This window comes from Arthrobacter sp. 05N425 (genome assembly GCF_056397125.1).
In genome coordinates, this window is record NZ_JBFTMU010000004.1 from 55,603 (window position 1) to 112,077 (window position 56,475).

The 56,475-nt window shown below is 68.2% G+C and carries 53 protein-coding genes (2 of these 53 cut by a window edge); 28 read left to right on the forward strand and 25 right to left on the reverse strand.

From position 1 onward, the window contains the following. Positions 1–646, forward strand: the final stretch of a protein-coding gene (locus AC1DGE_RS07880) for a DUF445 domain-containing protein (protein WP_476892954.1). Its footprint begins 665 nt before the window's first position; only the last 646 of its 1,311 coding nucleotides appear in the window; its start codon lies off the left edge, out of view; it ends in the stop codon at positions 644–646. 5 nt (positions 647–651) lie between these two features. Then, entirely contained in the window at positions 652–1,191 is a 540-nt protein-coding gene (locus AC1DGE_RS07885) for a GNAT family N-acetyltransferase (protein ID WP_476892955.1), read from the forward strand. A 33-nt stretch (positions 1,192–1,224) separates the two neighbouring features. Here the strand turns inward: AC1DGE_RS07885 and AC1DGE_RS07890 are convergent, their stop codons facing one another. The 13 genes from AC1DGE_RS07890 to AC1DGE_RS07950 form a co-directional block, all read right to left on the reverse strand. Further along, positions 1,225–2,448 (reverse strand): MFS transporter, encoded by a 1,224-nt coding sequence (locus tag AC1DGE_RS07890; RefSeq protein ID WP_476892956.1) that lies wholly within the window; start codon positions 2,446–2,448, stop codon positions 1,225–1,227. A gap of 66 nt (positions 2,449–2,514) precedes the next feature. Next, positions 2,515–3,348: a respiratory nitrate reductase subunit gamma gene (narI, locus tag AC1DGE_RS07895; protein WP_476892957.1), complete on the reverse strand. Its 834-nt coding sequence runs from the start codon at positions 3,346–3,348 to the stop codon at positions 2,515–2,517. A 2-nt stretch (positions 3,349–3,350) separates the two neighbouring features. After that, positions 3,351–3,971, reverse strand: coding sequence for a nitrate reductase molybdenum cofactor assembly chaperone (gene narJ, locus AC1DGE_RS07900; RefSeq protein WP_441418045.1), 621 nt, complete (start codon positions 3,969–3,971; stop codon positions 3,351–3,353). Continuing rightward, positions 3,968–5,662: a nitrate reductase subunit beta gene (gene narH, locus AC1DGE_RS07905; protein WP_476892958.1), complete on the reverse strand. Its 1,695-nt coding sequence runs from the start codon at positions 5,660–5,662 to the stop codon at positions 3,968–3,970. The genes narJ and narH overlap by 4 nt, the downstream gene beginning before the upstream one ends. Continuing rightward, positions 5,662–9,372, reverse strand: a complete 3,711-nt coding sequence (locus tag AC1DGE_RS07910; RefSeq protein ID WP_476917251.1) for a nitrate reductase subunit alpha — start codon at positions 9,370–9,372, stop codon at positions 5,662–5,664. The genes narH and AC1DGE_RS07910 overlap by 1 nt, the downstream gene beginning before the upstream one ends. A 99-nt stretch (positions 9,373–9,471) precedes the next feature. Beyond that, entirely contained in the window at positions 9,472–10,221 is a 750-nt protein-coding gene (locus AC1DGE_RS07915) for a LamB/YcsF family protein (RefSeq protein WP_476917252.1), read from the reverse strand. Next, entirely contained in the window at positions 10,205–11,020 is an 816-nt protein-coding gene (locus AC1DGE_RS07920; RefSeq protein ID WP_441418179.1) for a hypothetical protein, read from the reverse strand. The genes AC1DGE_RS07915 and AC1DGE_RS07920 overlap by 17 nt, the downstream gene beginning before the upstream one ends. 117 nt (positions 11,021–11,137) lie before the next feature. Continuing rightward, positions 11,138–11,713: a hypothetical protein gene (locus AC1DGE_RS07925; RefSeq protein ID WP_476917253.1), complete on the reverse strand. Its 576-nt coding sequence runs from the start codon at positions 11,711–11,713 to the stop codon at positions 11,138–11,140. 129 nt (positions 11,714–11,842) lie between these two features. Beyond that, on the reverse strand, positions 11,843–13,216 hold the full coding sequence (locus AC1DGE_RS07930) for an NAD-dependent succinate-semialdehyde dehydrogenase (protein WP_441418050.1): 1,374 nt from the start codon (positions 13,214–13,216) through the stop codon (positions 11,843–11,845). A 231-nt stretch (positions 13,217–13,447) separates the two neighbouring features. Continuing rightward, on the reverse strand, positions 13,448–15,082 hold the full coding sequence (locus tag AC1DGE_RS07935; protein WP_476917254.1) for a fucose isomerase: 1,635 nt from the start codon (positions 15,080–15,082) through the stop codon (positions 13,448–13,450). Next, positions 15,079–16,611, reverse strand: a complete 1,533-nt coding sequence (locus tag AC1DGE_RS07940; RefSeq protein WP_476908907.1) for an FGGY-family carbohydrate kinase — start codon at positions 16,609–16,611, stop codon at positions 15,079–15,081. The genes AC1DGE_RS07935 and AC1DGE_RS07940 overlap by 4 nt, the downstream gene beginning before the upstream one ends. Beyond that, the gene (locus tag AC1DGE_RS07945; protein WP_476908906.1) at positions 16,608–17,363 is read right to left on the reverse strand and encodes an SDR family NAD(P)-dependent oxidoreductase; all 756 of its coding nucleotides are present in this window, start codon (positions 17,361–17,363) and stop codon (positions 16,608–16,610) included. The genes AC1DGE_RS07940 and AC1DGE_RS07945 overlap by 4 nt, the downstream gene beginning before the upstream one ends. An 85-nt stretch (positions 17,364–17,448) precedes the next feature. After that, positions 17,449–18,309, reverse strand: coding sequence for a fumarylacetoacetate hydrolase family protein (locus AC1DGE_RS07950; protein ID WP_476917255.1), 861 nt, complete (start codon positions 18,307–18,309; stop codon positions 17,449–17,451). A gap of 193 nt (positions 18,310–18,502) precedes the next feature. Between AC1DGE_RS07950 and AC1DGE_RS07955 the strand changes: the two genes are divergently transcribed. The 11 genes from AC1DGE_RS07955 (at position 18,503) to AC1DGE_RS08005 (ending at position 28,614) form a co-directional block, all read left to right on the forward strand. After that, positions 18,503–19,822 carry an enolase C-terminal domain-like protein gene (locus AC1DGE_RS07955; protein ID WP_476917256.1) on the forward strand — a complete coding sequence of 440 codons (1,320 nt, stop codon included), beginning with the start codon at positions 18,503–18,505 and terminating at the stop codon, positions 19,820–19,822. Positions 19,823–19,826: 4 nt separating this feature from the next. Beyond that, entirely contained in the window at positions 19,827–20,156 is a 330-nt protein-coding gene (locus tag AC1DGE_RS07960) for an L-rhamnose mutarotase (RefSeq protein WP_441418056.1), read from the forward strand. Beyond that, positions 20,153–21,109, forward strand: a complete 957-nt coding sequence (locus AC1DGE_RS07965) for an aldo/keto reductase (RefSeq protein ID WP_476917257.1) — start codon at positions 20,153–20,155, stop codon at positions 21,107–21,109. Before AC1DGE_RS07960 ends, AC1DGE_RS07965 begins: the two co-directional genes overlap by 4 nt. Then, a complete protein-coding gene (locus AC1DGE_RS07970) occupies positions 21,106–21,957 on the forward strand; it encodes an amidohydrolase family protein (RefSeq protein WP_476917258.1) in 852 nt (283 codons plus the stop codon). Before AC1DGE_RS07965 ends, AC1DGE_RS07970 begins: the two co-directional genes overlap by 4 nt. Positions 21,958–22,040: 83 nt before the next feature. Next, on the forward strand, positions 22,041–22,877 hold the full coding sequence (locus tag AC1DGE_RS07975; protein ID WP_441418059.1) for a GntR family transcriptional regulator: 837 nt from the start codon (positions 22,041–22,043) through the stop codon (positions 22,875–22,877). Between the two features lie 125 nt (positions 22,878–23,002). Further along, on the forward strand, positions 23,003–23,587 hold the full coding sequence (locus tag AC1DGE_RS07980; RefSeq protein WP_441418060.1) for a glucose-6-phosphate isomerase family protein: 585 nt from the start codon (positions 23,003–23,005) through the stop codon (positions 23,585–23,587). Between the two features lie 18 nt (positions 23,588–23,605). Then, entirely contained in the window at positions 23,606–25,108 is a 1,503-nt protein-coding gene (xylB, locus tag AC1DGE_RS07985) for a xylulokinase (protein WP_476917259.1), read from the forward strand. Beyond that, a complete protein-coding gene (locus AC1DGE_RS07990) occupies positions 25,108–26,076 on the forward strand; it encodes an NAD(P)-dependent oxidoreductase (RefSeq protein WP_441418062.1) in 969 nt (322 codons plus the stop codon). Before xylB ends, AC1DGE_RS07990 begins: the two co-directional genes overlap by 1 nt. Continuing rightward, positions 26,076–26,711 carry a bifunctional 4-hydroxy-2-oxoglutarate aldolase/2-dehydro-3-deoxy-phosphogluconate aldolase gene (locus tag AC1DGE_RS07995; RefSeq protein WP_441418063.1) on the forward strand — a complete coding sequence of 212 codons (636 nt, stop codon included), beginning with the start codon at positions 26,076–26,078 and terminating at the stop codon, positions 26,709–26,711. Before AC1DGE_RS07990 ends, AC1DGE_RS07995 begins: the two co-directional genes overlap by 1 nt. Next, positions 26,708–27,622, forward strand: coding sequence for a shikimate dehydrogenase family protein (locus AC1DGE_RS08000; RefSeq protein ID WP_441418064.1), 915 nt, complete (start codon positions 26,708–26,710; stop codon positions 27,620–27,622). Before AC1DGE_RS07995 ends, AC1DGE_RS08000 begins: the two co-directional genes overlap by 4 nt. Then, a complete protein-coding gene (locus tag AC1DGE_RS08005) occupies positions 27,619–28,614 on the forward strand; it encodes a phosphotriesterase family protein (RefSeq protein WP_441418065.1) in 996 nt (331 codons plus the stop codon). The genes AC1DGE_RS08000 and AC1DGE_RS08005 overlap by 4 nt, the downstream gene beginning before the upstream one ends. 116 nt (positions 28,615–28,730) lie before the next feature. Here AC1DGE_RS08005 and AC1DGE_RS08010 read toward each other — a convergent pair whose 3' ends face one another. The 3 genes from AC1DGE_RS08010 to AC1DGE_RS08020 all read right to left on the reverse strand — a co-directional run bounded on the left by AC1DGE_RS08010 (position 28,731) and on the right by AC1DGE_RS08020 (position 32,408). Then, positions 28,731–29,714 (reverse strand): ABC transporter substrate-binding protein, encoded by a 984-nt coding sequence (locus AC1DGE_RS08010; protein ID WP_441418066.1) that lies wholly within the window; start codon positions 29,712–29,714, stop codon positions 28,731–28,733. A 154-nt stretch (positions 29,715–29,868) separates the two neighbouring features. Beyond that, positions 29,869–30,885, reverse strand: coding sequence for an ABC transporter permease (locus AC1DGE_RS08015; RefSeq protein WP_441418067.1), 1,017 nt, complete (start codon positions 30,883–30,885; stop codon positions 29,869–29,871). Continuing rightward, entirely contained in the window at positions 30,882–32,408 is a 1,527-nt protein-coding gene (locus AC1DGE_RS08020) for a sugar ABC transporter ATP-binding protein (protein WP_441418068.1), read from the reverse strand. The genes AC1DGE_RS08015 and AC1DGE_RS08020 overlap by 4 nt, the downstream gene beginning before the upstream one ends. A gap of 271 nt (positions 32,409–32,679) precedes the next feature. Here AC1DGE_RS08020 and AC1DGE_RS08025 point away from each other — a divergent pair, with 271 nt between their 5' ends. From AC1DGE_RS08025 to AC1DGE_RS08040, 4 genes are read left to right on the forward strand one after another with little or no spacing between them, the layout of a single operon-like run. After that, complete coding sequence (locus tag AC1DGE_RS08025; protein ID WP_441418069.1) at positions 32,680–33,477, forward strand: sugar phosphate isomerase/epimerase family protein; 798 nt, start codon at positions 32,680–32,682, stop codon at positions 33,475–33,477. A 25-nt stretch (positions 33,478–33,502) separates the two neighbouring features. Beyond that, positions 33,503–34,456 carry a ribokinase gene (locus AC1DGE_RS08030; protein ID WP_441418070.1) on the forward strand — a complete coding sequence of 318 codons (954 nt, stop codon included), beginning with the start codon at positions 33,503–33,505 and terminating at the stop codon, positions 34,454–34,456. A 10-nt stretch (positions 34,457–34,466) separates the two neighbouring features. After that, positions 34,467–34,886, forward strand: a complete 420-nt coding sequence (gene rbsD, locus AC1DGE_RS08035) for a D-ribose pyranase (protein ID WP_441418071.1) — start codon at positions 34,467–34,469, stop codon at positions 34,884–34,886. An 8-nt stretch (positions 34,887–34,894) separates the two neighbouring features. Next, positions 34,895–35,554, forward strand: coding sequence for a transaldolase family protein (locus AC1DGE_RS08040; RefSeq protein ID WP_476908897.1), 660 nt, complete (start codon positions 34,895–34,897; stop codon positions 35,552–35,554). On the opposite strand, the gene AC1DGE_RS08045 is transcribed toward AC1DGE_RS08040, so the two are convergent. Then, a complete protein-coding gene (locus AC1DGE_RS08045; RefSeq protein WP_441418073.1) occupies positions 35,551–36,246 on the reverse strand; it encodes a FadR/GntR family transcriptional regulator in 696 nt (231 codons plus the stop codon). The genes AC1DGE_RS08040 and AC1DGE_RS08045 overlap by 4 nt on opposite strands. A 73-nt stretch (positions 36,247–36,319) precedes the next feature. On the opposite strand from AC1DGE_RS08045, the gene AC1DGE_RS08050 reads away from it, so the two are divergent. Next, a complete protein-coding gene (locus tag AC1DGE_RS08050; protein WP_476917260.1) occupies positions 36,320–37,042 on the forward strand; it encodes an HAD family hydrolase in 723 nt (240 codons plus the stop codon). A gap of 19 nt (positions 37,043–37,061) precedes the next feature. On the opposite strand, the gene AC1DGE_RS08055 is transcribed toward AC1DGE_RS08050, so the two are convergent. From AC1DGE_RS08055 to AC1DGE_RS08075, 5 genes are all read right to left on the reverse strand, one after another. Continuing rightward, the gene (locus AC1DGE_RS08055; RefSeq protein WP_441418075.1) at positions 37,062–37,367 is read right to left on the reverse strand and encodes a putative quinol monooxygenase; all 306 of its coding nucleotides are present in this window, start codon (positions 37,365–37,367) and stop codon (positions 37,062–37,064) included. Positions 37,368–37,498: 131 nt separating this feature from the next. Then, positions 37,499–39,835, reverse strand: a complete 2,337-nt coding sequence (locus AC1DGE_RS08060; protein WP_441418076.1) for a glycoside hydrolase family 65 protein — start codon at positions 39,833–39,835, stop codon at positions 37,499–37,501. 54 nt (positions 39,836–39,889) lie between these two features. Beyond that, complete coding sequence (locus tag AC1DGE_RS08065) at positions 39,890–40,636, reverse strand: HAD family hydrolase (protein WP_441418077.1); 747 nt, start codon at positions 40,634–40,636, stop codon at positions 39,890–39,892. A 100-nt stretch (positions 40,637–40,736) separates the two neighbouring features. After that, positions 40,737–41,747 (reverse strand): LacI family DNA-binding transcriptional regulator, encoded by a 1,011-nt coding sequence (locus AC1DGE_RS08070; protein ID WP_441418078.1) that lies wholly within the window; start codon positions 41,745–41,747, stop codon positions 40,737–40,739. A 184-nt stretch (positions 41,748–41,931) separates the two neighbouring features. Then, positions 41,932–42,549, reverse strand: a complete 618-nt coding sequence (locus AC1DGE_RS08075; protein ID WP_441418079.1) for an alpha/beta hydrolase — start codon at positions 42,547–42,549, stop codon at positions 41,932–41,934. Positions 42,550–42,965: 416 nt separating this feature from the next. On the opposite strand from AC1DGE_RS08075, the gene AC1DGE_RS08080 reads away from it, so the two are divergent. From AC1DGE_RS08080 to AC1DGE_RS08110, 7 genes are all read left to right on the forward strand, one after another. Next, positions 42,966–43,229: a DUF6458 family protein gene (locus AC1DGE_RS08080; protein WP_138767724.1), complete on the forward strand. Its 264-nt coding sequence runs from the start codon at positions 42,966–42,968 to the stop codon at positions 43,227–43,229. A 678-nt stretch (positions 43,230–43,907) separates the two neighbouring features. Then, entirely contained in the window at positions 43,908–44,717 is an 810-nt protein-coding gene (locus tag AC1DGE_RS08085; RefSeq protein WP_476892974.1) for a DeoR/GlpR family DNA-binding transcription regulator, read from the forward strand. Then, a complete protein-coding gene (locus AC1DGE_RS08090; RefSeq protein WP_441418081.1) occupies positions 44,714–45,700 on the forward strand; it encodes a 1-phosphofructokinase family hexose kinase in 987 nt (328 codons plus the stop codon). The genes AC1DGE_RS08085 and AC1DGE_RS08090 overlap by 4 nt, the downstream gene beginning before the upstream one ends. Positions 45,701–45,702: 2 nt before the next feature. Next, positions 45,703–47,769, forward strand: a complete 2,067-nt coding sequence (locus AC1DGE_RS08095) for a PTS fructose transporter subunit IIABC (RefSeq protein WP_476892975.1) — start codon at positions 45,703–45,705, stop codon at positions 47,767–47,769. Between the two features lie 59 nt (positions 47,770–47,828). Next, positions 47,829–48,107 carry an HPr family phosphocarrier protein gene (locus AC1DGE_RS08100; RefSeq protein ID WP_138767728.1) on the forward strand — a complete coding sequence of 93 codons (279 nt, stop codon included), beginning with the start codon at positions 47,829–47,831 and terminating at the stop codon, positions 48,105–48,107. A gap of 204 nt (positions 48,108–48,311) precedes the next feature. Continuing rightward, positions 48,312–48,842, forward strand: coding sequence for an SRPBCC family protein (locus AC1DGE_RS08105; RefSeq protein WP_476908893.1), 531 nt, complete (start codon positions 48,312–48,314; stop codon positions 48,840–48,842). A gap of 2 nt (positions 48,843–48,844) precedes the next feature. After that, complete coding sequence (locus tag AC1DGE_RS08110; RefSeq protein WP_476892977.1) at positions 48,845–49,132, forward strand: DUF7218 family protein; 288 nt, start codon at positions 48,845–48,847, stop codon at positions 49,130–49,132. Between the two features lie 43 nt (positions 49,133–49,175). Here AC1DGE_RS08110 and ku read toward each other — a convergent pair whose 3' ends face one another. Further along, entirely contained in the window at positions 49,176–50,261 is a 1,086-nt protein-coding gene (gene ku, locus AC1DGE_RS08115; RefSeq protein WP_476908892.1) for a non-homologous end joining protein Ku, read from the reverse strand. Positions 50,262–50,301: 40 nt separating this feature from the next. On the opposite strand from ku, the gene AC1DGE_RS08120 reads away from it, so the two are divergent. Beyond that, the gene (locus AC1DGE_RS08120) at positions 50,302–52,827 is read left to right on the forward strand and encodes an ATP-dependent DNA ligase (protein ID WP_441418086.1); all 2,526 of its coding nucleotides are present in this window, start codon (positions 50,302–50,304) and stop codon (positions 52,825–52,827) included. A 29-nt stretch (positions 52,828–52,856) separates the two neighbouring features. Here the strand turns inward: AC1DGE_RS08120 and AC1DGE_RS08125 are convergent, their stop codons facing one another. Continuing rightward, positions 52,857–53,114 carry a hypothetical protein gene (locus AC1DGE_RS08125; protein ID WP_441418087.1) on the reverse strand — a complete coding sequence of 86 codons (258 nt, stop codon included), beginning with the start codon at positions 53,112–53,114 and terminating at the stop codon, positions 52,857–52,859. Positions 53,115–53,186: 72 nt separating this feature from the next. Then, the gene (locus AC1DGE_RS08130; protein ID WP_441418088.1) at positions 53,187–53,432 is read right to left on the reverse strand and encodes a hypothetical protein; all 246 of its coding nucleotides are present in this window, start codon (positions 53,430–53,432) and stop codon (positions 53,187–53,189) included. Positions 53,433–53,795: 363 nt separating this feature from the next. On the opposite strand from AC1DGE_RS08130, the gene AC1DGE_RS08135 reads away from it, so the two are divergent. Continuing rightward, positions 53,796–55,385, forward strand: a complete 1,590-nt coding sequence (locus tag AC1DGE_RS08135) for an MFS transporter (RefSeq protein ID WP_441418089.1) — start codon at positions 53,796–53,798, stop codon at positions 55,383–55,385. A 152-nt stretch (positions 55,386–55,537) separates the two neighbouring features. Further along, on the forward strand, positions 55,538–56,475 hold the 5' portion of the coding sequence (locus AC1DGE_RS08140; RefSeq protein ID WP_476917261.1) for an FUSC family protein. 130 nt of this gene lie beyond the right edge of the window; 938 of the gene's 1,068 nt are visible here — the first part of the coding sequence; its start codon is at positions 55,538–55,540; its stop codon lies beyond the right edge, outside the window.

A 56,475-nucleotide genomic window follows, 5' to 3' on the forward strand; every position in this document is an offset into this window, starting at 1 on the left:
GGTGCGGGACAACCACGAAACGGTCAACCGGCTGGTCACGGACCGTTCCCCCACCTGGGTGCCTACGTTCGTGGACGGGCTCGTAGGCGACAAGGTCTACGTGGAGATCCTGAAATTCACCCGGGCCGTGCAGGCGGATCCGCAACACCAGGTCCGGCTCTCCATCGACAAATACCTCAAAGAACTGGCCCAGGACCTGCAGCACGATCCGGTCATGATCGCCCGCGCCGAGGGCGTCAAAGCGCAGGTGCTGGGCGACCCGGAGGTCCGCGAACTCGCCTCCCGCACCTGGGGCACGGTCAAGGCCGCACTGCTGGCCGCCGTCGACGATCCGCACAGCGAACTGACGGTGAAGTTCAAGGCCGCCGTGCACGACTTCGGCACCCGGCTGGTGGTCGACCCCGAGCTGGCCGGCAAGGTGAACACCTGGATCGGCGACGCCGCCGGGTACCTGGTGAACAACTACCGCTCGGACATTGCCGGCGTGATCACCGATACCGTGGCCCGCTGGGATGCCGAGGAGACCTCGCAGAAGATCGAACTCCAGGTGGGCAAGGACCTGCAGTTCATCCGGATCAACGGCACCGTGGTGGGCGCCCTCGCCGGGCTGGCCATCTTTACCGCCGCGCACTTCGTCTTCGGCTGACCCGGATGGATCCGGCACAGACACCCCGCCCGGAGGCCGCCTTCGAAACCGGCCGGTTGCTGCTGCGGCCATTGCGCGTGTCCGACGCCGCGGTCCAGCACGAGCTCTGGACCGAACGCGACCCCCGTGTCCCGCCGCATCGCCGCATCAGTCCCGACGGCCACCCCACGCTGGAGGAAATCGCCGACGGGATCCGTCGGTACGACGGGCTCCCCTTCCCGGGGCTGCTGGCGGCGGAGCAAAAAAGTTCGGGGCAGGTCATCGGCTACTGCGGGCTGATTCCCAATCGGCATGGGCAGGACGGGGAGCCGGAACTCGCGTTCGAGTTCCTACGAAGGGTCTGGGGGCAGGGGTTGGCGAGCGAGGCCTCCCGGGCCGTCCTGCAGCAGGCGCAGGCAGTCGGTTACCCCTGCCTTTGGGCCACCGTCCGCGATTGGAACACCCCGTCACGCCGCGTCCTGGCCAAACTTGGCTTCGTCGAAACCGGCCGGGTGGACCTGGACGAGGTACACGGCGACTCCCTCTTCACCCGGAAGACGCTCTGAGCCCACCGGTCAGCTCGGCGGCCCGCTTGGCCGTCAGGCGTGCGCGACTGTGGCCTTGACGCGGCCATGCATGGCGAAGACCGTGAACGCCAGCGCCGCGAGCGCCGTGACCACGAGCAGCATCAGCCCGATCGAGTAGCTGCGGGTCGCGGCGTCGTAGGTGGCTCCCATCACCAGCGGCGGGAAGTAGCCGCCCAGGCCGCCGGCGGCGCTGACCACCCCGCTGATGCTGCCGACCTTGCCGGCCGGGGCGAGCACCCCGACCCAGGCGAAGACGCCGCCGGTGCCCAGCCCCAGGGCGGCCGCCATGGCGACGAACGTCAGGCCGGCGGGCACATCGCCGTCGGGCTGCAGGTTCACCACCCAGGCGAGCACGGCGACGCCGGCGAGCGAGACCACCACCACGGGCTTGGGGCCGAACCGGTCCGCGAGCACTCCCCCGATGGGCCGGGCCAGCACGGCGGCCAAGGCGAAGCCGGCGGTACGCGCGCCGGCGGCGCTCGGGTCGAAGCTGTAGATGTCCCGCAGGTACGTCGGCAGGTAGGTCGCGAAGGACACAAATCCGCCGAATACGACGGCGTAGAGGAAACACATCTTCCAGGTGACCGGGGTTTTTGCGGCGTCGAGCAGCTTGGGCATGACCGGCGCGTCCTGGCGGCTCCACGCCGGGGACTCTTTCATCAGGAACCAGACCAGCGCGGCCATGACGGCCAGGACTCCGGCGATCAGCAGGTGCGTCGGAAAGTAACCGATCCAGGCGACCAGCCGCGGGTTCAGGAACGCGGCCAGGGCGGTGCCGCCCATCCCGGCACCAAACACCCCGGTGGCGAAGCCGCGCCGTGACGGTTCGTACCAAGCGCTGACGAAGGGGATGCCGACGGCGAACACGGTGCCGGCCACCCCGAGCAGCAGCCCGGCGCCGAGCACCAGCGCGAAGGAGCGGATGGTGCCCCCGACGGCCACCAGCAGAATCGGGACAATGGCCGCCAGCAGCACGAAGCTGAAGAGGGCGCGGCCGCCGTACTTGTCTGTCAGGGCGCCGACGACGATCCTGCCCAGCGAGCCGACGAACACCGGCATGGCGACGAGGATGCCCGTGGTGGCGGGGTTGAGCTGGAGGTTCTGGGTGTAGAAGGCCCCGAGCGTGGCCACGGAATTCCAGGCCCAAAAACCGGCCACCGAGGCCGCGGTGGCGAGCACCAGGTTGAGCGTCTGGCCTGCCGGCGCGGTTGCGGACGGGGTCGCTGCTCCGGCCACGGAGGTCTCCTTTCGGTTCGGGAAGGGTTCGGGAAGGCTTCGGGAAGCTGCGGCATAGCCGGCACCTCAGCGGTTGCGGGTGTCCCGGTCGCGGGTCCCGACGGCGGACCAGCCGCGGCGGGCGGCGGTGCCGGAGGACCGCGTGGCAGCCGCGCCGGCCCGGCTGCCGTCCCGGTCCCGGTCGCGGGAGCGGTAAACGATGTACGGCCGGAAAAGATAGTGGAACGGCGCCGTGAACGCATGGACCAGGCGGGTGAAGGGCCAGATGACGAACAGCGCCATGCCCACCAGGGTGTGCAGGTGGAAGGAGAAGGGCGCCGCCGCCATCGCCGCGATGTCGGGTTGGAAGATGAACAGCGAACGGAACCACGGCGCCACGGTCTCGCGGTAGTTGTGCCCGTGTTCGCCCTCGAAGACGCTCGCCAGGGTGGTCCAGAGCCCGAACACGATCGCGCCGGTGAGCACGACGTACATGGTTTTGTCGTTCCTGGTGGTGGCCATGAAGACCGGACCGGTGGTGCGGCGCCGGTAGATCAGCAGGATGATGCCGCCCAGGGTCCCCACCCCGGCGATGCCGCCAACCAGGAGGGCGTTGAAATGGTAGAACTCCTGGCTCATGCCCACGGCCTGGGTCCACGCCATCGGAATGACCAGGCCGAAGAAGTGCCCCGCGATCACGGCGAGCAGGCCGAAGTGGAACAACGGCGAGGCGATCCGCAGCAGCCGGGATTCGTAGAGCTGGGAGGACCGCGTGGTCCAGCCGAACTGGTCGTACTTGTAGCGCCAGATGAGGCCGCCCACCAGCACAACGACCATGACGTAGGGCAGTACGCCCCAGAGCACGATGTCCAAGGCGGAGATTTCGACGGCGGATCCGGGCTCGGCCTCGAATGCCAGCATGGTCAGGCCCCCTTCACGGGCAACAGTCGCGGATCATACGGGTCCAAACCCACCGCCTCGGTGGGCGGCCCGTAGCCGGCCATCCGCATCACGGCCTGCTCATCCGCGGGTGATTTCCCGGGCAGGGTGGCGCAGACGGCCCGCAGGATCCGGGCGTGTGGGAGGTCGTCCCGGAGCAGGCCGAAGCGCAGCATCTCCAGGCTGGCCCGGAACCGGCTCAGCAGCTCGCGGCCGGCCGCCAGGTCCACCAGTGCGGCGTATTCCAGCACCATCGGGAGGTAGTCGGGCAGTTCACCGTGGGTGTCCACCAGGATGTCGCTTTGCCGGTAGGTCTTCTTGAAGTTCCCCAGCACTTCGCCGCGGCGCCGGGTGTCTCCGTCGGTCCAGTAGGACAGGTGCAGGGCGTGGCGCTTGCCGAGGTCGAACTCGCGCACATAGTGGGCCTGCAGCTCCAGCGGCGGGGTGGCGTCCAGCCGGTCCAGCACCTCGGCGAAGTCCGCCCCGGCGCCGGGAAACTCGGCCAGCGCGGCCCGCATCAGCGGCACCCGCCCGATCAGTTCCTCGTCCGGGTAGGACAGGCACCAGGCCGCGGCGAGGTAGACGACCTGTTCGCGGCGGCTCACGGCTGGTCCTCCGCCGCCGCCAGAGTGCCCGGTTCGGGCCGCTTGTCCGGGAACAGCCCGGCCGGCGCTCCCGTGCCGTCCCAATTCAGCAGGTTCACCCGTCCGCGCAGCGTCGTTTCGCCGGGTGCGGCGCCGGAGGTTTGCCGGTCCCGGAGGGCGTTGAAGGTCTCCACCGCCACCGGGACGGGCCGGCCGCTGGCCTCGCCAAACGGCGAGGAGTCCTGCATGCCCGGGCCGCCCTCAAAATCCAGCGAGCAGCCCATTTCCTCGAGGTCGTGCGCCTGCTCCACGTGTGCCTTGGGGATCACGTAGCGCTCCTCGTACTTCGCGATCGCCATCAGCCGGTACATCTCGTACATCGTCTGGCTGTCCATCCCCACGTCCTCCGGGATGGAGTCGTCCGGGTCGTTGCCGAGGCTGATGCCCCGCATGAAGGAGCGCATCGCGGCGAGCTTCTTTAGCACCGCGGTGACCCGGTCCGCGTCGCCGGCGGTGAAGAGTTCGGCAAGGTATTCCACCGGGATGCGCAACGCGTCGATGGCGCCGAACAGGTTGCCGGCGTCCTCGCCGTCGTGGCCCTGGTCCCGCAGCAGGTCCACCACGGGTGAGAGCGGCGGGACGTACCAGACCATCGGCATGGTCCGGTATTCGGGGTGCAGCGGCAGGGCGACCTTGTAGACCTTGGCCAGGGCGTAGACCGGCGAGCGCCGGGCCGCGTCGATCCAGTCTTCCGGGATGCCCTGGGCCCGCGCCTCGGCCTGCACTGCGGGGTCGCTGGGGTCCAGCAGCACGTCCATCTGCGCGTCGTAGAGCTCCTGCGGGTCCGTCACGGCGGCCGCCGCGGTGACGGCGTCGGCGTCGTACAAAAACAGCCCCAGGTACCGCAGCCGGCCCACGCAGGTCTCCGAGCAGACAGTCGGGAGTCCTACCTCCACCCGCGGGTAGCAGAAGGTGCACTTCTCGGCCTTGCCGGTCTTGTGGTTGAAGTAGATTTTCTTGTACGGGCAGCCGGTGACGCATTGTCGCCAGCCGCGGCACTTGTCCTGGTCCACCAGTACAATCCCGTCCTCCACCCGCTTGTAGATCGCGCCGGAGGGGCAGGAGGCCATGCAGGACGGGTTCAGGCAGTGCTCACAGATCCGCGGCAGGTAGAACATGAAGGTCTGCTCGTAGGCGAACTTGATCTTGTCCTCGGATTCGCGCCGGACCTTTTCCACGATCGGATCCAGGTGCCCGTTCTCCGTGGAGCCGCCCAGGTCATCGTCCCAGTTCGCGGACCAGGTGATCTTGGTGTCCTCGCCCGTGATCAGGGACTTTGGCCGCGCCACCGGGAAGTCGTCGCCCAGCGGTGCGTCCACCAAGGTCTTGTAGTCGTAGGTCCACGGCTCGTAGTAGTCCTTGAGCTCGGGCTGGACCGGGCTGGCGAAGATCCCCAGGAGCTTCTTGACCCGGCCACCGGCCTTGAGCACGAGCTTGCCGCGTTTGTTCAGCACCCAGCCGCCGTGCCACCTCTCCTGGTCCTCGTAGCGGCGCGGATACCCCTGCCCGGGGCGGGTTTCGACATTGTTGAACCAAACGTATTCGGTGCCCGCACGGTTCGTCCACGCCTGTTTGCAGGTCACGGAGCAGGTGTGGCAGCCGATGCATTTGTCCAGGTTCATGACCATGCCCATTTGGGCCATGACACGCATCAGTACTGCACCTCCTGGGAGCGACGGCGGACGGTGGCCACCATGTCGCGCTGGTTTCCGGTGGGGCCAAGGTAGTTGAACGCGTAGGCCAGCTGGGCGTAGCCGCCGATCAGGTGCGAGGGTTTGACCAGCAGCCGGGTCACGGAGTTGTGGATACCGCCGCGCCGCCCGGTGGCCTCGGACTTCGGTACGTCGATGGTGCGTTCCTGGGCGTGGTGGACGTAGACGACGCCGGCCGGCATCCGATGGCTGACGATCGCGCGGGCCACCAGGACGCCGTTGATGTTCACGCACTCCACCCAGTCGTTGTCCTTGACCTCGATGGCGTCCGCGTCGGCCGGGCTCATCCAGACCGTGGGTCCGCCGCGGGAGAGCGAGAGCATCAGCAGGTTGTCCTGGTATTCGGAGTGGATGGACCATTTCGAGTGCGGCGTCAGGTAGCGGACCACCACCTCCATGGACCCGTCCCGGCCGAGTTTGGGTTCGCCGAAGAGCCGGTGCATGTCCAGCGGCGGCCGGTAGATCGGCAGCGCTTCACCGATGTCCAGCATCCAGTCGTGGTCCAGGAAGAAGTGCATCCGGCCGGTCAGGGTGTGCCACGGCTTGAGCCGCTCCACGTTGATGGTGAACGGTGCGTAGCGCCGGCCGCCGGTCTCGGAGCCGGACCATTCCGGCGAGGTGATCACCGGGACCGGGCCGGCCTGGGTCTGCGCGAAGGTGATGAACTTTTCCTCGGACCCCTCGGACAGGTCCGCCAGTTTCCGGCCGGTGCGGACTTCCAGGTCCTTGAAGCCCTGCACGGACAGGGCGCCGTTGGTGGTGCCGGAGAAAGCCAGGATCGCCTCGGCCATCTTCGCGTCGGTGTCGATCGCGGGGCGGCCGTCCGCGGCGCCGCCGAGCATCACCCCGTTGGACCGGCTCAGCCGCTCCAACGGCCCTGCCAGTTTGTAGGTGACGTTTTTGACCGTGAAGCCCAGTTTGTCGGCCAGCGGACCGACGGCGGCCAGCTTGTCCGCGATGGCGGTGTAGTCGCGTTCCACCACGGAGAAGATGGGCATGTTCTGTCCCGGCACGGCGGGGATGGACGCGTGCCGCCAGTCGCGGACTATCCCGCCGGGCTGGGCGAGCTGGCCGGGGGTGTCGTGCTGCAGCGGCACACTGACCAGGTCCCGGCGGACCCCCAAGTGCGTCCTGGCCTGCCGGGAAAACTCCTGGGCCAGCAGGTGGAAGGTGTCGAAGTCCGTCTTGGTCTCCCACGGCGGGTCGATCGCGGGGGTGAAGGCATGCACGAAGGGGTGCATGTCGGTGGAGGACAGGTCGTGTTTCTCGTACCAGGTGGCGGCCGGGAACACGACGTCGGAGAGCAGCGTGGTGGAGGTCATCCGGAAGTCCGCGGAGACCAGCAGGTCCAGTTTTCCTTCCGGCGCCTGCTCGTGCCATTTCACGTCCCGCGGCTTGAGGCCTTCCGCGTGGTCCTTGCCGAGCACGTTGTTGTGGGTGCCCAGCAGGTTGCGCAGGAAGTATTCGTTGCCCTTGGCCGAGGAGCCGAACAGGTTGGAGCGCCACAGCACGAGGGTCCGCGGCCAGTTTTCCGGGGCGTCCACGTCCTCGATCGCCGGGTTCAGGGTGCGGTTTTTCAGTGCGTCGGCGATGTAGCCCGGGGTGTCTTTCGCGGTGCCGGCGGCGACGGCGGCTTCCGCCTCGTCCGCGATGTCCAGCGGGTTACGGTCGAACTGCGGGTAGAACGGCATCCAGCCGAGTCGCGCGGACTGGGCCATCGCGTCCGCGGTGTGCATGCCATCCAGGGCTCCGGTGGACAGCGGAGACTTCAGCGCGTCGGCGGAGTAGCCGTCCTGCCGCCACTGGTCCGTGTGCATGTACCAGTAGCCGGTGCCGATCATGGTCCGCGGCGGCCGGGACCAGTCCAGCGCGTTCGCCAGCGACACCCAGCCGGTGGCGGGGCGGGTCTTCTCCTGGCCCACGTAGTGCGCCCAGCCGCCGCCGTTGCGGCCCATGCAGCCGGTCAGCATGACCAGGGCCAGCACGGCCCGGTAGGTGGTGTCGCCGTGGAACCACTGGCAGATGCCGGCGCCCATGATGATCATGGACCGGCCCTTGGACTGCTCCGCGTTGCGGGCGAACTCCCGGGCCACCCGGATGCAGGCCTGCGCCGGGACGGAGGTGATCTCCTCCTGCCAGGCCGGGGTGTAGGGCGTCGCGGCGTCGTCGTAGCCGGCCGCCCAGTCCCCCGGCAGACCCTCGCGGCCCACGCCGTACTGGGCCAGCATCAGGTCGAACACGGTGGTGACCAACTGGCCCTCCACCTCGAGGACGGGCACGCCGCGTCGGAGCACGCTGCCCTCGCCGCCGGCGTCCTCGAAGCATGGCAGCAGGATCTCGGCGTTTTCAGCGGAGACCTCCCGCAGCGACAGCGCCGGCTCGATGCCCTCGAGGTCCAGGTTCCATTTGCCCTCGCCGCTGCCGGAATAGCGGAACCCCATCGAGCCGTTAGGGACAACGGGCAGGCCGGTCTTCTTGTCGAACAGCACGGTCCGGAACGCCGCGTCCTCAGCCAACGACTCGGCTTTGAGGTCCCTGGCGGTGAGGAACTTGGACGGGGTGAGGGTGCCGTCGTCGCGCCGTTCCAGCCGGACGAGGAACGGCAGGTCGGTGTACTGCCGGACATAATCGGAGAAGAACGGCACGTCGCGCTCAACGAAGAACTCCCTGAGCATGACGTGCCCCATCGCCATCGCCAGGGCGGCGTCGGTGCCGGCCTGGGCGGGCAGCCATTCGTCGGCAAACTTCGTGTTGTCCGCGTAGTCCGGGCTGACCGTGACCACCTTGGTTCCGCGGTACCGCACCTCGGCCATCCAGTGCGCATCCGGGGTCCGGGTCACGGGGACGTTGGAGCCCCACATCATCAGGTAGCGCGCGTCCCACCAGTCGCCGGATTCCGGGACGTCGGTCTGGTCGCCGAAAACCTGCGGGCTGGCCACCGGCAGGTCGGCGTACCAGTCGTAAAAGGACGTCATCACCCCGCCGATGAGCTGGATGAAACGGGTGCCGACCGCGTGCGAGACCATCGACATGGCGGGGATCGGGGAGAAACCGGCGCAGCGGTCCGGCCCGTAGTTCTTGATCGTGTTGACGTGCGCGGCGGCCGCGATCTCGATCGCTTCCTGCCAGGAGACACGGACCAGGCCGCCCTTGCCGCGGGCCTGCTGGTAGCGGCGGCGCCGCTGCGGGTCCCCCACGACGTCGGCGAAGGCGAGCACCGGGTCGCCCAGCCGGGCCTTGGCCTCGCGGTACATCTCCACCAGCACACCACGGGCGTAGGGAAAGCGGACCCGGGTGGGCGAGTAGGTGTACCAGGAGAAGGCGGCTCCGCGCGGGCAGCCGCGCGGCTCGTATTCGGGACTGTCCGGACCCACCGAAGGGTAGTCGGTCTGCTGGGATTCCCAGGTGATGATGCCGTCCTTGACGTACACCTTCCAGGAGCAGGAGCCGGTGCAGTTCACCCCGTGGGTGGAGCGGACCACCTTGTCGTGGCTCCAGCGGTCCCGGTAGAAGATGTCGCCCTTGCGGCCGCCCTCCCGGAACACCGCCCTGCCGTCCTCGGTCTGGTCCCATTTCGTGAAAAAGCGGCCAAGCTTCAACATTGCGTCCGAGGCGGGTCCATCCAACCCCGCGGGGCCTCCGGCAGTCATGCCCCCAAAGCTATGGGGCACCCTGCTCCCCCGATAGGGCCCTACGGCACTAGTGTCACAACCGCCACTTTAGTCTCAGCGCGGACTGCGAAACGGGACTCAGGCGAACGACTCGAGTTCGACGCCGGCCTTCTCCAGCGCGGCGCGGACGGCGGCGGCCACCTGCACCGAGCCGGGGGTGTCACCGTGCAGGCACAGCGAATGCGGTGTGAGCGTGACGACGGTTCCGTCGACCGCCAGGACTTCGCCCTTGAGGGCCAGCCGGAGCGCGCGCTCGACGATCTCGTCCGGGTCCTCGATCACCGATTCCTCCTCCAGCCGCGGCACCAGCGAGCCATCCGGGAGGTAGGCGCGGTCGGCGAAAGCCTCGTGGAACACGGGATTGCCGGCCTCACGGGCAATCCTGAGCAAGGCCGAACCCTCCAGGCCCAGGATCGGAAGCCCCGGATCGTAGGCCTGGATGGCGGCGACCACGGCGGAGGCCTGTTCGTCGTCGTGCATCGTGCGGTCGTAGAGGCCGCCGTGCACTTTGACGTAGTCCACCGAGGCGCCCACCGCATGGGCCACGCCGTCGAGCGCGCCGAGCTGGTAGAGAACCGCGCCGAACAAGTCGTCGAAGCTCATGTCCATGGCGCGGAGCCCGAAGCCGGCCAGGTCGGGATAGCCCAGGTGGGCGCCGACCCTGACGTCGAGTTCGTAGGCCGCGCGGCAGGTGTCCAGCATGGTGACGGGGTCCCCGGCGTGCAGACCGCAGGCCACGCTGGCGCTGGTGACGAGCGGGAACATCGCCGCGTCATCGCCCATCGTCCAAGAGCCGAAGGACTCCCCGAGGTCAGCGTTCAGATCCACGGGTTCCGCCTTCCAGGTCCGGGCCGGCTTCCGCGGTACCGGCGCCGGGCTTCAGCTCGCCGGGGATGGTCACCGGCATCGGGCCGAAGGCCTCCTTGGCGTTTTCGACGACGGCGCGTCCCATCATCCGGTTGCCCACGCCGCCCACCACGGCGCCGATGCCGAAGGGCAGGGCGCGGCCCAGCAGAGCGGTGCCCTGGCGCTTGAGCAGGTTCCGCAGGAAGGCCCGCTGGATCCGCTCTCGCACCGACCCGAAGCCGATCATCGGCGCCCTGCGTGCGAAGAGCGTGCCCCAGGCCTGGGTTGGCCCCTTGCCCTGCCCGGCGGCGTGGCCGCTCAGCGAGCTCAGCAGGGCGGTGCCTTCTTCGCCGAGCATGATGGCCATGACCAACGTGCTGGCCCTCTCCGGGTCGACCATTCGCACCCCGTGCAGTTCCGCCAGCGAGGTGGCGAACAGCGCGGTAGCCTCCAGGAATCCGACGGTCGCGGCGGCGGAGAGACCCAGCGCGGCCACGGTGCCGACGCCGGGGATAACGGCCGAGCCGCCGACGAGGGCGCCGCCGCCGGTAACGGCGGTCAGGTAGTTGCGTTCCAGGATGGCGGCGAGCTGCGCCGCGGTGGCGTTCGGGTGCTTCCGCTGCAGCCGGCGCAGGTTCGCCAGAACCAGCGGCCGCTGGATTTCCACCGCCCGCAGGAGCATGTTGTGGACGCCGGGCTTGGGCTTGCCGTCGGCGTCGAACATTGCGCTGTGGGCGGTCTTTTGGGCAATTCTCATTGCCGGGTTGCTGCGCTTGGCCATCATCGCCTCTCCGTGAACCGTAAGTGTGCTGAACATCGTCCAGCCTTAACACTAGGCCACGTGCCGCCTGGCCGCTCTTGCGCAGCCCCGGGCCGGTGCCGCCGCCGGGCAGGGACGCTAGAGCACCCAGGATTCGGCCAAGGCGATGAACGCCGAGGAGGACGGTCCCAGCGGACCGGGATAGACCGCCGGCGTGCCCGGCCACTCCACCCCGAATTCCGCGAGCCGACCGGTGCTGCAGGGCAGATAAACGTTGCTCAGGGCGGCGCTGCCTTCGCCGAGCTGGAAGTTGGGGGCGGTGAACTGCCTTCGGTCCAGGATGCCGCTGATTGCCAGCTCCGCCTTGTGGCCGGTTGCGCGGAACCCGGTCGCCGGGTCCACTTCCACCGTGAACTCGTCGTGGGTGTGCCCGATCCCGGTCAGCGGGAATCTGGACGCTTCCGGGAAATAGCGGGTAAGTTCGGTGGCCAGGGTTTTCGCGAGGGCCTCATTGGTGCCGTAGCTGCGCCAGCCCTGCAGGGTCGCAACCAGCAGGGCACTCCCGGCACCCCAGCGTGACCAGTCGGCCTGCCAGAACGTGGCGAAGCAGCTGGCCGGCTCGCCCCGGGAGTCCGCCGGGTGCAGCGCCAGGCCCGCGTTGATTCCCACGAATGCCAGGCTGCGCCGCGCCGCTGCGGTGGCCGTTTTCTCCATGTGAGGAGCCTAACGGGACGGCAACGGCTGCGGCCGGAAGGTCTTCACCTCCGACCGCAGCCGTGTCCTGGCTGGGTTTCCCGTCTGAAGCGGTCCCCACTGAAGCGTTCCCGCCCGGGGCGCTCCCGCTTAGCGCGGGGTGCGGATCAGTTTCTTGTTCACGAATTCGTCCATGCCGAACCGACCCAGCTCACGCCCGACGCCGGAGCGCTTGACGCCGCCGAACGGCAGGTCCGCCTGCGTTACGGCCACCGAGTTGATGAAGACCATGCCGGTGTCCAGCCGGTCCGCGAGGTCCTGGGCCTTGCGCGGGTCGGCGCTGAAGACCGAGCCGCCGAGCCCGTACGGGGACCCGTTGGCGAGTTCGACTGCTTCCTCGGCGCTGGCCACCTTGTAGATGACCGCGGCCGGGCCGAACAGCTCCTCGGAGAAGGCGCGCATCTCCGGCGTGACGTCCGTGAGCACGGTGGGCTCCACGAAGGCACCCGGGCCGTCCACGAGGTGGCCGCCGGTGCGGAGCGTGGCGCCCTTGTCCACGGCGTCCTGGATCTGTTCGATCAGGCCGTCCGCGGCGCTCTGCGAAGAGAGCGGACCGAACTTAGTGTCCTCCAGCAGCGGGTCCCCGGGCTTGATCCCGGCCATCCGGGCGGTGAACTTCTCCACGAAGGGCTCGTAGAGGTCCTCGAGCACGATGAACCGCTTCGAGGCGGTGCAGGCCTGCCCGGCGTTGCCCATCCGGCCGCCCACGGCGGCCTTGACGGTGGCGTCGAGGTCATCGGAATCCAGCACGATGAAGGGGTCGCTGCCGCCGAGTTCCAGCACGTACTTCTTCAGGTTCCGGCCGGCCACTTCGGCCACGGCCGAACCGGCCCGCTCGCTGCCGGTCAGGGAGACGCCCTGGATCCGGCTGTCGGCGATGACCTCGGCGACCTGCTCGTTGCTGAGGAAGAGGTTGGTGTAGGCGCCCTGCGGGAGTCCGGCATCCTTGAAGATTTCCTCGATCGCGAGGGCAGACTGCGGGCAGCTGCCGGCATGCTTGAGCAGGATCGTGTTGCCCAGGACCAGGTTCGGCGCCGCGAAGCGCGCCACCTGGTAGTACGGGTAGTTCCACGGCATGATGCCGAGCAGGGGTCCGACCGGAGCCGAACGGACGACGGCGGAGCCGCCGCCCTTGACCTCCAGCGGCTCGTCCTTGAGGAAGCCCGGGCCTTCCGCGGCGTAGTAGTCGTAAATATCGGCCACGAGCTGCACTTCGCCGCGGGCCTGTGCCAGGGGCTTGCCCATCTCGGTGCTGATCAGCCGGGCGAGCTCGTCCTGGCGTTCCCGGTACAGTTCTGCGACGCGGGCGATCACCTTGGCGCGGGCCTCAACAGGGGCGGCGCGCCAGGCCTGGAACGCCTGCTGCGCGGCTGCGAGCGCCTCTTCCACCTCGCCCGCGGTAGCGAGCGGGAATTCCTTCAGAGTTTCTCCGGTCGCGGGGTTCACTGTCTTGTAGGCAGTCATTGGTCCACCATCTCCGTTTCTGGCTGGTTAGAGCCGGTTCGGACGCGGACCGCCGTTGGCGCCGGATACGGCGTCGACGGCGGTTCCCGCCCATTGCGCGGGGCCGGCCTGCCTGCAAAGGCGGGCCAAGTCCCTTAGGCGCCAACCGAGGTGTCCCCGGGAGTATTCCATCCAGCCGCGGCCGTTGCCGTCCCCAGACCTCAGGGACGGCCAGCCGCCGCCACCTGTCCCCTAGAGTGCCACGTCGCCGCAGAGGTGGACCTGCACCCCTAGCTCGGCAAAGAATGCGGCCTTGGCTTCCAGCGCCTTGTCCGCCGTGGCGGCGTCCGGGGCGTAGACCACCTGGGCGTGGTTGGCCTTGTGGCGGGCCATCAGCTGATCTCGGCTGACGCCGTCGAGGACGGCGTGCATGATCGGCCACTGCGGGTCGGTCGCGTCCAGCCGGCGTTGGGTCTCCTCCGCCGGAAGCTCGACGACGTGGCCGCGGCCCAGGTCCACGTGCAGCCGGTCGTCCATGATGAAGACCCGCGACCAGACGATCTCCCCCGGCTTGGAGACACCGCTGAGGGTGCCGCCTCCCAGCGGAAAGAACATCTCGGGCTGTCGCATGGAGTACGACTTGTCGTAGCCGCCATTGTGGGAGGCCGGCACGGAGCCGGAGATCTCGAAGACCCAGACGAACTCGCCGTCGTAGTCGGCACCCCAGCGCACGTCGTGCAGCGTGGTGGCAGGATCGAGCCCCATCGCGGTCCAAATCCGGTTGGTGATGAGGGCGTCGACGGCGACCCCCTCGTCCACCTCGTTGAAGTGCGGCAGCGCCTTTCCGGCGAACAGTTCCCGGCCGCCGTCGCGGGAGTAGACGGGCGGGCGCTGGACGTTGTTGAGCAGGCCTTCGGCCAGGTCGGACGCCGGGACGGTGTCCTTGAGGCCCTGCTGGTACTGGATGCCGACGGCGTCGACGCCGTAATCGTCCGAGATGCGCAGCGCGGCAATGTACATCTTGAGCTGGCTGTGGACCTGGTCGGGGGTCAGCTCCGTCACAGGGTCGGTGCCGAAGTGGAAGGTCAGGCCGGCGTCGTCGAGCCAGCTCTTCACCGCGTCGGCCTCTGCGTCCGGGACCTTCAGCATCTCGGCCACGAGGGCGCTCTGCGAGAGCCGCTCCTTGTAGATGCCCAGCGGGTTGAGCATTTCGTCGTCGATGATGGCGTTGTACATGCCCATGCAACCCTCGTCGAAGACGCCGATGATGGCCTTGTCGGCCATCAGCTGCTGCGCCAGGGCGCGTCCCAGCCGAACCTCCTCCGTATCCGCCAGCGGCGGCAGTTCGCGGACGTGGCTCGTGTCGTGGGTGATGCTGCCGGAGGTGAGCCAGGATTTGAGCTTGCCCACCGCCCATTCGTCGGTGAAGTCCTCGCTCCACAGCGCGGAGTAGTCGACCTTGGCCTTGGTCAGGCTTCCGGTGAGGTTAAGCAGGCCCACCAGCCCCGGGAAGTCGCCCGCCCAGTTCGCCACGACCAGGATCGGGCCGCGGTGCGTGCGCAGGCCGGCCAGGACGTGGTGGCTGTACTGCCAGACGGCCTCGACAACCACCACCGGCGCCGTCGGCGGAATGTTCTTGAAAACTTCCATACCCATGCGCTGGCTGTCGATGAAGCCATGCCCGGTGTCGGGGTTGACGCCGTGCGCGCGGACCACCTGGTAGCCGAGGGACTCCACGGCGGCCGCGAAGTGCCCTTCGAGCTGCTGCTGGGTGGGCCAGCACTTGGTGTTGGCAGCGAGCCGCAGGTCGCCGCTGCTGATGGTGTAGACCGTGTTGGCCTCGGCGTCGGGGGTTTCCGTGATGGACGGGAAGGTGTAACTGCTCATGGTGTGGTTTCCCTTTCAAGGTTTTGGGGGCTCAGACGTTCCTCGCGTCCGGCGAGGGCGTGGGCAATGTCCTGGGTGGCCGGGTAAAGGCGTAAGTAGAGGTCGTACAGCTCCTCATAGTCCGCGCTCACGGCAGGGTTGGGGTGGACGGTCCGGGCGGGCGGATTCCACTCGCTGATCCGGACCTCGGCAACCGTGCCCGCGGCCAGATACGCGGCGCCGTAGCTGGCGCCGATGGTCTGGCTCGGAATGAGCTGCGGCTGCCCGGTCACGTCGGAAACGATCTGGGTCCACAGCTCACCCTGGGTTCCGCCGCCGACGGCCACGATGCGCCGGATGTTTCCGCCGGCCAGCTCCATGGACTCGATGTTGTGCCGGACGCCCAGTGCCGTGGCCTCCAGGGCGGCGCGGTACAGGTCGCCGCGGGTGTGCGAGAGGGTCAGCCCGGCAATGATGCCGCGGGCTTGCGGATCCGCCACCGGGGTCCGTTCGCCGGCGAAGTAGGGCAGCATCAGGAGTCCACGGGCGCCGGGGCCCGAGGCGGCGGCCAGCTCCAGCAGTTCCGGGAAGTCGAGGGAGCCGAACAGTTCCTTGAGCCAGGACGTGACCGCCCCGGAGGTGGCCATCCCGCCGGCCAGGTTGCGGGTTCCCTCGAACGCGCCGACCGTCCCCCACAGCTGGGGTGAGGTGACCCGGTCCGGGACGGTGTTGACCAGGAACATGGTGGTGCCGTACATCAGCATCAGGTCGCCATTGTTCTGGCTGTCCACGCTGACGGCTTCGCTCCAGGCGTCGATGGTTCCGGCAATCACCGGGACTCCGGCCGGAAGCCCGGTGGCGACGGCGGCCTCCGCGCTGACGTACCCGGCGGTGTCGCCGGGCCAGAGCAGCGGCGGAAGTTCCAGCCCGGGAGCGATCTTGCTCGCGAAGGGCGGATACCATTCCAGCGTCCGGGTGTCGTACAACGGCGTGCACTGGCTGGCGGAGTGGTGGTCCAGCACGTACGCGCCGGTGAGCTGGTAGGCCAGCCAGGAGGAGGGCATAAAAAGCCGGCGGCTCCTGGCGAAAGTGTCCGGCTCGTGCCGGGCCAGCCACGCCAGCTTGGGCCCGACGGCCTGGGTGGACAGCACGGAGCCGCAGCGCTCCATAATGAGCTCGTCGCCGCCCAACTCAGCGGTGAGGGACTCGATCTGCTCGGTGGCCCGGGAGTCGATGCCGTAAAGGATCGCCGGGCGCAGCGGGGTGCCGTCCTGGTCGGTGACGAGGACGCAGGGGCCCATGCCGCTGACGCCGACGGCGACGATTTGTTCGTCCGCGCCCGTGCCGGCCAGCAGTTCGCGGCTGATCGCGGCGAATTCCTCCCACCACAGGTCCCCGTCCATCTCGGCCCAGCCCGGCCGGGGCCGGCTTACCTCGTGGCTGCGCGCGGCGGAACGGAGCACCTTGCCCTCCAGGTCCACGACGACGCCCTTGCTGCTGCTGGTGCCGATGTCGACGCCGAGCACCGCCCGGACCGGCTGATCCGTCACTGTGCCGGCCTCAGGCGCAGGCCCTGCATGCCGCCGTCAACCGCCAAGGAGGTTCCGGTCGTGGAGCCGGAGGCCGGTGACGCGAGGTAGGTGATGGCGGCCGCCACCTCGTCCGCGGTGACCAGCCGGCCGTGGGGCTGGCGGGCGTTGAGGGCGGCGCGTTCGGCCTGCGGATCGTCGCTTTGGGCCATCAGGCGGCCGATCCACGGGGTGTCAGCGGTGCCCGGGTTCACGCAGTTGACCCGGATGCCTTCGCGGATATGGTCCGCGGCCATGGCCAGCGTCAGGGACAGGACCGCGCCTTTGCTGGCACCGTACAGCGCCCGCTGCGGCAGCCCCGCCGTGGCCGCGATGGAACACGTGTTGACGATCGCGGCGGCCGGCGAGCGCCGCAGATGCGGCAGTGCGGCCCGGCTGACCCGCACCATGCCGAGCACGTTGATGTCGAGGACGCGGTGCCATTCATCGTCGTCGTTGTCCGCGATCGTGCCTTGGGCGCCGATCCCGGCGTTGTTGACGACGACGTCGATCCGGCCAAAGTGTTCGGCGACCCCCTGGACTGCCGCGACCACGGAGGCGTCGTCGGCCACGTCGCAGCGCACCGCGAAGTGCCCCTTCGCGGCGTCCTCCGGGTTCAGGTCCAGGACCGCCACCGAGGCTCCGGCGGCGGCGAGCCGGGCGGCTGCCGCGGCGCCGATGCCGGAAGCACCTCCGGTCACAATCGCGACCAGCCCATCCATCTCCGTTGTCATGCTTGTCCTTTCCAAAGACATTTAATTGCTTGCTCGCCGCCTGCCGGGCCGGGCAGGCGGCGAGGCAGGCTGGCGCGGCGGCTGTTCAGGACTGCGCGAAGACCTGCCGCTGCCGGCCCAGGCCCTCGATCTCGACCTCGACGACGTCACCGGCTTTGAGGTACGGGAACTTGCCGGAGAGCGCCACGCCCTGCGGGGTGCCGGTGAGGACCACGTCGCCGGGCTCGAGGGTGAGGTACTGGCTCAGGTGGTGGATCAGGAAGTCGACCGGGAAGACCATGTCAGCCGTGCTGGAATCCTGGCGGGGCTCGCCGTTGACCCAGCTGCGGAGCCGGAGCCTGCCCGGTTCGACCTCGTCGGCGGGCACGAGCCACGGCCCGAGCGGGGAGAACCCGGGCGAACACTTGCCCTTGGACCACTGGCCGCCGGACTCCTCGATCTGGAAGGCACGCTCGGACAGATCGTTGGCAACCAGATAGCCCGCGATGTGCGCGGCAGAGTCGGCCGGCGAGCCGAGGTAGCTGGCGCGCCGGCCGATCACCACCCCGAGTTCGACCTCCCAGTCGGTCTTGGTGGAATTGCGCGGGATGAACGCCGCATCATCCGGGCCAGCGACTGTGTTGGGCGTCTTGAGGAAGATAATGGGAACCTCGGGCGGCAGCGCCCCGGATTCGGCGGCATGCGCGGCGTAGTTCATACCCACACAGATGACCGCGGACGGACGGGTGATCGGAGCGCCGACCCGGAGGCCGGCGGGATCCAGCGGCTCAAGCTCTCCGCGCTCCAGGGCGTTCCGCGTGGCGGCAATTCCCCCGCCGGCAAGGAACTCGCCGGTGATGTCCGAAGTCAGGGGAGATAGATCATATGTCTTTTCCGTACCTGCGCCATTTGCAGCAATCACGGCGGGGCGTTCCGCACCAGCGGGGCCCAAGCGAACCAACTTCACACTTCCTCCAAATCGGGCAACTCTGCCCGCCGCTAACCCGGCGGCCGGACCGGCCGCGCGGAAAGGTGTCGCACACCACAATACAGACCACACCGTCGTTGACAAGCCATACATCGGATGTTTACTGTCGAATTCACCGCCCGACCGGGCGACGCGAGATTCCGGGGCTGCCCGGAGCATGAGGAGTTCCCACGTGAGTACCATCACCGCCGTCACGGTCAGTGACGTCCGCTTTCCGACGTCGTCGTCCTTGGACGGCTCGGATGCCATGAATCCCGACCCGGACTACTCGGCGGCCTATCTGGTGATCGGCACCGACGCCGGCGACGACCTTGAAGGCCACGGCTTCGTCTTCACTATCGGGCGCGGCACCGAAGTGGTGGCCAGCGCCCTGACAGCCCTCGTCCCCTATCTCCAGGACCGGAACGCCGAGGAGCTGCTCGATGACATGGGCGGTACCTGGCGCTCCATGGTGCACGACTCGCAGCTGCGCTGGCTGGGGCCGGAGAAGGGGATCATGCACATGGCCATCGGGGCGGCCATCAACGCCCTGTGGGACTTGAAAGCAAAACGCGCCGGGTTGCCGCTGTGGCAGCTGCTGTCCCGGCTGTCGCCCGAAGAGCTGGTTGACCTGGTGGACTTCCGCTACCTCAGCGACGCCCTCACCCCGGAAGAGGCCCTCGCTATCCTGCGGGGCGCAGAAGCCGGCCGTCCGGGTCGAGAGTCCGAGCTGCTCCGCGCCGGCTATCCGGCGTACACCACCACCCCGGGCTGGCTCGGCTACGACGATGCCAAGCTTTCGCGGCTGTGCCGCGAGGCCGTCGCGGACGGCTTCCCGCTGGTCAAGCTCAAGGTTGGCGCCAACCTGGCGGATGACGTCCGGCGTCTGCGCGTCGCCCGGGACGCCTGCGGACCGGCCATCAAGATCGCCGTGGACGCGAACCAGCGCTGGGACACCACGGAGGCCATCGAATGGATCCGCGGCCTCGGCGACCCCGACCTCGCCTGGGTGGAGGAACCGACGAGCCCGGACGACATCCTGGCCCATGCCGCGATCGCCCGCGCCATCGCCCCGATTCCGGTGGCGACCGGGGAGCATGTCCAGAACCGGGTGGTGTTCAAGCAGATGCTGCAGGCCGGATCCCTCGAGGTGCTGCAGCTCGACGCGGCGCGAGTTGCCGGCGTGAACGAAAACATCGCCATCCTGCTCCTCGCGGCCAAGTTCGGGGTCCGGGTCTGCCCGCACGCCGGCGGCGTAGGCCTCTGCGAAGCCGTTCAGCACCTCTCGATGTTCGACTACGTGGCAGTTTCCGGGCAGCTCGAGGGCAGGATGATCGAATTCGTCGACCACCTCCATGAGCACTTCGTCGTCCCGGTCGACGTCCATGGCGGGCGCTACTGGCCCCCGGCCGCCCCGGGCGGCGGCAGCGAAATGAGAGCGCACTCGCTCGCTGAGTTCTCCTTCCCGGCCGGTCCGGCGTGGTCCGCTCCGGCTGAAGCTGTGGCAGGCTAATCCGATGAGCACAACCCCGGAACGCATCGCCCTGCACACCCGGCTCAAGCCCGGCCGCGAGGCCGACTACGACCGGATCCATGCGCGGATTCCCGCCGAGCTCGCGGACGCCATGCGCGGGATCGGCGTCCACAGCTGGCGGATCTGGCGCAGCGGACGCGAACTTTTCCACGTCGTGGAGGTCGAGGACTACGCCACCATGCGCAAGTTCCTGGCCGAGCACCCTGCGAACGTCCCCTGGCAGGCGGAAATGGCCGAGCTCCTCGAGGTCGAGGACGACTATTCGGGCGAGGACCGCGGCATCCCGATGGTGTGGGAGCTTGCACGGCAATGACGCAACTGCCCCTCGGCCGGCTGGGCTACGGCGCCGCCGCTCTCGGGAACCTGTATTCGAGCATGGATGACGACGACGCCCGCCGCACCCTGGAGGCCGCCTGGCTTGGCGGGATCCGCTATTTCGATACGGCGCCGCACTATGGACTCGGGCTCTCGGAACGGCGGCTCGGCGACTTCCTCCGCACCTGCCCCAGGGAGGACTACGTCATCTCCACCAAAGCCGGCCGCCTGCTGGAGCCCAATCCGGCCTTCCGGCCCGGCGAACCGGACACCGAGGGCTTCGCCGTCCCGGCCCGGAGCACCCGGCGGTGGGACTTCACCGAGCGCGGCATCCGGCAAAGCCTGGAGGACTCCCTGGACCGCATGGGCATCTCCCGGGTGGACATCCTCTACCTGCACGACCCTGATGCCTACGACATGGACGCCGCTCTCAGTGAGGCCCTGCCGGCCCTGCAGCGGTTGAAGGCCGAGGGCCTCGTCCGGGCCATCGGGGTGGGATCCAACTCCGCGGAGGCCCTGCACACGCTCGTCGATCGCGCGGAACTGGACCTGGTCATGCTCGCCGGCCGCTTCACCTTGCTCGAGCAGCCCGCCCTGACCGGGCTGCTGCCCCGATGCGTCGAACGCGGCGTCGGCGTCGTCGCCGCCGGAGTGTTCAACTCGGGCATCCTGGCCACGGCTGAAGTCCCGGCGGATGCCCATTACAACTACGGACCGGCGCCGCAAGAGCTGCTGGCCCGGGCACGGCGGCTTGCCGCCGTCTGCGCCTCGTTCGGGGTGGACCTGCCCGACGCCGCCATCCAGTACCCACTGCGGCACCCGGCCGTGTGCAATGTGGTCATCGGGGCGCGGGGCGCGGAGCAGATCAGTGCCAACATCGCCGGCATGGACCGGGCGCTCCCCCGGGACCTTTGGGACGCGCTCGAAGCGGAGGGGCTGGTTCCCCGGTGAGCGGGCTGCCCACGGTGGACTCGCACCTGCACCTGTGGTGCCTGGGCCGCAGCCGGTATGGCTGGCTGGATTCGGTGCCGGAGCTGAAGCGGACCTTCACCGCCGCGCAGGCCCGGACTGAGCTCGATGCGGCCGGCGTGGCGGAGGCGATCCTCGTCCAGGCGGACGACACGCTGGAGGACACCGGGTTCCTGCTGGAAACGGCGGATGCCGAGCCGTGGATCCGCGGGGTGGTCGGCTGGATCCAGCTGGACTCGCCCGCCCACGCAGGGGCCCAGCTGGACCAGTGGCTGGAATCGGACAAGTTCTGCGGGGTCCGGCACCTGGTCCACGACGACCCGCGGGACGGCTTCCTCGCCCTCGCCCCGGTCCGCGAATCGCTCTCCCTGCTCGCCGCGGCCGGCCTGCCCTTCGACGTCCCCGACGCATTCCCGCGCCATTTGGGGGCCGCGGCCGACCTGGCCGGGGCACTGCCGGAGCTCACCGTCGTCGTGGACCACCTGGGCAAACCGCCGCTCACCGACCCGGACGCGATGGCGCGATGGCGCCGCGAACTGACCGCGTGTGCGGGCCGCCCCAACACGGTGGCGAAGCTCTCCGGACTTCATATTCCCGGTGCAGAATATAACGCTTCCGCCTTGGCGCCGGTGTTCCATGAGTCCCTCGAGCTGTTCGGTGCGGAACGGCTCATGTACGGCGGCGACTGGCCCGTGTCGGTCCTCTCCGGCGGCTATCAGCAGACCTGGCAGGTGCTGAAGGAACTGATCGAAACGCTCAGCCCCGCCGAACAGGACAACGTCCTCGCCGCCACGGCGCGGCGGGTATATCGCCGCGGCACGGTAGCCTGATCTTTCCCGTCCGGGGCCTGTGGCGCCCGGTCTAAGATGTTCTTCAGGCGTGCCGACGCCGGATGCACAGAATGGCGCTTCCCATGACAAACCCCCCAGCCGCGGCCCCCGCGCACACCGCGGTGCCGAGCGACGCCTCCCCGGCCAAGATGGTCAAGGACGCATCGCTGCCGATGTACAAACAGCTGTGCGACCAGCTGATCCTGGAAATCTCAACCCGCAAGCTGGCACCGGGATACCGTCTCCCTGGCGAGCACGGGATGTGCGAACTGTACGGGGTTTCCCGCACCGTGGTCCGGCAGGCGCTCGGGCAGCTCGAACACGACGGCGTGATCGAACGGGTCAAGGGCAAGGGCACCTTCGTGGCCCCCCGCAAGGTCTCCGAAAGCCTGGTCCATACCCTGCGCGGCCTTTACGCGGACGTGGAATCCCGAGGCGGCAGCGTCTACAGCGATGTCCGCCGCCAGGAGCTGGTCCCGGCCGACGACACGGTGGCCGAAGCGCTCCGGATCCCAGCGGGCGAACCCGTCGTCGCCCTTGAGCGGCTCCGCTACGTTGAGGATTCCCCCTGGTCCCTCACCACGACCTACCTTCCCGGCGACATGGCCGAGATCGTGCTCGGGGCCGACCTCCGCAACCAGTCGCTGTACGCCTTGCTGGCCAGCAAGGGCATCCGGGCGCACCACGGCATTCGCTCGGTCGAGGCCACGGTGGCAAACAAGACGCAGGCCGAGGCGCTGGGCATCGTGAAGGGCGCCCCGCTGATGCAGCTGCGGAGCATCGTCTACGACGCGGCGGACCGGCCGCTGGAATTCTTCGTGGCCCACCACCGCGGAGACCAGAGCCGTTTTGAGGTGGTCATTGACGCCGCCTCGGCGGGCTCCGGCACGGCTGGCTTCCACCGGGTCACCACCGGCTGAACGTCCGGGCCGGGCAGGCCCGCGCCTCCTGACGATTCCCAAGGACCCACTGGGCATGTAACCTGTAATTACAGGTTGCCGCTTCGGCAACGGACCATTTGCTGATCCTCAGGAGACTTCTGCCCGTGAGCGAATTCATCACTCCCCCCGTTCCGCCCATGACCATCCGCTTCGACGCGCAGGCCGGCACTCTGTCGCCGCAAGGCCCGACGCTGGAACGCCGCATGTCGGACCTTGAAGGCCTGTTCGCGGACAAGGACGCCTGGAACGAGGCCGTCGCCAACGGCAACCCCGTGGTCTACTCGGTGGTTTCCACGCCGGTCCCGGAAGCGGACCGGGAACTCCCGCAGTCCATCACCACAATCCAGCCCGGCACCACCGCCGGGGAGTTCTGGATGACCAAGGGACACCAGCACCCGAACCACCAGGGCGAAATCTACCTGGGCATCTCCGGGCAGGGCGGGCTGCTGATGTTCGACGGCGAGAACACTTCCTGGGTTGACATGGCCCCCGGCGTGATCGGCTACATTCCGCCCGGCTGGGCGCACCGCAGTATCAACGTGGGCTCCGAGCCCTACAAGTTCCTCGCGGTCTACCCGGGCTGCGCGGGCCACGACTACGGCTGGGTCCTTGAACACGGCATGGGCCAGCGCGTCTACTCCGCGGACTCCGGCCACGAGTTCGCACCCTTCTTCGCAGCACAGGCCTAAGACGGAAGGACCGGTCCCATGATCATCGCTCACGATCTCGGCACGACGGGCAACAAGGCATCCCTGCACGAGCCTGACGGAACCCTCCTGCGGGCCGTCACCATTGGCTACGAGCCGCACTTCGCTGCCGGCGGCCGCGCCGAGCAGGACCCCGACGTCTGGTGGAACGCGGTGGTCCAGGCCACGCAAAAACTGCTGGCCGAGACCGGCGTCGATCCGTCATCGGTGCAGGGCCTGGTGGTCGGCGGGCAGATGATGGGGGCCGTGCTCCTCGACGGCAACTACGCGCCGGTCCGGCCCGCCCTGATCTGGGCCGACCACCGGAGCGTCGCCCAGTCCGACGAACTGGCCGGGGCCTTCGACGAGCAGGAGGCCTACGCCATGCTCGGCCACCGGATCAACCCCACCTATTCGCTGAGCAAGGTCATGTGGGTCCGGGACAACGAGCCCGAGGTCTTCAGCCGGGTCCGCCACGTCTGCCTTGCCAAGGACTACGTGGTGCACCGTCTCACCGGGCGGCTCGCGACGGATCACTCCGACGCCTCCGCCACGAACGTCTACGACCAGACCACCGGAACCTGGTCCGAGCGGATGCTGACCGCCGCCCGGATCGATCCGGCACTGTTTCCCGAAATCCTCAAGTCCACCGACGTCGTCGGTCCCCTCACCTCCGCCGCTGCGGCGGCCACGGGCCTGGGAACCTCGACGTCGGTGGTGATGGGCGGCGGTGACGGCCCGGTCGCGGCCGTAGGCGCCGGCGTCGTCTCCGAGGACGACCAGGCGTACGTCTACCTTGGCTCCTCCTCGTGGGTGCAGATCGTCACGGCCGCGCCGCTGATCGACCCGCTCCGCCGGACCATGACGTTCGACCATGTCATCGACGGGAAGTACGTCCCGACCGCGACCATGCAGGCCGGCGGCGCGTCCCTCCAGTGGGCCGTCGGACTGTTTTCCGACCGCGGCGAGAAGGACCGCTTTGATCGGCTCATTGCCGAAGCGGCCGGGGCAACTGCGAGCGAATCGGGACTGTACTTCCTGCCGCACCTGCTCGGCGAGCGCTCTCCCTATTGGAACCCCCAGGCCGCCGGCGCGTTCGTCGGCCTCGAGATGCACCACGGCCGTGCGAACATGATCCGCTCCGTCCTCGAGGGTGTGGCCTTCAACCTGGGAACGTGCGTCAACGCCTTCAACGACGCCGGGGCGGCCATCAGCCGGATCGACGCCATTGGCGGCGGTGCGGCCAGCGACACCTGGCTGCAGATCATGGCCGACGTCTGGGGCGTGACCGTCCGGCGCCGGAGCATCGTCGAAGAGGCCAACAGCCTCGGCGCCGCCGTGACCGCCAGCGTGGGACTCGGACTCGTGGACGACTTCAGCGTCGCCCGGGACCTGTCCCGGGTGACGGCCGAGTTCCAGCCCGACCGCGAAGCGCACGAGCGCTACACGGCCGCCCACGAGATATTCCTCGACGCCTACGGCCAGCTGGAACCGTGGTTCCCCACCCGCCGGGGGAAACACTGATGCCGGTCATCCTCGTCACCTCCCGCTCCTTCTCCTCCGGCGAACAAGACCTGGTCTCCCGCCTGGAAAGCCGCGGCCACACCGTTCGGCGTGGCCCCTCGGACCACTCGCTGGACGCCATCGGCGCCGATCTGGCGGTGGCGGACGGGTGGATCGCCGGAACCGGCGAGGTCACCGCGGCCCACCTGGACGCGGCGCCGCGGCTGAAAGTCCTGGCCCGCTACGGGGTGGGGTTCGAAGCCGTGGACGTCCGGGCCGCAGCCGAGCGGGGCGTGGTGGTCACGAACACCCCCGGCGCCAATTCCAATGCTGTCGCCGAGCATGCCCTGGCTCTCATGCTGTCCGTCCTGCGCACCGTTCCGGAGGGCGACCGCCGGGTGCGGAACCGGGACTGGTCGGTCACCCGGGGCCGCGAGCTGGGCTCGCTGACCGTGGGCCTGGTGGGCTTCGGCCGGATCGGGCAAATCGTGGCCCGCTTGCTCTCCGGATTCGGTTCCCCCGTGTACGCCTCGGACCCGTTCATGGGACCCGAGCTGATCAGGAGCCTCGGCGCCGAGCCCCTGGACCTGGCGGAAATGGCGGCCACCTGCGACGTGATCTCCCTGCACGCCCCGGGTGGCCAGCAGCTCATCGACGCGGCCTGGCTGGCCGCCGCTGCGAAACCGCTCGTCGTGGTCAACACCGCCCGACCGGAACTCGTGGATGAGGAGGCGGTCGCCGAGGCCCTGCGCACCGGAGTGCTCGCCGCCTTCGCCGCGGACACCCTGCGCGGAGACACGAGCGGGCAGGACTCCCCCGTGCTCGATCCGCAGCTCGCGGCCCGGGTGGTCATCACTCCGCACTTCGGGGCGCAGACCGTCCAGGCCGTCGACGGCATGGGGTCCATCGCCGTGGACAACCTGCTGGCCGTCCTGGAAGGGCGGACGCCGCCCAACCCCGTCAGCCCGACTCCTACGAAAGTGAACTAATGGCCGACCTCCTCAAACTCAGGCAGACCGGGATCCTCGCCGTCGTGCGGGCTCCCAGCACCGAGAGCGCCATCCGCGGCGCCGCCGCCCTGTTGGAAGGGGGTGTGACCGGACTGGAAATCACCTATTCCACCCCGGATGCCCCCGCCGTCATCCGCGCCCTGCGCGCCGAATACGGCGACAAGATCTACCTGGGCGCCGGCACCGTCCTCACCCGGGCCCAGGCCGAGGACGCCGTCGACGCCGGCGCGGAGTTCCTCGTCAGCCCCGGCACCGTCGCCGGGACCGTGACGGCAATGAAGGCCACCGGATCCCTCGTCATGGCCGGTGCCCTGACGCCCACCGAGGTTCTTACCGCAGTCGGCCTGGGTGCCGACGTCGTCAAGATCTTCCCCGCCTCCCTTGGCGGCCCCTCCTACTTCCGGGCGCTCCGCGGCCCGTTGCCGGACGTTCCCCTGATGCCCACCGGAGGGGTCACCCCCGGCAACATCGGTGACTGGTTCGACGCCGGAGCCGTCGCCGTCGGGGCCGGCGGCGACCTCTGCTCCACCGCAGACCTCGCTGCCGGACGCTACGACCTGGTCCGCGAGAAGGCCCTCAACTTCAGCGCCGCCTTGGAAAGGACGCTTGCATGAACGGCTACATGGGATTTGTCGGTGTGACCACCTCGGGGTCCTCGATCATGAAGATCTTTCCGCAGTGGGCCCGGATCCTCCAGCTGCCCACCGACCGGCTCACCGGCCACGACCTCCCCCTGGGGGCCAGCCGGGAACAGTACCGGGAGCTCGTCACCCGGATTCGCGACGACAAGGACCACCGCGGCGCCCTGGTCACAACCCACAAGATGGACCTTTACCAGGCCGCCCACGACCTTTTCGACGAGGTTGACGAGTTCGGCCGGCTCTGCGGCGAAATCTCCAGCATCTCCAAGCGGGACGGCCGTCTCATCGGCCACGCCAAGGACCCCATCACCGCGGGCCTGGCGCTCGAGGAATTCCTGCCGCCGGGCCACTTCAAGGAAACCGGCGCGCACGTTATCTGCCTGGGCGCCGGCGGCGCCGGAACCGCCCTGAGCTGGTACCTGGCCGGCCACACGGACGCGCCCGAGAAGATTGTCTGCACCGACACCAGCCCGGTCCGGCTCCAGCACCTGGCCGACGTCCACGCCCGGGGCCAGCTCCCCGCTGCCCTCTTCGAGTACCGGCTGGTCGAGGGCCCCGGGGACACCGCGCGGGTGATGGCCGAAGCCCCGGCGGGCAGCCTCGTGGTCAATGCCAGCGGCCTCGGCAAGGACCGGCCGGGATCGCCCCTCCCGGACGGCGTCGATTTTCCCCGCGACGCGATCGTGTGGGAGTTCAACTACCGCGGCTCCCTCGAGTTCCTGGCCCAGGCCCGGGAACAGGCGGAACGGCGCCAGCTGACCGTCGTAGACGGCTGGCGCTATTTCATCCACGGCTGGAGCCAGGTCATCGCCGAGGTGTTCGACGTCGAACTCACCGACCAGCTGCTGGACCAGCTGGCCGAAGCCGCGGCCAGCGCAAGATGACCTTTGTCCGCACCGTCCTCGGCGACATCGAACCGGCGTCGCTCGGACCGACGAACTACCACGAGCACCTGTTCCAGTCCTCTCCTCTGTTGCCCGGGGACGAGCTGGACGACGAGGCGCTGTCCGGCCGGGAAGCAGCCCTGCTGCGCGGCGCCGGCATGACGGCGATGGTGGAGGCGACCCCGCTCGGCCTGGGGCGCAATCCCGCGGCGGCGGCACGCATCGCCGCCGCCGCGGGGCTGCACATCGTCGCCACCACGGGTGCCCACCGGGAGGCGCACTACCCCGAAGGGCACTGGTTGCGCGGGGAGCGGGAAGAGAAACTTGCCCGGCGGTTCACCGTTGAGCTCACGGCAGGCTGCGGGTCACCCGACGAATCCGCAGCGCCATCGGCGGCCGTCTCCGGCCCGGAGGCCGGCGCTGCCGTCTCCGGCCCGGCGCCGGTGCGCGCTGGGTTGTTGAAGGCCGGGATCGGCTACTGGTCCATCACGGCCTTCGAACGCCGCGTGCTGGCGGCCGTGGCGGTGGCCCACGCCGTCACCGGCGCCCCGGTCATGGTCCACCTGGAGTTCTGCACAGCAGCCCACGAACTGCTCGACCTCCTGGCCGCCGCCGGCGTCCCGGAGTCCCGCGTGGTCCTGGCCCACGCCGACCGCAACCCCGACGCCGGGCTGCACCTCGAGCTGGCCTCCCGCGGCGCCTACCTGGGCTACGACGGCATGGCCCGGCCCAAGGGCCGCACGGACGCGGAGATCATCACCCTCGCCGAGCAGGTCATCGCCGGCGGCGGTGGAGGCCGCCTGCTGCTCGGCGGCGACGTCGCCCGGCGCACCCGGTACGTCTCCTATGGCGGGATGCCCGGCCTGGCCTACCTCTCCGAGCGCTTCGTTCCGCGGCTCGCGGACCGCGTCGGCGCTGCCGCGGTGGACCGGATCCTGGTGGGCAATGCCGCCCGGGTGCTGCAGTGGCGCACCGGCCCCGAGCCCGACTAGGCAACGCCGGTCCGCCGACCGGCCGCAGCACACACAGAGAGAGGCCCCGGAGAAATCCGGGGCCTCTCTTGTGTGTGCTGCCAGGTGCAGCGGCCGCTGCTTAGTGGTGGAGCAGCTTACTGGTAGAGGACAGCTGCGATCTTGGCGTCGTCCATGTTGTTCTTGTCGTACCAGTAGAACGGGGTGTCAGTGACCTTCGCCATGGACTTGCCCTTGGAGGCGTCAATCGCGGCCTGCACCGTGGCGGCACCCATGCCGATCGGATCCTGCGTGATGGCGCCGGCCATCAGACCGCTGCGGATCGCGTCGAGCTGGGCTTTGCCGGAGTCGAAGCCGATGACGGTGAGCTTGCCCGGCTTGAGGCCGAGTTCGGTGACGGCGTTGACGATGCCGACGGCCGAGCCCTCGTTGGTGCCGTAGAGGCCCTTGAGGTTCGGGTGGGCCTGGATCATCGCCTTGGCGATGTCCGCGGACTTCAGGTGGTCACCGTCGCCGTACTGGACGTCGACAACCTTGATGTCCGGGTACTTGGCCTTCATCTCGTTCAGGAAGCCGTCGCGGCGTTCCACACCGGTGCTGTTGATCTGGCTGTGGCCGACGACGGCGATCTCGCCGCTCTTGCCGATCAGTTCAGCCATGTGGTCGGCCGCCATGGCGCCGGCATCCATGCTGTTGGTCTTGGCCAGGTTCACCGGGTAGTCGCTCTTGCAGCCGGCGTCGAACTGGACCACGGGGATGTTGGCTGCCTTGGCCTGCTCAATCGCCGGGACACAGGCTTCCGGGTCCAGGGCGGCGTAGGCGATCGCCGTCGGCTTCTTGTCGATGGCCGCCTGGAGCATCTGCAGCTGCGAATCGACTTCGGTTTCGGCAGCCGGGCCCTCGAAGGTGATCTTGACGTTGAGTTCCTTGGCCTTATCCTCGGCACCCTTCTTCACAGCCTGCCAGAACTGGTGCTGGAAGCCCTTGGAAATCATGGCCACGTACGGGGTACCGCCATCGCCCCCGCCGCTGGGGGTCGCGCTGCCGGAGCCGCCGCAGGCGGTCAAGGAAAGAGCTGCGGCGAGGACGCCCGCCGCGAGGGTCTTTTTGCCGAGTTTCATGTAAATCTCCATCCAGTGAGCGGGCCGGCAACATTGCGGGCCCTTGACCATTGTTGTTGGTTTCGAACGTTAAGTACAGGTAGATACAAGTTATTTTTGGAACTAATTTTTCCGTGGCCCGGTCGCCGGCCTGGTGGGCTGCGGCGGGCCCCGCCTAGGCCTCCCGGCGGCGGCGCAGCGAGTCGGTGAACACGGCGACGAGGATCACGATGCCCACCACGACGGTCTGCCACTCGGTCTGCACCGACATGATGCGCAGGCCGTTGATCAGCACGCTCATGATGAGGGCGCCGATAAGGGTGCCGAGGACCGAGCCCCGGCCGCCGAGGAGGGAGGTTCCGCCAATGATGACCGCGGCGATGGCCTGCAGTTCGTAGCCGGATCCCAGCTGCGGCTGCGCGGAGTCGAGGCGGGCGGCGATGACGACGCCGGCCACGCCGGTGAAGATGCCCGCGACCGTGTAGACGAGGATCTTCCACTTGCCGGTGTTGACGCCGGAAATTTTGGTGGCTTCCTCGTTGCTGCCGATCGCGAAGATGTAGCGGCCCAGCAGGGTCTTGCCGAGCACCAGGTACGCCGCGATGCCGGTCAGGACCAGGATCAGGACGGCGTTGGGCAGGCCCGGGATGAGCTGGCCCAGGGCGATGTCCTTGAAACCCTGCACCTTGCTGAAGTAGATCGGCCGTACGCCGGAGAGGACCAGGGCAAGGCCCTGGGCGATCAGCATCATGGCCAGGGTGGCGATGAACGGCGGAAGCTTCAGGATGGAAACGTTCAGGCCGTTGATCAGGCCCATCAAGGCGCCCGTTGCGATGCCGCCCAGCACGCCAATGTACAGCGGGAGCTGCAGGTTCACCAGCAAAAGGCCCGTGACCACCGAGCACAGCGTCATGCCCGTTCCGATCGAGAGGTCGATTCCGGAGGTGATGATCACGAGTGTGGTGCCGAACGCCAGGATGCCGATCACCGCGGTGGACAGCAGGATTCCGGAGATGTTCGTCCAGGTGAAGAAGTTGCCGCTGGCCAGGGAGAAGAAGGCAAGCAGGACGATCAGGGTTCCGAAGGCCAGCGACTGCTGCAGCCGCTGGCGCAGGAAGGATCCCCTGGGTGATTCGCGCTTGACCGCGCCCGCGGGCGCCTCCGTGCGCGGTTCAGACTTTACTTCGCTCATTTTTCCGCTCCCTGCTGCTCCACACGTGTGGCGTAGTCCATGATTGTTGCTTGATCAGCACCGTCGCTGTCGATTTCCCCGGTGATGCGGCCTCCGGCCATGACCATGATCCGGTGGGACAGCCGGAGGACCTCCGGCAGTTCCGAGGAGATCATGATGATCGACTTGCCCCGCGCCACCAGGTCGTTGAGCAAGCGGTAGATTTCTTCCTTCGCACCGATGTCAATGCCGCGCGTCGGCTCATCGAAGATGAGGATGTCGCAGTCGCGGGCCAGCCATTTGGCGATGACGACCTTCTGCTGGTTGCCACCCGAGAGGTTCTTCGTGGTCGCAAACATCGACGGCGTCTTGATCCGGAGCGAGTCGATGTACTTCTGGGAGGTGCCCTTGCCCGAGCCCGACTTCATGAACCCAACGGGATTCGTGTAGTTGCCCAGCGAGGACAGCAGGATGTTGGTGTTCACGTCACGGTCCAGCAGCAGGCCCAGGCTCTTGCGGTCCTCGGACAGGTAGCCGATCCCGTGCTTGACGGCGTCGGCGGGCTGGCCGATCTTGACTTCCTTGCCGTTGACGAAGATCCGCCCCTCGGTCATCCGGTCCGCGCCGATGATGGCCCGGGCCAGTTCCGTCCGGCCCGCACCCATCAGTCCGGAGAATCCCAGGATCTCGCCGCGCCGCAGCTCGAAGCTGACGTCCTTGAGCAGTTTCCGGGTGCTGAGGTTTTCCACCCGCAGGACAACGTCGTCCACGTTGTCCCGGCGGACGTTCTCCGGTCGGGCGTTCTCGTCGATCTCCCGGCCGACCATCAGCTTGATCACTTCGTGCTGGCTGGCCGTGGCGGTATCCATGGTCGCGATGTATTTCCCGTCGCGCAGGATGGTGATGCGGTCGGTAATCCGCCTCAGCTCCTCCATCCGGTGGGAAATGTAGATCACGCCTACGCCGCGGTCGCGGAGGTCCCCGATCAGGCGGAACAGGGTCTCGGTCTCCGAGGTGGTGAGGGCCGACGTCGGCTCGTCCATAATGACGACCTTCGCGTCGAAGGACAGCGCCTTGGCGATCTCGACCATCTGCTGCTTCGCGACGGTGAGGTTCTCGACCAGGTCGGTCGGGGCGAATTCCTTGATCCCAAGCCGGCTTAGCAGTTCGGCGGTCTGCCGGTTCAGCTTCTTCTCGTCCAACAGAAGGCCGCCGAGACGCCTCGGCTCGCGGCCGATGTAAATGTTCTGGGCCACCGTGAGGTGGGACATCAGGTTCATTTCCTGATGGACGATGATGATGCCGAGTTCCTGGGCATGGCGCGGGCCGTCGATCTGGACCGGGACGCCTTCGAGGTAGATGGTCCCGGCATCCTTTTGGTAGATGCCGGAGAGGATCTTCATCAGGCTGGACTTTCCTGCGCCGTTCTCGCCGACGAGGGCGATAACCTCGCCTTTATGGACGTCGAAGTGGACATCACTCAGAGCCTGGACGCCGGGAAAGCTTTTGCTGATCCCTTCGACCTTCAGTAGTGGTTCACCCACTGTCTCACCTACTTCTTCGGAGATAACGCTGGTGCCTTGCGGCCGGTACTCGGTGGATTTCGGACGACGGCCGGCAACACTGCCGGCCTCAACTTGTATCTCGATGTATCTATCCTTGGTCCATAACTAGAGTAAGGTCAAATATGACCTAAAACACACCCTTTGGTCGGATGTTTAGAAATCGTTATGGGAGAAACATATGATGATTGGCTGCCACAGCCTAGTCTGGAACGGCTCGCTGGACCCGATTTCTTTCGCGGAGTCAGCACGAATGACGGCCGAAGCCGGCTTCGACTTACTGGAAATCCCGCTTATGGACCCATGGTCCTTCGACCCGAAGCAGGCCTCCCGCTCCCTCAAGGAACAAGGGCTGGCCGCCACCGCCTCGCTAGGTCTGACCGCGCAGACCGACCTCAGCAGCGAGGATCCGGCCGTGGTCGCAAGGGGCGAAGAGACCCTGAACAAGTGCCTGGAAATCGTGCACGATCTTGAGGCGGACTACCTGTGCGGCGTGATCTACAGCGCCATGCAGAAGTATTCCAGGCCCGCTACTGAAGCAGGCCGGCGCAACAGCGCCGATGCCTTGCGGCGGCTCGCGGAGCGCGCAGCAGTTCTCGGCATCCGCCTCGGCCTGGAAGTGGTGAATCGCTACGAAAGCAACTTGCTCAACACCGGCAGGCATGCCCTGGGGTTCATCGAGGAGATCGGCCACCCCAACGTCTACCTGCATCTGGACACGTACCACATGAACATCGAGGAGCCGGACCTGCTGAGCCCCGTGCTGGCGGCGGGCAACAAGCTGGGCTACGTGCACATCGGCGAGAGCCACCGCGGCTACCTCGGCTCCGGCAACGTGGACTTCGGCGCCTTCTTCCGCGGCCTCGCCCTCACCGGCTACGACGGCCCCGTGGTCTTCGAATCCTTCTCCTCCGCCGTGGTGGACGAACACCTGAGCAACACCCTGGGCGTCTGGCGCAACCTGTGGGACGATTCGGCGGACCTGGGCGCCCACGCCAACGACTTTATCCGGGGCCAGCTGGAGTCGGTCGCCTCCATCGCAAAGCACTAAACATCTGATCTATAAGGACTGACATATGACAAACCAGAGCGGAAACGGCCGACAAGGCGTCATCATCGTCGGCAGCATCACTGCGGACGTCACGACTTTTTCCAAAAGACTGCCAAAAAGAGGGGAAACCATCCTCGGCGAGGAGTTCACCCTGCTGCTGGGAGGCAAGGGAGCCAACCAGGCCGTCGCGAGCGGCCTCGCCGGCGCACCCTCCTTCATGGTGGGGTGCGTGGGCAACGACCTCTTCCGGCCGTTGGTCACGGGAGGGCTGGAGGACCACGGCGTCGACACCAGCGAGCTGCGTGTGGTCGAAGCTCCCACCGGAATCGCCCACATCAGGGTGGACGACTCCGGCGAAAACGACATTGTGATGGTGCCGCTCGCCAATGACCATCTGGGGCCGGAACAGATCACCGCCGCGATCACGCGGCTGGCGGCCAGGGCATCGGTACTGCTGACCCAGCTCGAGATCCCCCGGGAAGCGGCCGCGCACGCGGTCCGGGCAGCCCGGGCGGCCGGGCTGACGGTCATTCTGGACCCGGCGCCGGCCGCCGCGCTGGACCAGCAGACCTGGGCAAGCGTGGACTATGTGACCCCGAACGAGACGGAGGCGAGCCTGATCACCGGGATTCCGGTCACGGACCAGGCCAGCGCCATCCGCGCCGGAGAGTGGTTTCTGGCCCAGGGAACCGGCGGCGCCATCATCACTCTCGCCTCCGCCGGCGCGGTCCTGGTCACTGCCGACCGGCAGGCCGTCTTCGAGTCCTTCCCTGTCACGGCGGTGGACACCACGGCCGCCGGGGACGCGTTCTCCGGCTACCTTGGCGCCTCGCTTGCTGCCGGCCTGCCCATTGACGACGCGATCCGGCGCGCCATGGCTGCCGGGGCACTGGCCGTGACCAAGAAGGGGGCGTCACCCAGCCTTCCCTCCGCGGCAGACGTCGAGCTGTTCCTTTCCGACAACGTCCCGAGCTACTAGGAGTACCCGCATGAGAAAGAACCAAGGAATCCTGAACGGGCAGCTGTCGCGCATTGTTTCCGAGACCGGCCACACGGACACCCTGGTGGTCACCGACGCGGGCCTGCCCATCCCGGCCGGGGTCGAGCGCGTGGATCTGGCCTACTTCCCCTCCGAACCGCCGTTCCTCAAGGTCCTCGATGCCGTGCTGGCAGAGTTGGTGATCGAGGGTGCGACTCTGGCCGAAGAGCTCCGCGAGGCGAGTCCGGCGATGCTGGCGCAGATCCTGGAACGCCTCGAAACGGCGGGCGTCGTGCCGGAGTTCGTGCCGCACACCGAGTTCAAGGCGCAGACGTCCGGAGCCCGCGCGGCCGTACGTTCGGGCGAGTTCACTCCGTACGCAAACGTGATCCTGCACGCCGGCGTTGCCTACGGCCCGGGCAAGGACTAGGCGGGGCCATGCACTTCTACTTGGACACGGCCACGCGGGCCGAGGCCGAACCGCTCTTGCGCAGCGGCCTGTTCGCGGGACTGACCACGAACCCCAGCATCCTCGCCGGCGCGGGTGTGCTCAACCGACAGATTCCTGAGCTGGTCGACTGGGCCTCCGCGGCCGGCGCCGGCACGGTATTCGTCCAGTCCTGGGGTTCCACCCGGGCCGAGCTGGAGGACCGCGGCGACTGGATCCACTCGCTGGGCGACAACCTCGTGGTGAAGGTTCCCGCCACCGCAGAGGGCGTCGCGGCGGCCAGGGCGCTGGCGGACCGGGGTGTGCGGGTGCTGGTCACGGCCGTCTATGCGCGGGAGCAGGCGCTGCCCGCCATGGCTGCCGGCGCGGAGTTCCTGGCCCCGTACCTGGGCCGGATGAACGACGCCGGCCGGGACGGGGCCGGAGAGATCGCCGCCATCCAGCAGTGCATCACCGCCGGGGCCTCGCCGCTGAAACTCCTGGTGGCAAGCCTGCGGGAGACGGCCCAGATCTCGGCGCTGGCACGGCTGGGGGTCTCCCATTTCACCTTCGGACCGGCCACGTGGCATAAGTTCTTCGCGGACCCGCTGACGGCCGCCGCGGTGGAGGTTTTCGAAGCCGAATCCGCGCGGATGGAGGTGGGCGGCTAGGACCCGGGCCGTTCCGGTTTGGCCGGCAGGGAGCGCCTGAGCCAGTGTTCAACGCCGCTGACGTGGACGATCGTCAGCGCCCGGGCCAGGTCGGCATCGTGGTTCGCCAGCGCGTCCGCGATCGCCCGGTGTTCTGCGAGAGTCCGGGCGACGGCGTCCTGCTCCGTGAGGGCCCGCCACACCCGGGCGCGCACGGTGCGGCTGTTGAGCCCGGACAGCAGGCTCGCCAGATAGGAGTTGCCCGAGGCCTCGGCGATCAGCGCATGGAAGTTCAGGTCGTGTTCGACGAGGTTTTCCGCCGACTCGACGTCGACGTCGTCGATCTCCTTGTGCAGCAGCGCGAGCTGCTCCGGCGAGATCGCCTGCGCCGCGAGCGAGGCCGCCGAGGCTTCCAGGATCCGCCGTACCTCGAGTAGTTCCAGGACCGAGGAATCACGGCTGAGATCCACCATGAACGCCACGGATTCCTTCAGCAAGGCCGGCTCGAGGCTCGTGACATAGGTCCCGTCACCGCGTCTGACATCCAGTACCCTGATGGTTTCGAGGGCCTTCACGGCTTCCCGCAGGGAACTGCGGGAGAGCCCCAGCTTTTCACTCAGGTCATTTTCCGGAGGGAGTTTGTCTCCGGGCGACAACTCGCCGGTGAGAATCATGTCCTTGATTCTGGCGATCGCATCATCCGTTAGGGCCATTCGCCCAGCATAGTTCACCACCGGAACGGCCCGATGCCGCCAACCCGGACCGGTCACAGAGGCAAGGAGCCGCGTGGAACCCATCCGCAGCCAGGGGATTGAACTCGAGGCGGTCTTCTGGGATCTCGACGGCACGCTGGTGGACACCGAGCGCCACTGGACCGCGGTACAAACGGAACTGGTCGAGAGCTTCGGTGGAACCTGGACAGAGTCCCAGGCCCTGTCGATCATGGGCCGGTCCCAGGCGGACTCGATCAAGGTCCTGCAACGCGCGGGAGTCCGCCTGTCCTTCGAAGAGATCGCCCGGCGGGTCATGGAAGGCGTCCGGGACCGCATCAGCGAAAGCGTTCATTGGCGTCCGGGTGCCGCGGAGCTGCTGGCCGGCCTCCGGGCGCACGGCGTGCCATGCGTGCTCGTGACCATGTCCCATCGCCACATCGTTGGCGACATCCTGAACCACTTTCCGGCCAACAGCTTCGAACTCGCGGTGACCGGGGACATGGTCACCCAGGGCAAGCCGCATCCCGAGGCCTACCAGACCGCGTTCCGCCACCTCGAACGCACCCGGCCGCGGCTCTCCCACCGGAGGGTCGTCGCCATCGAGGACTCGCTGCCCGGAACCCGCGCGGCCCGGGCAGCCGGACTGCCGACGGTCGGTGTCCCGCACCTCGCGCCGTTGCCGGCCGCCGACGGACTGACCATCTGGCCCACCCTGGCAGGCCGCGGCGTCCCCGACCTGCATGCGGTCATCGCCGCCGCGGACCACCGCCGCGCCGAAGGGCCCCAAGGGTCGTAGCGCCTGGGGCCGGGAGCGCCTAGGGTTCGGTTGCCGCCACCGGGGTGAGCCAGCTGAGCTCCGAGCCGTCTTCCTCGATCAGGGCGCCAAGTTCGGCGTTGAAGGCCTTGCTGTGGTCCGCGGCGATGTGCGCCCGGAATGCCTCTTCGTCGCGGTAGATCTCATAGACAAAGTAGGCATTCGGATTTTCACGCCGCGTGTGCGGATCGAAGACAATGTTCCCGCTCTCCCCGCGAACCCTGGCAGTCAACTCAGCCATCATCTCCGCGACCCGGTCCTCGGACCCGGCCTTGACCGTAAATTCAGCATACAAAGCAACAGGCACTGGCATTCCTCTCCCTCGGTGGATCCGACTCTAGCCGTCCGGGCGGTCGGAGCGAAGCGTTGACGCGGTCGCGCAGGCACTCCCCCCCCCGTAATGACTGCACGCCGGACGGGCGCTGCGGCCGCTACCCGTTAGTTGACGGCGCGCACCACCGGGATCGACGCCGTCGCCGGCCCTGGGAACACGGTTGGCTCCGGGCTCACCACGGCGTGTAGCGGCACGGCCACCGGTTCACTGCCCACGGTGAACCGTTCTCCGCGCACGTCGACGTCCAGCGGCGCGCCCTCCCGGACGGTCAGCCGGAGCGCCGCGTGGTCCAACTCGACATGCAGAAGGCCGCCGCGGAGTTTCAGGTGGAAGGACAGGGAGTCCCATTCGGCCGGCAGCCGGGGATCGAAGTACGGCACCTGGCCCTGGTCCCGGAGGCCGGCGAAGCCGCTGACCAGCGAGCTCCAGACCCCGCCGGTGGAGGCGATGTGCACGCCGTCGATCGTGTTGCCGTGGGTATCGTCCAGGTCGATGTACAGCGCGTGGATGAAGTGGTCCAGCGCGGCCTTGCCGTAACCGACTTCGGCGGCCATGATGCCCTGCACACAGGCGGACAGGGTGGAGTCGCCGGTGGTGATGGGGTCATAGAAGTCGAAGGCGCGGCGCTTTTCCTCCGCGGTGAAGTCCTGCCACTGCAGGAACATCGCCAGCACCGTGTCCGCCTGCTTGAGCACCTGGTGCCGGTAGATCACCAGCGGGTGGAAATTCAGCAGCAGCGGGTATTTGGACCGCGGCGTGTCCCAGTCCCACGGCTCCAGGGTCATAAAGTCGTTGTCCTGCGAGTAGACCTGAAGGTCCTCGTCGTAGGGCAGCTGCATCCGGTTCGCGGCCTGCTCCCAGACCTCACGCTCGGCGTCGTCGATGCCCGGGTGGTCCAGCGCCGCGGCGGCGCGCAGGTTAAAGCGGGCCATGACGTTGGTGTAGAGGTTGTCATTGACGACGGCGGTGTACTCGTCCGGGCCGGTCACGCCATGGATGTGGAACAGCCCGTCCTTGCCGAAGAAGCCCAGTGAGGCCCACATCCGGGCGGTCTCGATGAGCAGATCGGAGCCGAGGGTCTCCTGGAACCCGGCGTCACCGCTGGCCCAGATGTAGCGGTTCGTGGCGAAGGCGACCGCGGCGGCGATGTGGAACTGCGCGGTGCCGGCGGCGTAGTAGGCGCTGGCTTCCAGGCCGTTGATGGTGCGCCACGGGAACAGGGCGCCGTCCACGCTGAGCTCCTTGGCGCGGACCCTGGCCTCAGGGAGCAGGTCGTGGCGGAACTCGAGGACCTGGCGGGCGTTGGCGGGGCTGGTGTAGGTCAGGTAGGGCAGCAGGTACACCTCCTGGTCCCAGAAGTAGTGCCCGTCGTAGCCGGAGCCGGACACGCCCTTGGCCGGAATGCCGGCCACGTCTGCACAGGCCGTGGCCTGGGCCAGCTGGAAAAGGTTCCAGCGGATGGCCTGCTGCAGCTCGGCCTGGCCGCCCACCACGATGTCGCTGGTGGTCCAGTAGTCGCGGTAATGCGCCACGCTCTGGGCAAAGATCTCGGCGACGGGCAACAGGGCCCGCTCGGCGGTGTCGGCGAGGTCTTCATCCGCGGCTGCGGCGCGTCCCACGGCGTAGGAGACGCTCTTCTCCAGCACGAACGGTGTATCCGCGCTGACGGCCAGGACGTAGCGGACGCTGCTGTCGTCCTGGTCCACCTGGGTGTCGAACGGCTGGACTCCGGCGGAGGTCCAGTGGTCCACGGCCATACCGAGCCGCTGCTTGGACTCGGCGGCCTCCCAGGAGAGCCGGAGCGAGCCGTCGCCGCCGTCGAGCCTTACCGGGAGCAGCACGCGGCCGGCGTGCCGGCCGGCGCGGCGCGGGTCATGCGCCGAGTGGTCCTCTACCGGCTGGTCCTGCCGGTTCACCACGGCGGAGGTCACGTCCGCGGAGATGTCCCGGTCCGCCGCGACTTCCAGCGAGATGCCGAGGGCGCCGCGCGCCTGGTACCCCACCGCGCGGCGTTCCGTGGTGGTCACGGTGGCGCCGGAACGGCACTGCCAGGTAATCCGGCATTCGTAGATGCCGGTGGCGAAGTCCACGCTGCGCCGGTAGTCCAGCACCGTGGATTCCTCAAGCGTGAGCATCTCGCCGTCGATGACCACGACGAAGTTGTTGGCATCCGGAACGTAGAGGATGCGCTGGCCGGTGCGGGCGAAGCCATAGGCATTTTCCGCGTGCTTGATGTCCCAGATCTCGTGGAAGCCGTTGATGAAGCTGCCCGGAAGCTCGGCGTCGGCGGCCGCCCAGTGGGCGCCCCGGATGCCGAGGTGGCCGTTGCCGAGACTGAAGAGCGTCTCCAGCGTTCCGGCATTGCCCGGCAGGTGGACGGTTTCCACGAGCTGCCAGGGGTCATTGGGGAACCTGGCGCGGTCCGAGGTGATGAGAGCCATGGTTGGGGTCCTTTGGCGGTGACGGTTGTGCGGGTGGGTGGTGGCGGCGGCCGGCTAGAGCAGTTCGGCCAGATCGTTGACCACGATCGTGGCGCCGGCGTCGAGCAGGGTCTTCCGGCCCGCTCCGCGGTCCACGCCGATGACCGAGTGGAAGCTCCCCGCGCTTCCAGCCTGGACACCGGAGACGGCGTCTTCGACGACGACGCACTCTTCACTGGGAAGTCCCAGCAGCCGTGCGGCGTACTGGTAGGTGGCCGGGCTTGGCTTGCCCGGCAGTCCCTCCGACACCGCGACGACGCCGTCCACCACCACCGGGAAATAGTCCGAGAGCCCGGCGGCCTTCAGCACCGGGACGGCATTGCGGGAGGAGGAGACGACGGCGAGCTTGAGTCCGCGCTTGAGCGCGGCGTCGATGAAGCGGACGGAGCCCTCGAAGGGCTGCACGCCGCCGGCGGCCACGATGTCGTTGAACACCTTGTTCTTGCGGTTGCCGAGGCCGTGCACGGTGTCGTGCGCCGGATCGTCGTCGGCGGGGCCTTCCGGCAGCACGATGTTCCGCGAAGCCAGGAAGTCGCGGACGCCGTCGAAGCGGGGCTTGCCGTCGATGTGGTCGAAGTAGTCGCTCTCGCGGTAGCCCGGGGCCTCCGGCACGCTCTTGAGGAAGCCGTCGAAGAGTTCCTGCCAGGCACGCTCGTGCACCACCGCGGTGGGGGTCAGGACGCCGTCGAGGTCGAACAGGATGGCGGAGGCGCCGGCGAGCACGTCTGCCGGTGCGCCGGCGGCGTTGGAGGTCTCAGTCATGGGGCGAATGTCCTTTCAGACGGTGGCGGGGAAAGTCTTGGAAAAGAAAGTTGGCGGGCCGCCCGCCGGTACGGGGCGTGCCTGCGGGCGTTGGCCGGCATCAGCGTCGGCGGCGGGTGCTCCTGCGCTCGACCAGCTTGGTCTCCAGCAGGTGCGTGGCGGGGGGATTCGGAAGCCCGGAGCGGTGGAGTCTTTCGATCAGCAGGTTGGCGGCGAACGCGCCCTGGTCGGCGACCGGCTGGGCCATCGTGGTGAGCCCGAGGAACCAGCTCATCTGATGATCGTCTATCCCAATGATGGAGACGTTTTTGGGCGCTGACAAACCGAGGTCCCGCAGGGCCATCAGCGCTCCGAACGCGGTCTCGTCGCAGCCGGCGAAAACGGCGGACGGCATCCTGCGGTTCTCGATCAGTTCGGTCATGGCCCGTCGTCCGCCCTCGATGCTGGATCCGGCGTCCAGCACCAGGTCGGGATCAACGGTCAGTTCGTGTTCGGCGAGGGCCATCTCGAAGCCGCGCCGCCGCGCGTCCGCGGTGACCACGGAGCGCTCCCCCGGCTCGCGACCGGCCAGCATCGCCAGGTCCCAGTGGCCTAACCCGAGCAGGTGGCCCGTGGCTTGCCGGGCGGCCCCTTCATTGTCGATTCCCACGTTGTCCCACGGGACGCCGTGCATGCCCACGCTCGCGACGGCGAGGCCGGAGGCTTCGACGGCGGCGATTTCGCCGCCGTCGAGGGCAACGTTCAGCAGCAGGACCCCGTCCACCCGCTGGGCCAGTCCGGCCAGGTCGCCGAAGAGCTTGCGCTGCACGCTGGGCCGGTTGCGGAGGCTGATCAGCACGGTGTCGTAGCCGCTGTCGGCGAGGACTTCCTCCGCAGCCTCGACGGCCTGGGCGAAGAACCAGGCCGTCGCGGTGGGGACGATGATCGCCACTGCGCCAGTGGTTCCGCCGGCCAGGCGCGAGGCCGCGGACGATGCCTTGTAGCCGAGCTTGGCGGCCGCGTCGGCGACTTTTGCCTGGGCCTTTTCGGACACGTTGGGGAGGTGCCGGAGAGCCCGGGAAACGGTGCAAATGGAGAGCCCGGAGAGGGCTGCGACGTCCTGGATGGTCACGCGTGGAGCCTTAGCCATGCGACACGGGCCTGGACCTTTCTTCCCCCTGCAGTAGTGGGCCGATCAAATTGGCCAAAGTTGAGTGTAAACGCTTATAAATTCGGCGCGCAAGTGGCGGCGGTTTTCCATCGAATGGAATTGCCAGAGGGTACGGAATCCGGCTCCTGAAGGTACGGAATCCGGCTCAGCGCAGCACGTAGTGGCGCAGGAACGCGCCGACATCCACGAGTTCCGCCCGGGAGATCGCGTGGCCCATCCCGGGATAGCTGCGCGCCGTGAGTTGGGTGTTGCGGTGCAGCCATTCCTCGGTGTGTGCCGTGGCGGCGTCGTTGATCACGGGATCCGCCTTGTCGCGCCCCCAAAAGAACGGCGGCCTCGCGTCGAAAGACTCGCTCATGGCCAGCAGTTCGTTGTCCAGCACGAAGCCGGACAGCCCGACGACGGCACGGAACCCCTCCGGCCGCAGCCGCAGCAGGGTGCTCGCCATGGCCATGCCCTGGGAGAAGCCGAGCAGGCTGACGCTGCTGTGCCGCCCCTTGACGGCGTCGATCCAGCTGAAGACCGAGTTCGTGGCGCTGATGACGTCCGCGAAGTCGTGGGTGAGGAAGTAGTCCAGCAGGAACCAGCCGTAGTCATCCCCGATCACCTTCGGCCCGCGCAGGGCGGCGCAGGTGAAGTCGGGCGGCAGGCTGGCAAACAGGTCCGCCATCCGGGTCTCGTCCGTGCCGTAGCCGTGCAACATCACCAGCAGCGGCGTGCCGGCGCGCTCCGGCTCCGGCCTGGACCAGACAACAGTATTCATGGGGCCAGCCTAGCCAGCCCGGCCGGTGGTGCCGCTTGGCGCCACGGCGTCCGCTCCCCGTGTCCAACGCCGGCCCCTGCACCGGTTCCTGCGCCGGTTCCCGCGCCGGTTACCGCGCCGGTTACCGCGCCGGTTACCGGTCCTTGCGCCGGACCCAGCCACGGTTTGCGCTACGGCCCGGGAATTCCGCTACGGATACGGACAGCTGCACCCCGGATCCGCGCCGCGCTTGCCCGGAGTTGACGCCCTTGTCCGAAAACGCCGCGGAAATGGCCCGATATGGCCCCTCACCTGCGGATTTCCCCGGCGGGGCGCGGCCAAAATCGTTGAAAGGACACGTACCGGGCTGTAGCGTGACGCTGGACAGCATGCTTAGCAATACCTATCGGTCCCACCCGGACAACAAGGAGCAAGTCATGAGAATCGGTTCCTCCATCTTCCTTATCGCCATCGGCGCCATCCTGGCCTGGGCCATCGCGCCCGGCCTGATCCCCAACGTGGACCAGACCATGATCGGTTACATCCTGATGGTGGTCGGCGTCATCGGGCTGGTCGCGTCCCTGATCCTGGCCTCCCCCGGCCGCAGCCGCACCCGCCGTGTCAGCGAGACCCGTTCCGTCGTCGACCCCAACACCGGCGAGACCATCACCCGCAATGAAAGCCGCGACGCCGGCATCTGATCCCCCGGCGCCGCGACGCGCCACCCAACTGACCCGGACGCCGGGCCGGACCTCGCAGGTCGGGCCCGGCGTCGGGCGTTTAAGCTGCGGGCCCGGCGAGCTTCCCACGCCCGCCTGGCACGGCCCCGCGTCCGGACATGCCCAACGTCGGGCTTGTCCAATGGACATAGACCTGAACTGTCCATACCCCGGGCCGAGCAATGGACATGCTCCGCCGGGCAAGCGAAGTCCGGACATGCCCACCCCCGGGGTTGGCCAATGGACATAGACCCGAAGTGCCCACTACCGGACCCAGGGAATGGGCATGTCCCCCCGCTCCTGGTCCGCAGGAAATGGACATGTCCAACGGCTGCGGGGAACGAAGCCCGGACATGCCCAGCCTCGGACGCGGCCGACGGACATAATCCCGAAATGCCCATGCCTCGGCCCAGGGAATGGACATGTCCCCAACTCCGGGGTGCGAAGAATGGGCATGCCCCCTTCAAGGCCCACGGGCTGGGCATGTCCCCGGACCCTCCGACACCCTCGTCTGCGTTCATGTGGTTTTTCGTTGACAAAGCCACATGAACAAAGATAAAGTCAATCAATTCCACTTCATGTGATGGGGGTCACCGAAGCAGCCGGAAGCCGCAGCACAGGAAATAGCAGCACTCGAGTAAATGTCGCAATGGAGGGCACGTGTTCGCCGAGGAACGCCAACAACTGATCGTGGAGCTCGTCGCCGCCAGCGGCCGGGCCAGTGTCACCGACCTCGCCGAGCGCTTCAGCATCACCACGGAAACCGTCCGCCGCGACCTGGCCGCCCTTGAAATCGCGGGCACGGTCCGCCGGGTCCACGGCGGCGCTGTCTCCCCCGAGCGCATCAGCACCACGGAAGAGAGCATCCTCGAGCGCACCGTGCAGCGGCAGCCCGAGAAGACCCGGATCGCGGAGGCGGCCCTGGCCCTCATCCCGCGGGGCCGGTCCGGCAGCATCCTGATCGACGCCGGCTCCACCACCGAGGCCCTCGCGGAGCTGCTCGCTGCCCGCACGGCCGCCGCCGGAGCGGCCTCCGGAACCGGGGCCGACGCCGAACTGGTGGTCATCACCCATGCACTGCCCATCGCGGCGAGGCTGTCCGGCGAACCCGGCATCGCCCTGCACCTGCTCGGCGGCAAGGTCCGCGGCCTGACCCAGGCCGCCGTCGGCCAGTCCACTGTCGAAGCTGCCGGGCGCATAAGGCCCGACATCGCGTTCATCGGCACCAACGGTATTTCCGCGGCCTTCGGGCTGAGCACTCCCGATCCTGAAGAAGCTGCCGTCAAGGCCGCCTTCGTCCATTCAGCGCGCCGCATTGTGGTGCTGGCTGATACCTCCAAGCTGGATGCAGAGACGCTGGTCCAGTTCGCCTCCTTGAAAGATCTGGACACCGTGATCACAGACACGAAACCCAGCCCGGCCCTCGCCGAAGCCCTCGCGGACGCCGGAGTGGAGGTGGTGGTCGCATGATCGTCACCCTCACGGCCAACCCCAGCCTGGACCGCACCGTGGCGCTGCCCGGCCCGCTGCTCCGCGGCGAAGTGCAGCGCGCCATTTCCGTCCGGCAGGAGTCCGGCGGCAAGGGAGTCAATGTCTCCCGTGCACTCGTCGCCTCCGGCCTGCAAACCCTTGCCGTGCTGCCGGGGGCGGCTGCGGACCCGGTGCTCGCCGGCCTGCGCGACAGCGAGGTACCGTTCGCCGCCCTGCCCATCGGCGAGCCGCTGCGCAGCAACGTGGCGCTCACCGAGCCCGGCGGCGTCACCACCAAGATCAACGAGCCCGGTCCGGCGCTGAACGGGGAACAGCAGGAGGCCCTGATCGGGCTGCTGCTGGATTCCTCCCGCGGCGCCAGCTGGGTCGTCCTGGCCGGCTCGCTCCCCCCGGGAGTCCCGGTCGACTTCTACGCCACCGTTACCCGGCGGCTGCGGTCCCTGCACGACGGCACCGAGGCACCCCTCATCGCCGTCGACTCCTCCGGCGAACCGCTCGCCGCCGCGATCTCCGGGGACGCCCTGGGGAAACCGGATCTGCTCAAACCCAACGCCGAGGAACTGGCGGAACTGGCTGCCGCGGCCGGGTTCGCCACGGATAAGTCCGCCGAGGAACTCGAGGGTGACCCGGAGGCTGCCGCGGCAGCCGCCGCCGCCGTCGTGCGTTCCGGAGTGGGTGCCGTACTCGCCACCCTCGGTTCCAAGGGTGCGGTGCTTGTGACGGCCGACGGCGCATGGCTGGCCACGCACCCGCCGGTCAAGGCGGTCAGCACGGTCGGCGCCGGCGATTCCTCGCTTGCCGGCTACCTGCTCGCCTCCAGCCAGGGCGCCGCCCCGGCCGATTGCCTGCGTCAGGCGGTGGCCCATGGTGCCGCCGCTGCCTCGCTGCCCGGCTCCACCGTCCCGGCAGTGCATCAAACAACCCCCGCCGCCGTAACCATCACGGCCCTGAAGAAGGATTGACAGTGACCCAGCTCATTACTACCGAACTGGTCGAGCTCGACCAGAATCTAGGCACTACGCCCGAGGACGTGATCCGGCACCTGGCAGGCAGAGTTGCCGCCAACGGACGCGCCACCGAAGTCGAAGGGCTTTTCACGGACGCCTTCGCCCGCGAATCCAAGACCGCCACGGGGGTGCCGGGCGGCATCGCGATCCCGCACTGCCGCTCGACGGCGGTCACGGAAGCGACGCTGGCCATGGCACGGCTGTCCCAGCCGGTCGATTTCGGCGCCAAGGACGGTCCGGCCGACCTGATCTTCTTCATCGCGGCCCCGGAAGGCGCGGACCAGGAGCACCTCAAGCTCCTGTCCAAGCTGGCCCGGTCCCTGATCAAGAAGGACTTCACCGCAGCGCTGCGGGCAGCCGCCACGCAGGCCGAGGTCGTGGAGCTTGTCGAGGGCGCGCTGGCGGACAAGCCCGCCAGCCACGCCGCCGACGTCCCGGCCGACACTGCCGCTCCGGCAGCGGCCGGCTCAACCGCGGCAGCGCCGGCGGCCCCCGGGACTCCCCGCACCAAGCGCCTCGTCGCCGTCACGGCGTGCCCCACCGGCATCGCCCACACCTACATGGCCGCCGACTCGCTCGTGGCTGCGGCCAAGGAAGTCGGCATCGACCTGCAGGTGGAGACCCAGGGTTCCTCGGGCGCGAAGGCCCTCGACCCGGCCGTGATCGCCGCGGCCGACGCCGTCATCTTCGCCGTCGACGTCGACGTCCGCGGCAAGGAGCGTTTCGCCGGCAAGCCGGTCATCAACGCCCCGGTCAAGCGTGGCATCGACGAGCCGGACAAGATGGTCCAGGAAGCCCTCGCCGCGGCCGACAACCCCAACGCCCGGCGCGTGCCGCACTTCGGCGCCGAGGAACAGGCCCAGCACGAGGCCGAGGAAAAGGGCGAGCACATCGGCCAGAAGCTCAAGAAAGCCCTGCTCACCGGCGTCAGCTACATGATCCCGTTCGTGGCCGGCGGCGGCCTGCTGATTGCCCTCGGCTTCCTGATGGGTGGCTACCTGATCACGAAGTACGCGGACACGATCGTGGTGCAGAACAGCCTGTTCAACCTGCCAACCGAGTTCCCGGACAACGCCTGGGGCCCGCTTGGCGCCTACATCGGGGCCGTGCTGTTCAAGATCGGCGCGCTGTCGCTGGGCTTCCTGGTCCCGGCCCTGGCCGGCTACATCGCCTACGCCATCGCCGACCGCCCGGGCATCGCACCGGGCTTCGTCTCCGGTGCCGTGGCCGGGTTCATGGGGGCCGGCTTCCTCGGCGGTATCGTCGGCGGCCTGCTCGCCGGCTACATCGCCCTCGTGATCGGCCGCTTGCAGGTGCCCCGCTGGCTGCGCGGCCTGATGCCGGTGGTTATCATCCCGCTGCTGGCCTCGATCGTCGCCTCCGGACTGATGTTCCTGATCCTCGGCGGCCCGATCGTCGCCATCACCAAGGGCCTGAACACCTGGCTCTCGGGCCTGACCGGCGCCGGCGCGATCGCCCTCGGCGTGATCCTGGGACTCATGATGTGCTTCGACCTCGGCGGCCCCGTCAACAAGGTTGCCTACTCCTTCGCCGTCGCCGGGCTGGGCGCCGCATCGCTGGATAACCAGGCGCCGTGGCAGATCATGGCGGCCGTAATGGCCTCCGGCATGGTGCCGCCGCTGGCCATGGCCCTCGCTTCCACCGTCCTGAACAAGAAGCTCTTCAGCCTCGCAGAACAGGAAAACGGAAAGGCGGCCTGGCTGCTCGGGGCGTCGTTCATCTCGGAAGGGGCCATCCCCTTCGCCGCAGCAGACCCGTTGCGCGTCATCCCCGCCAGCATGGTGGGCGGCGCGGTGACCGGCGCCATTTCGATGGCGGCCGGCGTCGGCTCCAAGGCACCGCACGGCGGCATCTTCGTTTTCTTCGCGATCGACAACTTCCTGATGTTTGTCGTCTCGATCGCGGTCGGCACGGTGGTCACCGCGCTGTCCGTGATCGCGCTCAAGCGCTGGGCAGTCAAGAAGACCGTTGATACGGTTGAACCGGTTCCCGTAACCGTCTGAGCCGGTCCACCACAGACCTTCCCAAGCTGATAATCCAAAGCTGAATCCAAGGAGCAGAAATGACCGAACGTAACGCCACCATTGCCAGCCGCGTAGGGCTGCATGCCCGCCCGGCCGCCATCTTTGCCGAGGCTGCAGGCGAGTTCGATCTCGAAATCACCATCGCCCGGCTCGGCGAACCGGAGGACGAGGCCATGGACGCCGCCAGCATCCTGTCCCTGATGAGCCTGGGCGCATCGCACGGCGAGGTTGTGGTGTTGCGTGCCGAGGGCGACGGCGCCGACGCCGCCCTGGACCGCCTCGTCCAGATCCTCGAGACGGACCACGACGCCGAATAGCGCCAGCAGCGCGGACGGCGGCCCCGCCCCACCCCCCGGGTGGTGCCGGGCCGCCGTCGTTTCCGGGCGCGCCCGCGCCGGAAACGCTTCATAAGGGGCCTTAGTAGATGCTTGTTTTCCCCGGCGGGCGTCGATAGCTTGGGAATCGTGGTTGCCGCCCCGGGCAGCCGCCAGGACCAGTTCCCGGCCTCAAGGAGACGAACCATGGCAAGCGTGCAAGAGAGCATTGACGTCGACGTCCCCGTGTCGACCGCATACAACCAGTGGACCCAGTTCGAGACCTTCCCGGAATTCATGAAGGGCGTCGAGGCGGTGGAGCAGATCGACGAGACCTCGCTCCAGTTCCGGACCGACATCGCCGGGGTGCGGCGCGACTACCTCGCCCAGATCACCGAGCAGACCCCGGACCGCAGGATCGCCTGGGTCAGCCAGGACAAACCGCGCAATGCGGGCACCGTCACCTTTGAATCCCTCGGCGCCGAGCGCGCCCGCGTCAGCGTCGAACTTGAGTGGGAGCCCGAGGGCGTGGTGGAGAAGACCGGCTCCGCGCTGGGTGCGGACAGCCGCCAGGTCAGCGCCGACCTGGGCCGTTTCAAGGAGTTCATCGAGTCCCGCGGCATCGAGACCGGCGAATGGCGCTCCTCCGTGGACCGCGGCGAGGTCGACGACGTCGTCCCCGCCGATGCTGTTGTCCCGGCCGATCCGGCCGATCCTGCCGACGGCGGGCCGCGGTAGCCATGCCTGCGAAAAAAGGTGCGCCGCAGGGTTCCGAGAGCCCCAGCATCAAGGACCCGGAACTTTATGAAGCGCTGTTGGAGGACGGCGCCTCGAAGCAGAAGGCAGCCCGAGTCTCCAACGCGGCGGCCAAGCGGGGCAGGTCATCGGTGGGCCGCAAGGGCGGCAAGTCCGGCGACTATGAGGACTGGACCGTCCCGCAGTTGAGGGAAAAGGCCAAGGAGATCGGCCTGAAGGGCTATTCAGCGAAGAAGAAGAGCGAACTGATCTCCGCTCTGCGGAATTCCTGAGCCGATGACGCCACAAGCGCGGGGGGCGAACCCGGACGCGGGCTCAGGCGCCCTTGCGCGCAGCCCCCTTCGCGGCGGAAGTTTTAGACGCTGTGGTTTTAGACGCTGTGGTCTTGGACGCTGTGGTCTTGGACGCTGTGGTCTTGGCGGCGGCCGCCCTGGAGGCGGTTCTGGAGGCGGTCCCCGTCCCGCCGGCACCGCCGGAGGCGGCCTTTGCAGTGGACTTGGCCGCGGCCTTCGGAGCCGTCTTGGACCCGGGCTTCCCGGCCGGCGCAGCTTTCGCCTTGCTGCCGGCCGCCGCTCCGGCGGTTGCGCCGTCGTCGTCGCCACCGCCCGCGGCCGCTCCGCGCTTTCGCTCGATGCTGCGCTTCAGCGCGTCCATCAGGTCGATCACCTCACCGGTTCCGGCTTCCGCCGCCGGAGCACCGAAGGTCTCCTCCGTGTCCAGCGACTCGCCCTGTTCGATCTTCGCGTCGATCAGCTGCCGCAGTTGGAGCTGATAGTCGTCCGTGAACTGCTCCGGCTCGAAGTCGGCCGCCATCGAGTCCACCAGGGCCGCGGACATTTCCCGTTCCTGAGCCGAGATCCGGACGCTCGTCTCGAGCGCGGGGAAGCTCGCCTCGCGCACCTCGTCCGCCCACAGCAGCCCCTGCAGCACCAGCACGTCGCCGCGGATCCGCAGCGCCCCCAGCCGGGTCTTTTCCCGCAGTGCGAACTGGACGATCGCCACCCGGTCGGTGTCCTCCAGGGCCCGGCGCAGCAGCACGTAGGCCTTGGGCGACTTCGCGTCCGGTTCCAGGTAGTAGCTCTTCTCGAACATCATCGGGTCCAGCTGCTCGGCGGGCACGAACTGCACCACCTCGATCTCGTGGCTGTTCTCCGCGGGGATCGACTTGAGCTCCTCACGGCTGAGGATCACCGTCCGGCCCTCGTCCTCGTAGGCCTTGTCAATGTCCTCGTAGTCGATGATCTTGCTGCAGATCTCGCACCGGCGCTGGTAACGGATCCGGCCGCCGTCGGCGTTGTGGACCTGATGCAGGCTGATGTCGTGGTCCTCGGTCGCGCTGTAGACCTTGACCGGCACGTTGACCAGCCCGAACGCTATTGCGCCTTTCCAGATGGCTCTCATGGCTCAAGTGAACACCAGAGCCGCACGGAGGTGAAGTGTTTTGGCTGACAGCAAGGAACGCGTCCGGGTCGACGGCCGGGAACTGGTGCTGACCAATCTGGACAAGGTGATGTACCCGGAGACCGGGACCACCAAGGCCGATGTGCTCGCCTACTACGCCGCGGTGGCGTCTGTGCTGATCCCGGCAGCGGCGAACCGACCGGCCACCCGGAAGCGCTGGGTCCACGGCGTCGGGACCGCGGAGGCGCCCGGCGAGATGTTCTTCCAGAAGAACCTGGACCACTCCACGCCGGGCTGGGTGCCGCGCGCGTCCATCACGCACAAGGAGCGGACCATCCAGTACCCACTGGTCAACGATCCGGCCACGCTCACCTGGCTGGCCCAGATTGCGGCGCTGGAGATCCACGTGCCGCAGTGGCGGGTGGATTCGCACGGCAACGCCCTGCCCCCGGATCGGCTGGTGCTGGACCTGGATCCCGGGGACGGTGCAGGACTCGCCGAATGCGTGGAAGTCGCCAAACTGGCGCGCAGCATCCTGCAGGACGTGGGCCTGGAGCCCGTGCCCGTGACCAGCGGCAGCAAAGGCATCCACCTCTACGCCGCGCTGGACGGCTCGCAGAGCTCGGACCAGGTCTCGGAGTTTGCCCACGAACTGGCCCGGGCACTGGAGGCCGACCACCCGGATTTGGCGGTCAGCGACATGAAGAAGACCCTGCGCACCGGCAAGGTGCTGGTGGACTGGAGCCAGAACAGCGCCGCGAAGACCACCATCGTGCCCTACTCGCTCCGGGGCAGGCTCCGTCCCACTGTTGCGGCGCCGCGAACCTGGCGGGAGCTCGACGCGCCTTCGCTGCACCAGCTCGACTACCTGGAGGTGATGAAGCGGGTGAAGGCGGGCAAGGACCCGTTCGCGGTCATCTCCGGGGCCGGGCACGCCGGTGCTCCACACGGCGCGCCGGCGGCCGGCGCCGGGGGCACGCCCGGATCCGACGGCCCAACCGCCGGCGACGGCGGCGACACCGACCCCCGGCTGGAGACCTACCGCACCAAGCGGGACGCGGCCGCCACGCCGGAGCCGTTCACGGCCCAACAGCACCGCAGCAGGACCGACGGCGGCACGCTCCGGGAGAGTTTCGTGATCCAGGAACACCACGCCAGCCGGCTGCATTTCGACTTCCGCCTCGAGCGCGACGGCGTGCTGGTGTCCTGGGCGCTGCCCAAGGGTGTGCCAACCACCAAGGCCAAAAACCACCTCGCCGTCCAGACCGAGGACCACCCGATGGACTACGCGGACTTTGAGGGGACCATCCCCAAGGGCCAGTACGGGGCGGGCACGGTCAGCATCTGGGACCGCGGGCACTACGAGTGCGAAAAATGGATCGCGGGCAAGGAAGTCATCGCCACCCTCACCGGCCAGGAGGGCGGGGGGCTGGGCGGCACCCGGAGGTTCGCGCTGATCCACACCGGCCAGGCCAACGATCAATGGCTCATCCACCTGATGGACACGCCCGATGCCGGTCACGGCAACCAACCCGCCGCGGAGCGGCCCCTGCCGGCGACTGAAGACCGCCCGGCTGACTTGACCCCCGCCCCGGACCCGGCGGAGCTCTCGCCGATGCTGGCCAGCGCGGGAACCCCTGCCGACCTGGCCGACAAGGACTGGCAGTTCGAGCTGAAATGGGACGGCATCCGGGCCCTGGTCCTGGGCGACGCTCAACGGATCCGGCTGATCAGCCGCAACGGCAACGACATGTCATCCAGCTACCCGGAGCTGACGGACCGCTCCTGCTGGCCGCCGCAGGAGTTCGCCGCCGACGGCGAGATCATCGCCGTCGGACCGGCCGGCAAGCCCGATTTCGGGCTTCTGCAGGGGCGGATGAAACTGAGCAAGGCCGCCGACGTGGCGAAGGCGCAGGCCTCCACCCCGGTGCGCCTGATGCTCTTCGACCTGCTCACCGAGGGCGGCGAGGACCTCCGGCGGCGCCCCCTCCGGGAGCGGCGGAACCGCCTCGAAACCTTCTTCCGGGACGGCGCCCGGGACGGCGCCTGCCCGGTGGAACTCTCCGAGGTGATCGACGCCGAAGTGGGGCACATCCTGGAAAGCGCGGAGGAGCTGGGGCTGGAGGGCGTGATGGCCAAGCGCACCGGCGGACGCTACGTCGGGCAGCGGAGCCGGTCCTGGCTCAAGCTCAAGTTCGAGAAGACCCAGGAAGTGGTGGTGGGCGGCTGGCGGCCCGGAAACGGCGGGCGCCGCGACTCGGTCGGTTCACTGCTGCTGGGCATCCCGGACGGGGCGAAACTGCGCTACGTGGGCCGGGTGGGCAGCGGGTTCAGCAGCCGCGAACTCCGGGAACTGCGTCAGCAGCTCGATGCCATCCCACGCAAGACCTCGCCCTTCGCCGAGGTCCCGGCGGAAGATGCCTCCGACGCCCGGTGGGTGTCCGCCAGGCTGGTCGGCGAGGTCACCTTCGGCGACTGGACCGGAGGGGGCAAGCTCCGCCACCCGGTCTGGCGCGGCTGGCGCCTGGACAAGACACCGGCCGATGTCGTCGTCGAACATAAGTGAGGGCCCGCCGTGGCGGGCCCTCATGGTTCTTAGTCGTGATGGGGGATCTGCGGCCGGCTTTGCCGGTGGATGGCCGCGTCTGCCACTTGCTGTCCCTGTTGCCCGCGGACCACGTCCCGGTCCTTGGGGTGGCGGTGCTTCCCGCTGCCGTCCGGCCACTCATGGCCGTCGGCGGGCGAGGGCGGTTCCGGTCGCTTGCTCTCCGGCCCGGGAACCTCGTCCATGGACTCCGCAAGGTGACTCGCAACCTCAGGCTCGATCTCTTCGTTCGAGTGATGATCCGCCATGGCTCTTCCTTTCTGCGATGAAATGAAGCGTCCCCCAATCGTAGGTCGGCGCCGGTGAGATGTCTCTAGGTCCTACCAGCGGACTTTCTTCTGCGCGGGGCCCTGCTTGCCGCTGGCGTGGGTGGGCTTGTGGCTGCGGCCGACGCTCTGCAGGCCGGCGCCGCCGCGGGATTTGCTGGCAAGCATTTCCTTCTGGGCATCCGTGAGGCGGGACTTAACGCCCTGCTCGGGTTTTGGCGCGGCCTGGGGTTCCTCGCGGCCGCGTTCTTCCGCGCCCGGGGCCCCGGGCTCTTCGTGCTTGCCGGATTTGTCAGTCATGGAAGGCGCTCCTCGGCTCGGCGTGTGTTGGCACTGGCGGTGGCTCCACCATAGGCAGTTTCCGCGCGTCTTGAACAGAGCCGGGGACGGCCCGCTGCCGGCCGGAACGGGGGCGGAAAGGGGCCCAAACGGGCCGGCTTGGAAAAAACTTCCCCAAAAATTCCGGAATGTGGCTTCTTCCTAGGAACGGCGCGGCGAAACCGCACCCCGGATCGGGGCAGATGGCACCGCATTGGCACCGGAATCGGCTGATCATACGCCACCGGAATCGGAAATGCCATGGAAATCCCGTAAAATTGAAAGCCTGCCCGGAGCGGGGCAGCTACAAGTCGCAAGCAAATGATCTCCCTAGGAGCTTTCCAAATGCCCACAGACCGAAGCACGACCGACTCTTCAGCAGGCGTTATTCACGCCGGCGGAACCAACCAAGGCGCACCCCGGGGCGCCAAGAAACCACGGCTTCGTCGCCGTCGACTCCGCGAGTCCGACGTCAACGTCGTCGACCAGCCGATGCTTAAGAAGGCGCTAGGCGGCACCATCGTGGGTAACACCATGGAATGGTACGACGTCGGCGTGTTCGGCTACCTGATCACCACCATGGGACCGGTGTTCCTGCCGGAGGCGGACAAGTCCGTCCAGACCCTCTTCCTGCTCGGCACCTTCGCCGCCACCTTCATCGCCCGCCCCCTCGGCGGCGTCGTGTTCGGCTGGCTTGGCGACAAGATCGGCCGGCAGAAGGTCCTCGCCGCGACCCTCATGATCATGGCGGCCAGCACCTTCGCCGTCGGCCTCCTGCCCGGCTACGCCCAGATTGGCATCTGGGCCGCAGTCCTGCTGGTCCTGTTCAAGGTCATCCAGGGCTTCTCCACCGGCGGCGAGTACGCCGGTGCCACGACCTTCGTGAGCGAATACGCCCCGGACAAACGGCGCGGCTTCTTCGCCAGCTTCCTGGACATGGGCAGCTACCTCGGCTTCGCCGCCGGCGCCGCGCTCGTTTCCGTGCTGCAGCTGACCCTCGGCCAGGACACCATGGAGCAGTGGGGCTGGCGTATTCCGTTCCTGCTGGCCGGTCCGCTGGGCCTGATCGCTGTTTACTTCCGGAGCAAGATCGAGGAATCCCCCCAGTTCCAGGCCACCCTGGATGCCCAGGAGAACCTCGCCAAGGACGCCACCGCCGCTGACACGTCTGCGTCCAAGGGACCGGTGGGCATTGTGAAGGCCTACTGGCGCTCCATCATCGTCGCAATGATCCTGGTAGCCGCAGCCAACACCGCCGGCTACGCCCTGACGTCGTACATGCCGACCTATCTGACCGAGTCCAAGGGCTACGACGAGGTGCACGGCACCCTGTTGACCATCCCTGTGCTGGTCATCATGAGCCTGTGCATCCCGCTGACCGGCAAGCTCTCCGACCGGATCGGCCGCCGCCCCGTGCTGTGGATCGGTGCCATCAGCACCGTCGTCCTGGCCACCCCGGCATTCCTGCTGATCGGCGTCGGTGAGATCTGGTCCACGTTGGCCGGCCTCGCCCTGATCGCCTTCCCGGTGACGTTCTACGTGGCCAACCTGGCGTCGGCCCTGCCGGCCCAGTTCCCGACGGCCAGCCGCTATGGCGCCATGGGCATCGCGTACAACTTCTCGGTGGCCATCTTCGGCGGAACCACCCCGTTCATCGTCGCCGCCCTGATCAACGCCACCGGCAACGACATGATGCCGGCTTACTACCTGATGGCCACTTCGGCGATCGGCGCCGTGGCGATCTACTTCCTCAAGGAATCCGCCCAGATGCCGCTGCCGGGCTCCATGCCGAGCGTGGACACCCAGGCCGAGGCCCGGGAACTGGTCGCGACGCAGGATGAGAACCCGCTGATCGACCTTGAGCACATGGATATGCCGCTCACCTCGGCCGAAGCAGCCGACGGGGACGCCGGGAAGGTTCCCGCCCGCGCCTAGTCCAGGCCCGCCGGTCCGGACCGCGTAGCCCAGCGCCCCGCCCGTAGAGGCCTGTCCCGCACGCTTTTCCATTGGGGGAAGCGCGCGGGGCAGGCCTCTGGCGCGTCCCCAGCCCCCCCCCCCACACCCACCCGCAACCCCAGGAGGTCCGCGTGCAGTCCCTGTTGCGGCATGTCCGTGTTTTGCACCGGCTTGGCCCGGCGAACCGAGACAGCGTCTCCGCGCTGCGCGTCGCCGTCGGTGTGGCGGTCCCTTCGCTGGCGCTGCTCGCCGCCGGGCGCCCGGACCTCATCATCTACGCCGTGTTCGGCGCCCTCACCGGGATGTACGGCCGCTCCGAACCCCACCAGCTCAGGCTCAAGCACCAGCTTCAGGCGGCCTTCGTCCTGGTCGGCGGCCTGGGCGTCGGCGTGGCGCTCTCGGTGAACCACCTCCATTCGTGGACTCTCGTGGCCGTGGAAGCGACCCTAGCGGCCGCCGGATCACTCTTCGCGGACAAGGTCGGGCTCACGCCCAACGGCCCGTTCTTTGGCATCCTGGCGCTGGGTGCCTGCGCCTCCATTCCCACCGCGGTGCCGTGGCAACTCGCCCTGCTGATCGGTGCGGCGTCCGCCGCCTTCTCCATGGCGGTCGGATTCGGCGGCTGGGTCCGCGGCCGGGCCTGGGAGCGCGGCGCCGCCCGCGTTGTGCCGCCGCTGCGCGGGATCCGCCGTCGGGCCGCCTGGATCCACGCGGCCCGGTACCTGGCCGCGGTAGCAGCCGCCGGCAGCGTCGGGGTGCTCAGCGGCAGCGCGCACCCGCACTGGGCCATGGCCGCCGCGGCGGTACCCCTGGCGGGCGCGGACCTGCCCAGCAGCGTCTACCGCGGGCTGCACCGGATCGTCGGCACCCTGCTGGGCCTGGTCGTGGTGGCCGTGGTGCTGTTTCCGTGGGCGGGCTCGCCGCTGCGGCTCTTCCCCGGCCACGAGACCGCCGTCCTGGCGGTGCTGGTGATCGTCCTGCAATTCACCACCGAGCTCTTCATGGCACGGCACTACGGGCTCGCGATGGTGTCATTCACGCCCGTCATCCTGCTGATGACACAACTGGC

Excerpts from the sequence above, each read along its gene's own strand:
- AC1DGE_RS08090 (WP_441418081.1), top strand. The coding sequence starts at position 44,714 with ATGATCGTCACCCTCACGGCCAACCCCAGCCTGGACCGCACCGTGGCG.
- AC1DGE_RS08040 (WP_476908897.1), top strand. The coding sequence starts at position 34,895 with ATGCACTTCTACTTGGACACGGCCACGCGGGCCGAGGCCGAACCGCTC.
- AC1DGE_RS07920 (WP_441418179.1), bottom strand. The coding sequence starts at position 11,020 with ATGGCCAAGCGCAGCAACCCGGCAATGAGAATTGCCCAAAAGACCGCC.
- AC1DGE_RS07930 (WP_441418050.1), bottom strand. The coding sequence starts at position 13,216 with ATGACTGCCTACAAGACAGTGAACCCCGCGACCGGAGAAACTCTGAAG.
- AC1DGE_RS08110 (WP_476892977.1), top strand. The coding sequence starts at position 48,845 with ATGCCTGCGAAAAAAGGTGCGCCGCAGGGTTCCGAGAGCCCCAGCATC.
- AC1DGE_RS08105 (WP_476908893.1), top strand. The coding sequence starts at position 48,312 with ATGGCAAGCGTGCAAGAGAGCATTGACGTCGACGTCCCCGTGTCGACC.
- AC1DGE_RS08130 (WP_441418088.1), bottom strand. The coding sequence starts at position 53,432 with ATGACTGACAAATCCGGCAAGCACGAAGAGCCCGGGGCCCCGGGCGCG.
- AC1DGE_RS08030 (WP_441418070.1), top strand. The coding sequence starts at position 33,503 with ATGACAAACCAGAGCGGAAACGGCCGACAAGGCGTCATCATCGTCGGC.
- AC1DGE_RS08005 (WP_441418065.1), top strand. The coding sequence starts at position 27,619 with ATGACCTTTGTCCGCACCGTCCTCGGCGACATCGAACCGGCGTCGCTC.
- AC1DGE_RS08075 (WP_441418079.1), bottom strand. The coding sequence starts at position 42,549 with ATGAATACTGTTGTCTGGTCCAGGCCGGAGCCGGAGCGCGCCGGCACG.
- AC1DGE_RS08060 (WP_441418076.1), bottom strand. The coding sequence starts at position 39,835 with ATGGCTCTCATCACCTCGGACCGCGCCAGGTTCCCCAATGACCCCTGG.
- rbsD (WP_441418071.1), top strand. The coding sequence starts at position 34,467 with ATGAGAAAGAACCAAGGAATCCTGAACGGGCAGCTGTCGCGCATTGTT.
- narH (WP_476892958.1), bottom strand. The coding sequence starts at position 5,662 with ATGCGTGTCATGGCCCAAATGGGCATGGTCATGAACCTGGACAAATGC.
- AC1DGE_RS08100 (WP_138767728.1), top strand. The coding sequence starts at position 47,829 with ATGACCGAACGTAACGCCACCATTGCCAGCCGCGTAGGGCTGCATGCC.
- AC1DGE_RS07975 (WP_441418059.1), top strand. The coding sequence starts at position 22,041 with ATGACAAACCCCCCAGCCGCGGCCCCCGCGCACACCGCGGTGCCGAGC.
- AC1DGE_RS07935 (WP_476917254.1), bottom strand. The coding sequence starts at position 15,082 with ATGAGCAGTTACACCTTCCCGTCCATCACGGAAACCCCCGACGCCGAG.
- AC1DGE_RS08025 (WP_441418069.1), top strand. The coding sequence starts at position 32,680 with ATGACGGCCGAAGCCGGCTTCGACTTACTGGAAATCCCGCTTATGGAC.
- AC1DGE_RS07945 (WP_476908906.1), bottom strand. The coding sequence starts at position 17,363 with ATGACAACGGAGATGGATGGGCTGGTCGCGATTGTGACCGGAGGTGCT.
- AC1DGE_RS07885 (WP_476892955.1), top strand. The coding sequence starts at position 652 with ATGGATCCGGCACAGACACCCCGCCCGGAGGCCGCCTTCGAAACCGGC.
- AC1DGE_RS07995 (WP_441418063.1), top strand. The coding sequence starts at position 26,076 with ATGGCCGACCTCCTCAAACTCAGGCAGACCGGGATCCTCGCCGTCGTG.
- xylB (WP_476917259.1), top strand. The coding sequence starts at position 23,606 with ATGATCATCGCTCACGATCTCGGCACGACGGGCAACAAGGCATCCCTG.
- AC1DGE_RS08015 (WP_441418067.1), bottom strand. The coding sequence starts at position 30,885 with ATGAGCGAAGTAAAGTCTGAACCGCGCACGGAGGCGCCCGCGGGCGCG.
- AC1DGE_RS08080 (WP_138767724.1), top strand. The coding sequence starts at position 42,966 with ATGAGAATCGGTTCCTCCATCTTCCTTATCGCCATCGGCGCCATCCTG.
- AC1DGE_RS08010 (WP_441418066.1), bottom strand. The coding sequence starts at position 29,714 with ATGAAACTCGGCAAAAAGACCCTCGCGGCGGGCGTCCTCGCCGCAGCT.
- AC1DGE_RS07960 (WP_441418056.1), top strand. The coding sequence starts at position 19,827 with ATGAGCACAACCCCGGAACGCATCGCCCTGCACACCCGGCTCAAGCCC.
- AC1DGE_RS07910 (WP_476917251.1), bottom strand. The coding sequence starts at position 9,372 with ATGACTGCCGGAGGCCCCGCGGGGTTGGATGGACCCGCCTCGGACGCA.
- AC1DGE_RS07965 (WP_476917257.1), top strand. The coding sequence starts at position 20,153 with ATGACGCAACTGCCCCTCGGCCGGCTGGGCTACGGCGCCGCCGCTCTC.
- AC1DGE_RS08045 (WP_441418073.1), bottom strand. The coding sequence starts at position 36,246 with ATGGCCCTAACGGATGATGCGATCGCCAGAATCAAGGACATGATTCTC.
- AC1DGE_RS08065 (WP_441418077.1), bottom strand. The coding sequence starts at position 40,636 with ATGACTGAGACCTCCAACGCCGCCGGCGCACCGGCAGACGTGCTCGCC.
- narI (WP_476892957.1), bottom strand. The coding sequence starts at position 3,348 with ATGCTGGCATTCGAGGCCGAGCCCGGATCCGCCGTCGAAATCTCCGCC.
- AC1DGE_RS07925 (WP_476917253.1), bottom strand. The coding sequence starts at position 11,713 with ATGGAGAAAACGGCCACCGCAGCGGCGCGGCGCAGCCTGGCATTCGTG.
- ku (WP_476908892.1), bottom strand. The coding sequence starts at position 50,261 with ATGAGAGCCATCTGGAAAGGCGCAATAGCGTTCGGGCTGGTCAACGTG.
- AC1DGE_RS07990 (WP_441418062.1), top strand. The coding sequence starts at position 25,108 with ATGCCGGTCATCCTCGTCACCTCCCGCTCCTTCTCCTCCGGCGAACAA.
- AC1DGE_RS08000 (WP_441418064.1), top strand. The coding sequence starts at position 26,708 with ATGAACGGCTACATGGGATTTGTCGGTGTGACCACCTCGGGGTCCTCG.
- AC1DGE_RS08125 (WP_441418087.1), bottom strand. The coding sequence starts at position 53,114 with ATGGCGGATCATCACTCGAACGAAGAGATCGAGCCTGAGGTTGCGAGT.
- AC1DGE_RS08135 (WP_441418089.1), top strand. The coding sequence starts at position 53,796 with ATGCCCACAGACCGAAGCACGACCGACTCTTCAGCAGGCGTTATTCAC.